The sequence below is a fragment of the Streptomyces sp. NPDC043746 genome, assembly GCF_056436485.1.
The window spans coordinates 15,499-72,224 of the sequence record NZ_JBWKCM010000008.1; the positions used below are offsets into that span (position 1 = coordinate 15,499).

Annotated in this window: 47 protein-coding genes and 1 pseudogene; 19 read left to right on the forward strand and 29 right to left on the reverse strand. The window is 72.7% G+C overall.

Annotated elements, in window-relative coordinates; translation table 11 throughout:
• Window positions 1-121: 121 nt before the first annotated feature.
• Window positions 122-1,741, reverse strand: a complete 1,620-nt coding sequence (locus AC0682_RS11205; protein WP_478532349.1) for an AfsR/SARP family transcriptional regulator — start codon at window positions 1,739-1,741, stop codon at window positions 122-124.
• Between the two features lie 821 nt (window positions 1,742-2,562).
• Between AC0682_RS11205 and AC0682_RS11210 the strand changes: the two genes are divergently transcribed.
• A complete protein-coding gene (locus AC0682_RS11210; protein ID WP_478532351.1) occupies window positions 2,563-3,303 on the forward strand; it encodes a TetR/AcrR family transcriptional regulator in 741 nt (246 codons plus the stop codon).
• A gap of 33 nt (window positions 3,304-3,336) precedes the next feature.
• Here the strand turns inward: AC0682_RS11210 and AC0682_RS11215 are convergent, their stop codons facing one another.
• Window positions 3,337-4,254 carry a pyridoxamine 5'-phosphate oxidase family protein gene (locus AC0682_RS11215; protein ID WP_478532352.1) on the reverse strand — a complete coding sequence of 306 codons (918 nt, stop codon included), beginning with the start codon at window positions 4,252-4,254 and terminating at the stop codon, window positions 3,337-3,339.
• Window positions 4,255-4,383: 129 nt separating this feature from the next.
• On the reverse strand, window positions 4,384-6,168 hold the full coding sequence (gene gcl / locus AC0682_RS11220; protein WP_478532353.1) for a glyoxylate carboligase: 1,785 nt from the start codon (window positions 6,166-6,168) through the stop codon (window positions 4,384-4,386).
• Window positions 6,169-6,460: 292 nt separating this feature from the next.
• On the opposite strand from gcl, the gene AC0682_RS11225 reads away from it, so the two are divergent.
• The 3 genes from AC0682_RS11225 (at window position 6,461) to AC0682_RS11235 (ending at window position 8,093) form a co-directional block, all read left to right on the forward strand.
• Window positions 6,461-7,171, forward strand: coding sequence for a hypothetical protein (locus AC0682_RS11225; protein WP_478532354.1), 711 nt, complete (start codon window positions 6,461-6,463; stop codon window positions 7,169-7,171).
• A 76-nt stretch (window positions 7,172-7,247) separates the two neighbouring features.
• A complete protein-coding gene (locus AC0682_RS11230) occupies window positions 7,248-7,886 on the forward strand; it encodes a GNAT family N-acetyltransferase (protein WP_478532355.1) in 639 nt (212 codons plus the stop codon).
• Between the two features lie 9 nt (window positions 7,887-7,895).
• A complete protein-coding gene (locus AC0682_RS11235) occupies window positions 7,896-8,093 on the forward strand; it encodes a hypothetical protein (RefSeq protein ID WP_478532356.1) in 198 nt (65 codons plus the stop codon).
• A gap of 104 nt (window positions 8,094-8,197) precedes the next feature.
• Here the strand turns inward: AC0682_RS11235 and AC0682_RS11240 are convergent, their stop codons facing one another.
• Window positions 8,198-9,823 (reverse strand): AMP-binding protein, encoded by a 1,626-nt coding sequence (locus tag AC0682_RS11240; RefSeq protein ID WP_478532357.1) that lies wholly within the window; start codon window positions 9,821-9,823, stop codon window positions 8,198-8,200.
• Window positions 9,820-11,502: an AMP-binding protein gene (locus AC0682_RS11245; protein WP_478532358.1), complete on the reverse strand. Its 1,683-nt coding sequence runs from the start codon at window positions 11,500-11,502 to the stop codon at window positions 9,820-9,822. The genes AC0682_RS11240 and AC0682_RS11245 overlap by 4 nt, the downstream gene beginning before the upstream one ends.
• A 132-nt stretch (window positions 11,503-11,634) precedes the next feature.
• On the opposite strand from AC0682_RS11245, the gene AC0682_RS11250 reads away from it, so the two are divergent.
• Together AC0682_RS11250 and AC0682_RS11255 are read left to right on the forward strand one after the other, a co-directional pair.
• The gene (locus AC0682_RS11250; RefSeq protein ID WP_478532360.1) at window positions 11,635-12,486 is read left to right on the forward strand and encodes a helix-turn-helix transcriptional regulator; all 852 of its coding nucleotides are present in this window, start codon (window positions 11,635-11,637) and stop codon (window positions 12,484-12,486) included.
• A gap of 100 nt (window positions 12,487-12,586) precedes the next feature.
• Window positions 12,587-13,471 (forward strand): DMT family transporter, encoded by an 885-nt coding sequence (locus AC0682_RS11255; RefSeq protein ID WP_478532362.1) that lies wholly within the window; start codon window positions 12,587-12,589, stop codon window positions 13,469-13,471.
• A gap of 45 nt (window positions 13,472-13,516) precedes the next feature.
• On the opposite strand, the gene AC0682_RS11260 is transcribed toward AC0682_RS11255, so the two are convergent.
• Complete coding sequence (locus AC0682_RS11260; protein ID WP_478532364.1) at window positions 13,517-14,590, reverse strand: glutathione S-transferase family protein; 1,074 nt, start codon at window positions 14,588-14,590, stop codon at window positions 13,517-13,519.
• Window positions 14,587-16,086 carry an MFS transporter gene (locus tag AC0682_RS11265; protein WP_478532366.1) on the reverse strand — a complete coding sequence of 500 codons (1,500 nt, stop codon included), beginning with the start codon at window positions 16,084-16,086 and terminating at the stop codon, window positions 14,587-14,589. Before AC0682_RS11265 ends, AC0682_RS11260 begins: the two co-directional genes overlap by 4 nt.
• A 129-nt stretch (window positions 16,087-16,215) precedes the next feature.
• Here AC0682_RS11265 and AC0682_RS11270 point away from each other — a divergent pair, with 129 nt between their 5' ends.
• From AC0682_RS11270 to AC0682_RS11280, 3 genes are all read left to right on the forward strand, one after another.
• The gene (locus AC0682_RS11270) at window positions 16,216-16,611 is read left to right on the forward strand and encodes a VOC family protein (RefSeq protein ID WP_478532368.1); all 396 of its coding nucleotides are present in this window, start codon (window positions 16,216-16,218) and stop codon (window positions 16,609-16,611) included.
• A 181-nt stretch (window positions 16,612-16,792) separates the two neighbouring features.
• A complete protein-coding gene (locus AC0682_RS11275; protein WP_478532369.1) occupies window positions 16,793-17,887 on the forward strand; it encodes a glycoside hydrolase family 5 protein in 1,095 nt (364 codons plus the stop codon).
• A 692-nt stretch (window positions 17,888-18,579) separates the two neighbouring features.
• On the forward strand, window positions 18,580-20,988 hold the full coding sequence (locus AC0682_RS11280) for an endonuclease/exonuclease/phosphatase family protein (RefSeq protein WP_478532371.1): 2,409 nt from the start codon (window positions 18,580-18,582) through the stop codon (window positions 20,986-20,988).
• Window positions 20,989-21,013: 25 nt separating this feature from the next.
• Here AC0682_RS11280 and AC0682_RS11285 read toward each other — a convergent pair whose 3' ends face one another.
• Genes AC0682_RS11285 through AC0682_RS11295 form a run of 3 tightly spaced genes read right to left on the reverse strand, consistent with a single transcriptional unit; the run spans window position 21,014 to window position 23,469 of the window.
• Window positions 21,014-21,931 carry an alpha/beta fold hydrolase gene (locus AC0682_RS11285; RefSeq protein WP_478532373.1) on the reverse strand — a complete coding sequence of 306 codons (918 nt, stop codon included), beginning with the start codon at window positions 21,929-21,931 and terminating at the stop codon, window positions 21,014-21,016.
• 24 nt (window positions 21,932-21,955) lie between these two features.
• Window positions 21,956-23,239: a beta-ketoacyl-[acyl-carrier-protein] synthase family protein gene (locus tag AC0682_RS11290; RefSeq protein WP_478532374.1), complete on the reverse strand. Its 1,284-nt coding sequence runs from the start codon at window positions 23,237-23,239 to the stop codon at window positions 21,956-21,958.
• On the reverse strand, window positions 23,236-23,469 hold the full coding sequence (locus tag AC0682_RS11295; protein ID WP_478532376.1) for an acyl carrier protein: 234 nt from the start codon (window positions 23,467-23,469) through the stop codon (window positions 23,236-23,238). Before AC0682_RS11295 ends, AC0682_RS11290 begins: the two co-directional genes overlap by 4 nt.
• 461 nt (window positions 23,470-23,930) lie before the next feature.
• Between AC0682_RS11295 and AC0682_RS11300 the strand changes: the two genes are divergently transcribed.
• Both AC0682_RS11300 and AC0682_RS11305 read left to right on the forward strand, forming a co-directional pair.
• Window positions 23,931-24,662, forward strand: a complete 732-nt coding sequence (locus AC0682_RS11300; protein ID WP_478532377.1) for a nitroreductase family protein — start codon at window positions 23,931-23,933, stop codon at window positions 24,660-24,662.
• 249 nt (window positions 24,663-24,911) lie between these two features.
• Window positions 24,912-26,465, forward strand: coding sequence for a peptidoglycan-binding protein (locus tag AC0682_RS11305; RefSeq protein ID WP_478532379.1), 1,554 nt, complete (start codon window positions 24,912-24,914; stop codon window positions 26,463-26,465).
• Between the two features lie 70 nt (window positions 26,466-26,535).
• On the opposite strand, the gene AC0682_RS11310 is transcribed toward AC0682_RS11305, so the two are convergent.
• From AC0682_RS11310 to AC0682_RS11330, 5 genes are all read right to left on the reverse strand, one after another.
• Window positions 26,536-27,678: an XdhC family protein gene (locus AC0682_RS11310; protein ID WP_254811427.1), complete on the reverse strand. Its 1,143-nt coding sequence runs from the start codon at window positions 27,676-27,678 to the stop codon at window positions 26,536-26,538.
• 42 nt (window positions 27,679-27,720) lie between these two features.
• Window positions 27,721-29,178: an NCS2 family permease gene (locus AC0682_RS11315; protein WP_478532380.1), complete on the reverse strand. Its 1,458-nt coding sequence runs from the start codon at window positions 29,176-29,178 to the stop codon at window positions 27,721-27,723.
• A 347-nt stretch (window positions 29,179-29,525) separates the two neighbouring features.
• Window positions 29,526-31,982: a xanthine dehydrogenase subunit D gene (gene pucD / locus AC0682_RS11320; protein WP_478532381.1), complete on the reverse strand. Its 2,457-nt coding sequence runs from the start codon at window positions 31,980-31,982 to the stop codon at window positions 29,526-29,528.
• Complete coding sequence (locus AC0682_RS11325; RefSeq protein WP_254811430.1) at window positions 31,979-32,578, reverse strand: (2Fe-2S)-binding protein; 600 nt, start codon at window positions 32,576-32,578, stop codon at window positions 31,979-31,981. Before AC0682_RS11325 ends, pucD begins: the two co-directional genes overlap by 4 nt.
• 2 nt (window positions 32,579-32,580) lie before the next feature.
• Complete coding sequence (locus AC0682_RS11330; protein WP_478532383.1) at window positions 32,581-33,471, reverse strand: FAD binding domain-containing protein; 891 nt, start codon at window positions 33,469-33,471, stop codon at window positions 32,581-32,583.
• A gap of 321 nt (window positions 33,472-33,792) precedes the next feature.
• Between AC0682_RS11330 and AC0682_RS11335 the strand changes: the two genes are divergently transcribed.
• Window positions 33,793-35,664, forward strand: a complete 1,872-nt coding sequence (locus AC0682_RS11335; protein ID WP_478532580.1) for a PucR family transcriptional regulator — start codon at window positions 33,793-33,795, stop codon at window positions 35,662-35,664.
• A 162-nt stretch (window positions 35,665-35,826) separates the two neighbouring features.
• Window positions 35,827-36,609, forward strand: a complete 783-nt coding sequence (locus AC0682_RS11340; protein ID WP_478532384.1) for a hypothetical protein — start codon at window positions 35,827-35,829, stop codon at window positions 36,607-36,609.
• Between the two features lie 184 nt (window positions 36,610-36,793).
• Here AC0682_RS11340 and AC0682_RS11345 read toward each other — a convergent pair whose 3' ends face one another.
• The gene (locus tag AC0682_RS11345) at window positions 36,794-37,588 is read right to left on the reverse strand and encodes a GntR family transcriptional regulator (protein ID WP_478532385.1); all 795 of its coding nucleotides are present in this window, start codon (window positions 37,586-37,588) and stop codon (window positions 36,794-36,796) included.
• A 147-nt stretch (window positions 37,589-37,735) separates the two neighbouring features.
• Here AC0682_RS11345 and AC0682_RS11350 point away from each other — a divergent pair, with 147 nt between their 5' ends.
• Together AC0682_RS11350 and AC0682_RS11355 are read left to right on the forward strand one after the other, a co-directional pair.
• Window positions 37,736-38,587, forward strand: a complete 852-nt coding sequence (locus tag AC0682_RS11350) for a (2Fe-2S)-binding protein (RefSeq protein WP_478532386.1) — start codon at window positions 37,736-37,738, stop codon at window positions 38,585-38,587.
• A 221-nt stretch (window positions 38,588-38,808) separates the two neighbouring features.
• On the forward strand, window positions 38,809-39,918 hold the full coding sequence (locus AC0682_RS11355; RefSeq protein WP_478532388.1) for a DUF2637 domain-containing protein: 1,110 nt from the start codon (window positions 38,809-38,811) through the stop codon (window positions 39,916-39,918).
• Between the two features lie 57 nt (window positions 39,919-39,975).
• On the opposite strand, the pseudogene AC0682_RS11360 reads toward AC0682_RS11355, so the two are convergent.
• The 3 genes and pseudogenes from AC0682_RS11360 to AC0682_RS11370 all read right to left on the reverse strand — a co-directional run.
• A pseudogene (locus AC0682_RS11360) lies at window positions 39,976-40,329 on the reverse strand (ATP-binding protein); the annotation flags it as partial.
• A 326-nt stretch (window positions 40,330-40,655) separates the two neighbouring features.
• Window positions 40,656-42,398 (reverse strand): pyruvate dehydrogenase, encoded by a 1,743-nt coding sequence (locus AC0682_RS11365; RefSeq protein WP_478532390.1) that lies wholly within the window; start codon window positions 42,396-42,398, stop codon window positions 40,656-40,658.
• 114 nt (window positions 42,399-42,512) lie between these two features.
• Entirely contained in the window at window positions 42,513-44,003 is a 1,491-nt protein-coding gene (locus AC0682_RS11370) for a protein phosphatase 2C domain-containing protein (protein WP_478532391.1), read from the reverse strand.
• A 504-nt stretch (window positions 44,004-44,507) separates the two neighbouring features.
• Between AC0682_RS11370 and AC0682_RS11375 the strand changes: the two genes are divergently transcribed.
• Window positions 44,508-45,587, forward strand: a complete 1,080-nt coding sequence (locus AC0682_RS11375) for a helix-turn-helix domain-containing protein (RefSeq protein ID WP_478532393.1) — start codon at window positions 44,508-44,510, stop codon at window positions 45,585-45,587.
• 36 nt (window positions 45,588-45,623) lie between these two features.
• A complete protein-coding gene (locus tag AC0682_RS11380) occupies window positions 45,624-46,103 on the forward strand; it encodes a DUF456 domain-containing protein (protein WP_478532395.1) in 480 nt (159 codons plus the stop codon).
• Here AC0682_RS11380 and AC0682_RS11385 read toward each other — a convergent pair.
• Both AC0682_RS11385 and rsgA read right to left on the reverse strand, forming a co-directional pair.
• Window positions 46,028-47,485 carry a DNA-3-methyladenine glycosylase 2 family protein gene (locus tag AC0682_RS11385; RefSeq protein WP_478532396.1) on the reverse strand — a complete coding sequence of 486 codons (1,458 nt, stop codon included), beginning with the start codon at window positions 47,483-47,485 and terminating at the stop codon, window positions 46,028-46,030. The two genes, AC0682_RS11380 and AC0682_RS11385, sit on opposite strands and share 76 nt — an antisense overlap.
• A gap of 80 nt (window positions 47,486-47,565) precedes the next feature.
• Window positions 47,566-48,744, reverse strand: coding sequence for a ribosome small subunit-dependent GTPase A (gene rsgA, locus AC0682_RS11390; protein WP_478532397.1), 1,179 nt, complete (start codon window positions 48,742-48,744; stop codon window positions 47,566-47,568).
• Between the two features lie 333 nt (window positions 48,745-49,077).
• Between rsgA and AC0682_RS11395 the strand changes: the two genes are divergently transcribed.
• Entirely contained in the window at window positions 49,078-49,578 is a 501-nt protein-coding gene (locus AC0682_RS11395; RefSeq protein ID WP_478532398.1) for a DUF5949 family protein, read from the forward strand.
• A gap of 165 nt (window positions 49,579-49,743) precedes the next feature.
• On the opposite strand, the gene AC0682_RS11400 is transcribed toward AC0682_RS11395, so the two are convergent.
• From AC0682_RS11400 to AC0682_RS11425, 6 genes are all read right to left on the reverse strand, one after another.
• Window positions 49,744-50,151, reverse strand: coding sequence for a rodlin (locus AC0682_RS11400; protein WP_478532400.1), 408 nt, complete (start codon window positions 50,149-50,151; stop codon window positions 49,744-49,746).
• A 135-nt stretch (window positions 50,152-50,286) separates the two neighbouring features.
• Window positions 50,287-50,529: a hypothetical protein gene (locus tag AC0682_RS11405; protein WP_478532401.1), complete on the reverse strand. Its 243-nt coding sequence runs from the start codon at window positions 50,527-50,529 to the stop codon at window positions 50,287-50,289.
• Between the two features lie 137 nt (window positions 50,530-50,666).
• On the reverse strand, window positions 50,667-51,077 hold the full coding sequence (locus AC0682_RS11410) for a rodlin (RefSeq protein WP_478532403.1): 411 nt from the start codon (window positions 51,075-51,077) through the stop codon (window positions 50,667-50,669).
• A 79-nt stretch (window positions 51,078-51,156) separates the two neighbouring features.
• Entirely contained in the window at window positions 51,157-51,447 is a 291-nt protein-coding gene (locus AC0682_RS11415) for a hypothetical protein (RefSeq protein WP_478532404.1), read from the reverse strand.
• Between the two features lie 243 nt (window positions 51,448-51,690).
• Window positions 51,691-51,924, reverse strand: a complete 234-nt coding sequence (locus tag AC0682_RS11420; protein ID WP_478532405.1) for a chaplin — start codon at window positions 51,922-51,924, stop codon at window positions 51,691-51,693.
• Between the two features lie 295 nt (window positions 51,925-52,219).
• A complete protein-coding gene (locus tag AC0682_RS11425; RefSeq protein WP_254811432.1) occupies window positions 52,220-52,621 on the reverse strand; it encodes a rodlin in 402 nt (133 codons plus the stop codon).
• 614 nt (window positions 52,622-53,235) lie between these two features.
• On the opposite strand from AC0682_RS11425, the gene AC0682_RS11430 reads away from it, so the two are divergent.
• Complete coding sequence (locus tag AC0682_RS11430; protein ID WP_478532407.1) at window positions 53,236-54,165, forward strand: chaplin; 930 nt, start codon at window positions 53,236-53,238, stop codon at window positions 54,163-54,165.
• Window positions 54,166-54,367: 202 nt separating this feature from the next.
• Here the strand turns inward: AC0682_RS11430 and AC0682_RS11435 are convergent, their stop codons facing one another.
• Entirely contained in the window at window positions 54,368-55,588 is a 1,221-nt protein-coding gene (locus AC0682_RS11435; protein ID WP_478532409.1) for an acetyl-CoA C-acetyltransferase, read from the reverse strand.
• 122 nt (window positions 55,589-55,710) lie between these two features.
• Window positions 55,711-56,616 carry a LysR family transcriptional regulator gene (locus AC0682_RS11440; protein ID WP_478532411.1) on the reverse strand — a complete coding sequence of 302 codons (906 nt, stop codon included), beginning with the start codon at window positions 56,614-56,616 and terminating at the stop codon, window positions 55,711-55,713.
• Window positions 56,617-56,726: the final 110 nt, after the last annotated feature.

Consider the following 56,726-nt stretch of genomic DNA (forward strand, 5'->3'; position numbering starts at 1 on the left):
TTCTCGGGAGGTAGAAAGTAGAGAAAGACGAGACGGGGGCCCCGGCGTTCCCCCCCCTGCTGGTGTCTCGTTGGCTGGTTGTGCCCCCCCTCCCCCCCCCCCCCCCCCCACCGGTCCTCGGCTACCTCAGAACCGCCGTACGCAGACCCTTCTGCCCCCGAACCGGCGGCGCCGGGGCCTCCCGCCCGGTTCCGGCCTCCCACTCGACCAGCCGGATCAGGGCCGCCTCGCGGCGTCTGGGCGACTCGCGCTCCGCGCAGGCGGCGGCGAACCCCTCGACGAGGGCGGCGACCGGGACGGCGGGGTGGGCCGCCAGCTCCTCGGCCGCGATCCGCAGCGCCAGCGGCAGTCCGCCGCAGAGCCGCACCAGCCGGATCGCGGCCGTCTCCTGCCCTTGGAGCCTGCCACCGCAGAGGCTGGTGAGCAGGGTCGCCGCGTCATGGTCGGCGAGCGGGCCCATCGTGAGGACATGCGCGCCGTCGCGGGCGGCAAGTCCGCTGAACCGCTGTCTGCTGGTGGCCAGGACACAGGACGAGCCGCGCGGTATGAGCGGCCTCAACTGGTCGGCGCCGAGCGCCTCGTCGAGCACCACGAGCATGCGGCGGCCGTGCAGCAGGCTGCGGTAGAGCGTGGTGCGCCCGGCCACGTCGGCGGGTATCCGGGAGCGCTCGACGCCGAGGCTGGCCAGGAGCTGCTCCAGGGCGTCGGACGCGGTGAGCGGCCTCCCCTGGCGGCCCGTGCCGCACAGGTCCACATAGAGCTGACCGTCCGGGAAGCGGTCCAGCAGCCGGTGGGCCAGCTCCAGGACGAACGCCGTCTTGCCCACGCCCGGCGGTCCGTCGACGACGGCGATGGGGGTGCTGGCGCCGTATCCGCCGCGCTCGTCGTCCAACAACTCTGCCAGCTGGGCGAGTTCCTTCGTCCGCCCGACGAAACCCCTTGCCAGCGGGGGTAGTTGAACGGGTCGGGAGAGGTCGGGGGCGGCGCTCTCGGGACGTGCGGGGCGGGTCGGCACGGCCGGTCCGCCGCCTCTGCCGAGCCTCGGGTGACCGGCCAGGATCTGCTGGTGGAGGCTGCGCAGTTCGGCGCCGGGCTCGATGCCCAGCTCCCGGTTGAGCAGCCGCCGCGTCTCGGTGTAGACGGTCAGTGCGTGTGCCTGGCGGCCGCTGCGATAGAGGGTGAGCATCAGCAGCCAGCGCAGCTTCTCGCGCAGCGGCTCCTCCTCCACGGCGGCGGAGAGTTCGGTGACCGCCTCCGCGTGGCGCCCGGCCTCCAGCATGTCGGCGGCCCACTCCTCGACGGCGGTCAGCCGCAGGTCGCGCAGCCGGGTGCGCTCCACGGCGGCGAACGGGCCCGGCACCCCCGAGTACGCCTCGCCGTGCCAGAGCGCGAGGGCCTCCTCGTACCGCCGCACGGCCTCGTCCGGGCTTCCCCCGGCCCGGGCCCTGCGGGCCCGCGCGTGGCGGCGGGCGAAGAGCGCGGCGTCGACCTGCTCGGGGTCCATCCGCAGGCAGTAGCCGCCGGACACCGAGGTGAGGATCGACCCGGCGGCCCGTCTCCCGCGCCCCGGTTCCAGGGCGCGCCGCAGCCCGGCCACATAGGTGTGGACGCCGTTCGTCGCGGTCTGGGGGATGTCACCGTCCCAGAGCGCGTCGATGATGTTGTCCACACCGACCACCTCGCCCACCCGGCTGGCGAGCAGGGCGAGCACCGCGCGCTGTTTGGGAGGGCCCAGAGGCACCTCCTGGCCGTCCCGCCAGACACGTACCGGCCCCAAGAGCTGTATGCGCAGCGGTTCCCCCGACGTGGCCAACACCCGGTCGCCTCCTGTGATCGTGTTGCGTGCGCACGGCACCGCCTCGGTACGGTGGCCGGCAGTCGGTGCCCGGGGTGCGGCTCGCGCCAGGTCCCGGTGGGGCGCCTCGGGAGGCGCCGCGACGGAGCCCCGGACCCATGGGGCGGATCCGGGTGGTCGCCCCCCGGCATCCGGGCCCGCACGACTCAGGGCCGGCGGGCCGGACGCGTCCGCGAGATCACGGTCCGCATGGGCACCTCCCCGGCGGCCCCCCGACGGGTCGAATGGCATCGGAGGGAATGCAGACACCCGACAGGATTTCGGGCGGCGCCCTTCCTATTCCGATCCGCACCCGCCTTGAAGATCAACACGGCCTCGCCGCCGATGACCACTTCAGGCGCCTCTCTTCCGGCCATTCCTGTATCCCTGAGACGTACGCGTAAGATAACAGTAGCGGGGCGGCAGTGGGTTGTCACTGACGCCTTTTCGGCGCCGCCATAGGGGGTCAACTCGCCCCGAGGGGCGGCTCTGTGGCGGTTCGCGAGGTGATCCCGACGCGTTCGCGCACTTCATCGGCGGTGGCCGCGTATTCGCCGGTCGTCCAGTTTATGTGCAGCACGCTTCTGCCAGGATTTCCCTTCCAGCTATTCGCCCGAACGGCATATGCCCCCGCCTTCCCTGCCCGGGACACGGATTCGCTTCCATGGCCGGAACATTCGGCCCGATCCGGCCGGTTCGCAGGTTGCCTCGCGAAGAAAGATGGATGTATGGAGCCCCGTGGACAACGCTCCGGCCGGATCGGCCGCCCACCCCGCCTCTCCCAGGAGGCGATCCTCGTCGCCGCACAGCGCATTCTGGACACGGAGGGCCCGGAGCGGCTCTCCATGCGTCGGCTGGCTCGGGAGATGTCCAGTACGGCCATGGCCCTCTACCACCATGTGCAGGACAAGGACGAGCTTCTTCTGCTGCTGCTCGACGCGCACGCCCGGCGCTACCCGCGCCCCGCGCTGCCGAACGACCCGCGCACCCGGCTCCTCGCCTCCGCCCAGGTGCTGCACGATCTGCTCGCGGACTGCCCGTGGATCGCGGAGGTGCTCTCCTTCGACGACTTCGTCAGCGAGTCCGCGCTGTGGATCGTGGAGAACATCGTGGATGCGGCGGTCGAGTGCGGGATGACCCTGGAGGACGCCGTGTACGCGTACCGCGTGATCTGGCACTACACCGCCGGTGTCCTCGCCGTCCGGGTCGGCCGGGAGCGCGTCCAGGCACGGTCGGAGCACCCGGAGCACCGTGAACACGCCCTGGAATTCCTGGACTCGGTGGACTTCCCCCGACTGAACGCGGTCGGCAGACGGTGGGCCGGGCTCACCGCCCGGGACGACCACCGCAAGGGCCTGGAGGCGGTGGTGGCCGGGCTGCTGGAGCAGAAGGCGGGGAGCGGGGCCGGGGAGAGGGCAGCGGTGGCGGGGGCCGGGACAAAGGCCGCACAAGGCTGCCCGTGCTGCTGAACTACGCTTGCGGGCCGATGGGCGGCTGCCCGACTACCCCTGATTCACCGGTGGGTTGAAGCGGGAGAAGTCCGGATCGCTCCATCGGAGCCGTACCGCGTCCCGCGTCTCCTGGACGGCCTCGACACGGAACTCCACCAGGCGCTGCGCCCCCGGTACGGCGGCCGCCTCGGCGCCGTCCCAGAGGGTGTGGGCGGTGCCGGAGAGCTGGAGGAGGTCGCCGGTCTCCCAGTCCGGTACCAACAGCCCGGCCCCCGAATGTAGTTCGAGGTTGCCCAGAGTGAGGAACATGGCGTTGCCCGCGTAGTCGGGCCAGCGCAGCAGGGTGGGCGAGAGCACCTGGAGGAAACCGGGGTTGCCGCCCCGGTGCGAGGCGTCCGCGTCACCCTCCGGGGCGGCGGTGGCGATGAAGAAGCTGTCGGCGGTGGTGAGGGTGAGCTGCTGGACGGTGGTGAGCGCCTCACCCCTGCGGACCGCCGTGCGGCGCCCGCCCCGGCCCCTCGGGAGCAGGGCGCACTCCCGCTTCTGGAGGTACTTGGGGCAGTTGCCGATCACCTGGTCCAGCGCGACCCGTACGCCGTCACCCTCGGGGCGCGCGACCCCGTTGAGGCGGATACGGCGGCGGGTCGCCGGTTCGACGGCGATCATGCCGACCCGGGTACCGCCTTCCCGGAGCGCCGCGCCGAGCGGGTCGTCCGTGGCGGGGAGGGCGGCGACGGTCAGGGTGCGGGGGTCCGGAACTGCGAGGAATCCGGGTGCGCCGGTGAGCAGAGTGCACCAGAGCCGCCCGGAGGCGTCGGTGGCGCCGACGACGATCATCGGCTGGCGGGCGAGGAAGAGCGCGGCGGCGTCGGGCACCGCGTCCCGGATGGCCCGGAGCGAACCGGCCGCCGGGTCGCGCAGTCCGGCCCGGTGCTGCACGGCGAGTTCACCGCGGTGGTAGTCGGCCATGGTCGCTCCCGCCCTTCGCCCTGCGGCCCGGTGGGACGACTGTACTCCCGCGACTCCGCTACGGCAGGGGGAAGGCCCCCGCCCCGGAGAGGAATCCGGTGCGAGGGCCTGCGCCAGGGTGACAGTCCGTCAGGAGACCGTCAGCGGGCGGATCGCGGTGGGGGCGTGGGACGGGTCGGTGGCGATGTCCTCGAACTCGTTGACCGAGGCGATGTCGGTGCCGCTCATCGCGATGTTGGTGACCCGCTCCAGGATCGCCTCGACGACGACCGGGACCCGGAACTCGGCGGCCAGCTTCTTGGCCTCCTCGAAGGCGGGCAGCAGCTGGTCCGGCTCGGTGACCCGGATGGCCTTGCAGCCCAGGCCCTCGACGACCTTGACGTGGTCGACGCCGTAGGCGCCCAGCTCGGGGGAGTTGAGGTTCTCGAACTCCAGGTTGACCTGGAAGTCGATGTCGAAGTTGCGCTGCGCCTGGCGGATGAGGCCCAGGTAGGAGTTGTTCACCAGGACGTGGACGTAGGGGATGCGGTGCTGGGCGCCGACGGCCAGTTCCTCCAGCATGAACTGGAAGTCGTAGTCGCCGGAGAGGGCCACGACCGTGCCCTCCGGGTCGGCGGTGGCGACGCCGAGCGCGGCCGGGATGGTCCAGCCGAGGGGGCCCGCCTGGCCGCAGTTGATCCAGTGGCGCGGCTTGTAGACATGCAGCATCTGGGCGCCGGCGATCTGGGAGAGCCCGATGGTGGTGACGTAACGGGTCTCGGGGCCGAACGCCCGGTTCATCTCCTCGTAGACGCGCTGCGGCTTGAGCGGCACGTTGTCGAAGTGGGTGCGGCGCTGGAGGGTCGCCTTGCGCTCCTGGGTGGAGGCGGCCCAGGCCGAGCGGTCCTTGAGCCTGCCCGCCGCCTTCAGCTCGCGCGCCACCTCGACGAAGAGCTCCAGCGCGGCCTTGGCGTCGGAGGCGATGCCGAGGTCGGGTGCGAAGATCCTGCCGAGCTGGGTGGGCTCGATGTCGACGTGGACGAAGGTGCGGCCCCGGGTGTAGACGTCCAGCTTGCCCGTGTGGCGGTTGGCCCAGCGGTTGCCGATGCCGAGGACGAAGTCGGACTCCAGGAAGGTGGCGTTGCCGTAGCGGTGGGAGGTCTGGAGACCGACCATGCCGGCGTTCAGCTCGTGGTCGTCGGGGAGGATGCCCCAGCCCATCAGGGTGGGGACGACGGGGACGCCGGTCAGCTCGGCGAACTCCACCAGCAGGTCGGAGGCGTCGGCGTTGATGATGCCGCCGCCCGCGACGAGCAGGGGGCGCTCGGAGGCGTTCAGCAGTTCCACGGCCCGCTCGATCTGCTTGCGGGAGGCGGCGGGCTTCTGCACGGGCAAGGGCTCGTACAGCTCGGGGTCGAACTCGATCTCGGTGAGCTGGACGTCGATCGGCAGGTCGATGAGGACCGGGCCGGGGCGGCCGGTGCGCATCAGATGGAAGGCCTGCTGGAAGACGCCGGGGACCTGGGCCGCCTCCAGGACGGTGGTCGCCGCCTTGGTGACCGGCCCTGCGATAGAGGCGATGTCGACGGCCTGGAAGTCCTCCTTGTGCAGGACGGCCGTGGGGGCCTGGCCGGTGATGCAGAGGATCGGGATGGAGTCGGCGATGGCGGAGTAGAGACCGGTGATCATGTCGGTGCCCGCCGGTCCCGACGTGCCGATGCAGACGCCGATGTTGCCCGCCTCGGCCCGGGTGTAGCCCTCCGCCATGTGGGAGGCGCCCTCGACATGGCGGGCCAGGGTGTGGTGGACCCCGCCGGCCGCCTTGAGAGCCGCGTAGAAGGGGTTGATCGCCGCTCCCGGCACGCCGAAGGCGTTGCTGACGCCCTCGCGCTTGAGGATCTCAACTGCCGCACGGGCAGCGGTCATACGAGGCATTGAGTGCTCCTGCTCGGGATCGGTGGAGTCGGGCTCTGTCGCGCCACCTGAGAGCACCAATTCCGCATTATGGAACTTCAGTTCTGCTATACGGAAGCAATCTAAAACGCGGGGCGATCGCCGTCAAGTACGCCGATTCCCTCCCCGGAACCTCGCTCCTGGTGGACGATGGGGTCACGAGGGAGGTACGGAGCGCAGCCGTCGCGCGGGGCATGCCGGTGGAGGACGCCGTTGTGCACCCCGCGCCGGACGAGGACACGCCTGCGCGGAGCCGTGCCGGAGGGAGAGAACCGTGACGTCCGTGCCGGTCCGGTGTCCGGTGTGCAGCCGGGACCACTCCTATGCCGCACCGGCCTACCCGTGCCCGTGCGGAGCGCCCACAGCCCCGCCGCTGCTGCCCGGCGCTCCGGCGGTCCAGGTCGTCCGGCGCACCTGGGACGAGGACTGGGTCACCGTCCGCTGCGCCGCCTGCGACCGGCGCGACCAGTGGCCGCAGCCGGAGCTGTGCTGCCCGTGCGGGGCCCTGCTGCGGATACCGGTGCGCCCGGCGGACGAGCCCGCTCCCCCGCCGGGTCCCGTCGCCCCGGAGCACATCCCGCTGCCGCGCACCGCCGCCCGCCCGCGCCCCTCGTTCCGGCCGCGGACGATCCGTACCGGCCATGACGCGGTGAGCGCGGCCGCCCTCTATCTGACCTGGCTCGGCTACCGGGAGGTGGCCCGGCCCCGCACGCGGCCCGCGGGCGGGATCGACCTGCGGGCCACCGGGCTCGTCGCCCAGGTCGACGCGACGACCCGGCCGGTGGAGCTGCGCGCGGTGGAGTGCCTCTGGCTGAACGCCCTGGGCGCGTCGGCGACCGGGGTGTTCTTCTCCCTCGCGGGGTACGTGGCCCAGGCGCGGGCCCGGGCGGACGGTGTCGGCCTCCCGCTCTTCGTCATGGACCTCGACGGGGCTCCCCGGCCGGTGAACAGCCCGGCGGACGAGCTGGTCAGCACGGGGGCGTGAGGGCCGGGCCACCTCCCGGGGGACGTTTTCGGGCCACCCCGTACCGGCGCCCCGCCCGGCGCGGCACACTGAGTACATGCGTATCCGCTCCGCCAGACGCTCCGATCTCCGCCTGCTCCAGGACATCGAGCGCGCCGCAGGGGAACCCTTCCGCACCCTCGGCATGACCTCCGTGGCCGACGACGATCCGCCCCCGCTCGACCTGCTGGAGAACTACCGGCGGGCCGGGCGGTGCTGGGTGGCCACCGATCCCCTCTCCACCACCGGCGACCGGCCGCTCGCCTATGTGATCGCCGACCCCGTCGACGGGGCCCTGCACATCGAGCAGATCTCGGTGGACCCGGCCGCCGCCCGCCGGGGCATCGGCCGCGCGCTCATCGACCACCTCGCCGGGCTCGCCCCCGGGCAGGGCCTCACCGCCCTGACCCTGACCACCTTCAGCGACGTCCCGTGGAACGCCCCGTACTACGCGCGCATCGGATTCCGTGTGCTGGCCGAGGCCGAACTCACGGACGGACTGCGCGCGATCCGGGGCGAGGAGGCCCAGCACGGTCTGGACCGCTGGCCACGGGTCTGCATGCGGCGCGACCTGCTGCCCACCGGCCCGCCGGTGTCGCCTTCGGTGCCGTCCGCGGCCTCCTCGTCCCCCTCTCCGTCGACGCGTCCGTCCGCCTCGACGGAAGCAGCGACGGTCGCTGTCAGTGGCGCCCCGTAAACTCAGGGCATGGACTTAACTCCCCGTCATGCCCTGGAGCCCGCCGTCGTCTCCGCCGCCCGGGCGAACGAGGCCATCCGTGCGCTCGTCGACTCGCGTGCGGGCCAGGACTGGTCCGCCGTGGAGTCCGCGACGTACGAGGTGCTGCTCGTCGAGTGGGCCGCGGCGACCCGGCCGGCCGGGGCCGACATCATCGAAGCCGCCTGACCGGCTGCCGGGACCGTGCTCGGTCCCGGCAGCCGGTATACAGCGGCCCGGGTCCCGGCGACCCGCGCACGGCACCGCCCCCGGCAAAGGACGGGCGGCGGCCCTCAGTCGGCGTACGCCTCCCGCAGCTCGACCTTCCGGACCTTCCCGCTGACCGTCATCGGGAAGGAGTCCAGCACCCGCAGCCTGCGCGGGATCTTGTAGTGGGCCAGCCGCTCCCGGCAGTACGCGGTGATCTCCTCCAGCACCGGCGGGTCGGCCGGGTCCCGGGGGATGACGCAGGCCAGGATCTCCTCCCCGTACCGCTCGTCCGGCACCCCGACCACCTGGACGTCCGCGATCTTCGGGTGACCATGCAGGAACTCCTCGATCTCCCTCGGGTACACGTTCTCGCCGCCCCGGATGATCATGTCCTTGATCCGGCCCACGACCTGGACACAGCCGTCCTCGCGCATCACCGCGAGGTCCCCGGTGTGCATCCAGCGACCCGCGTCGATCACCTCGGCGGTGCGGTCGGGCTGGTCCCAGTAACCGAGCATCACGCTGTAGCCCCGGGTGCAGAGTTCGCCCGGTGTGCCGCGCTCCACGGTGGTGCCGGTCGCCGGGTCGACGATCTTGACCTCGATGTGCGGCAGCACCCGGCCCACCGTGCCGGTGCGGCGCTCCAGGTCGTCGTCTCGACGGGTCTGGGTGGAGACGGGCGAGGTCTCCGTCATGCCGTAGCAGATGGACACCTCCTCCATGTGCATCTCTGCGACCACCCGCTTCATCACCTCGACCGGACAGGGGGATCCGGCCATGATCCCGGTCCGGAGCGAGGAGAGGTCGTAACGCGCGAAGTCGGGCAGGTCCAGCTCCGCGATGAACATCGTGGGAACGCCGTAGAGCGAGGTGCACCGCTCCTCCTGGACGGCGGCGAGCACGGCGGCGGGCTCGAAGGAGGGGCCCGGGATCACCATGCAGGCGCCGTGCGAGGTGGCGGCGAGATTGCCCATCACCATGCCGAAGCAGTGGTAGAAGGGGACCGGCAGACAGATCCGGTCCGCCTCCGTGTAGGCGATCGTCTCCCCGACGTAATAGCCGTTGTTGAGGATGTTGTGGTGGGAGAGGGTGGCCCCCTTGGGGAAGCCGGTGGTGCCCGAGGTGTACTGGATGTTGATGGGGTCGTCACAGGACAACGTGGCCTCGCGCGCCGCCAGTTCGGACGGGGTCACGGCCGATGCGGCGGCCGTCAGCTCGGACCAGGACGGGTCACCGATGTAGTGCACGGCCCGCAGGGCGGGACAGTTGGCGCGCACCTCCCCGACGAGGGCCCGGTAGTCGCTGGTGCGGTGGGCGAGGGAGGCGACCAGTAGGGAGATGCCGGCCTGCTTGAGGACGAACTCCAACTCGTGTGCCCGGTAGGCCGGGTTGATGGTCACCATGACGGCACCGATGCGGGCGGTGGCGTACTGGAGGAACACCCACTCGGGACAGTTGACGGCCCAGATGCCGACCCGGTCGCCCTTCGCCACCCCCGATGCCATCAGCGCGCGGGCCAGCTCGTCGACGTCGGCGCCGAACTCCGTGTACGTCCAGCGGCGCCCGGAGACCACGTCGACCAGGGCATCGCGCTCGCCGTGGGCGGCGATCGTCCGGTCCAGGTTGCGGCCGATGGTGTCACCGAGCAGGGCGGTGGTGCCGGTGCCGTGCGCGTACGACAGGCTGCTCTCGTGGGCCGACTCGCTCACTTCAGGTCCCCCTCGTCGAACTCGCTTCCCGATCCCGCGCCTCGGGCGGTGCGTTCGCGCAACTCGATGCGCCGGATCTTGCCGGAGACGGTCTTGGGCAGCTCCGCGAACTCCAGCTTGCGGAGGCGTTTGTACGGCGCGAGGACCGCCCGGGAGTGGGCGAAGAGGACCCTGGCGGTCTCCGGCCCCGGCTCCCACCCCGCCGCCAGCACGACGTACGCCTTCGGGACGGAGAGCCGCAGCGGGTCGGGGGCGGGCACGACGGCGGCCTCGGCCACCGCCTCGTGCTCCAGGAGGGCGCTCTCCAGCTCGAAGGGCGAGATCTTGTAGTCCGAGGACTTGAAGACGTCGTCGCTGCGGCCCACGTAGGTGATGTAGCCGTCCTCGTCGCGCGCCCCGATGTCGCCCGTACGGTAGTAGCCGCCCGCCATCGCCTCGGCCGTACGCTCCGGGGCGCCGTGGTAGCCGGCCATCAGGCCCACCGGGCGGTCGGAGAGGTCGAGTGCGATCTCGCCCTCGGCCACGCCCGGCCGACCGGTGACCGGGTCGAGCAGCTCCACGGTGAATCCCGGGCTCGGGCGGCCCATCGAGCCGGTCTTCAGCGGCTGACCGGGGCTGTTGGCGACCTGGACGGCCGTCTCCGTCTGGCCGAAGCCGTCCCGGATGGTGACGCCCCACTCCCGCCGGACCGTCTCGATGACCTCCGGGTTCAGCGGCTCCCCCGCCGCCACGACCTCGCGCGGCGGGACCGTCAGCCGCGACAGGTCGGCCTGGATGAGCATCCGCCAGACGGTGGGCGGGGCGCAGAAGCTGGTGACGCCCGAGCGGTCCATCTCGGCCATCAGCCGGGAGGCGTCGAAGCGGGTGTAGTTGACGATGAAGACGGTGGCCTCGGCGGTCCACGGGGCGAAGAGGTTGGACCAGGCGTGCTTGGCCCAGCCGGGCGAGGAGATGTTGAGGTGGACGTCGCCGGGGCGGAGCCCGATCCAGTACATCGTCGCCAAGTGGCCGACGGGGTAGGAGACATGGGTGTGCTCGACCAGTTTGGGGCGGGCCGTGGTACCGGAGGTGAAGTAGAGCATCAGCGGCTCGTCGGCCTCCGTCTGCCGGTCCGGCGTGAAGTCGGCCGGCGCGTCGGCCGCTTCGGCGTACGGCCGCCACCCCGCCACCTCCTCGCCCACCGCGATCCGGGTGTACGCCCCCGGCACGTCGTCGAACTTCCCGGTGTCGGCGTCCCGGACCAGCACATGGCTCACCCGCCCCCGCTCCACCCGGTCGCGCAGATCGGCGGGGCCGAGCAGCGGGGTGGCGGGGATGACGACGGCGCGCAGCTTCATCGCGGCGAGGGCGGTCTCCCACAGCTCGACCTGGTTGCCGAGCATCACGAGGATGCGGTCGCCCTCCCGTACGCCCTGTTTCCGCAGCCAGTTGGCGGCCCGGCTGGAGCGTTCGGACATGGCGGCGAAGGAGACCTCGGTGCGTCGGCCGTCCTCCTCCACGATGTGCAGGGCGGTGCGGTCGTTGCCTTCGGCGATGACGTCGAACCAGTCCAGCGCCCAGTTGAAGTGGGCGGGCCGGGGCCAGCGAAAGCCCGCGTAGGCCCGTTCGTAATCCTCGCGGTGGTCCAGCAGGAAGTCCCGGGCGGCCCGGAACGTCTCCGTCGCGCTCGTTGCCGGCATGTGCACTCCTTGTTACGGACCGGACCGGTCGCCTGACATCATGCAAACAGTGACCCAGGTCTCACCACCCCCGGACGGGGGTGGTGCCGCCCTCCGCCAGGGGGTCGGTTGGCACAGGTGGGAGGCGTCGGAGTGCCGGAACCGGTCGATGCGCTCGAGATGCGTACGGCGCTGGCGGGGCTGCGCCGCACCAGCGGGCTGCCGGTGGTCTTCGGCGGGCTGCTCGCGGACGCCCGTCACGCGCGGATCGGGGAGCTGAACGGGGCGCAGACCAGCGCGTTGCGGGGGCTGGTCGTCTCGGCCGGGAGCGGCCTGGGCGGCAAGGCCATCGCCCTCGCCCGGCCCTGCGCGGTGACGGACTACCCCCTCTCGCGCCACATCAGCCACGAGTACGACACCGCGGTCGCGGCGGAGGGGCTGCGCTCGGTGGTCGCGGTGCCCGTCGTCGTACGCCGGTCGGTGCGGGGCGTGCTGTACGGGGCGCTGCGTACGCCGGTGACCCTCGGGGACCGGACCTTCGACGCGGCGGTGGCGGCGGCCCGTGACGTGGAGCAGGCGCTCGCGGTCCACGACGAGGTGCGGGAGCTGCTGGCCATGGCCCGGGACCAGGTGGCGGCGCCCGGTCCCGGCGGGGCTCCGGGCGCCTGGGAGGACGTACGCGAGGCCCATCGGGAACTGCGCGCGCTGGCCCCGCGCGTGGCCGACCCGGCGCTCCGCGACGAACTGCTGGCCGTCTGCGGGCGCCTCGCCTCGGCCGCCGGGGCGAGGGCCCCGGCAGCGGCCCCCCAGGTGCGGCTCGCCCCGCGCGAGGTGGACGTGGTGGCGTGTGTGGCGGCGGGCTCGACGAACGCGGCGGCCGCCCGCCAACTGGGGCTGCGCCCCGAAACGGTGAAGGGCTACCTGCGCTCGGCGATGCGCAAGCTGGGGGCGCATACCCGGCTGGAGGCGGTGGTGGCGGCGCGACGGACGGGACTGCTGCCCTGACCAGCGCCGCACCCTCTCGGGGCGGCCGGTTCATGCGGGGGTTACGCCCTCCGGCCCACGCCCCGCGCGCCCCCTCCCCCGCCCGCTCCATGATGAACCGGTGATCAGTGTCCTCTTCGCCGTCCTGACCGCCCTGTGCAACGGATCCGGCACGGTGCTCCAGCGCCGGGCGGCGATGAAGGTGCCGCAGAGCGAGGCGATGCGCATCTCCCTCATCGGCCGTCTGCTGCGCCAGCGGGTGTGGCTGGCCGGGATCGGGCTGGTGATCGTGGCGGCCGTCTGCCAGGCGGTGGCGCTGGCGACCGGGCCCATCTCGGTGGTGCAGCCGATCTTCGTCATCGAGCTGCCGGCGACCCTGCTGGTGGCCGGCTGGGCGATGGGGGCCCGGGCTCCGCGGACGGTCTGGTACGGCGTCGCCGCGGTGACCGGCGGGCTGGCGATCGGACTCGCGGCGGCCGCGCCGGTCGACGGCACCGACTCCGTGCGGGGCGCGGACTGGATCGGGACGCTGCTGCTGACCGGCGCGTTCGAGGCGGCGGTGGTCGTCGCCGCGCTGCGGGCTCGCGGCGACACCCGGGCGGCCCTGCTGGGGCTCGCCTCCGCCTGCGGTTACTCGCTGACGGCCGCGCTGATGAAGGACGCGATGGCGCGCCTCGGCCCGGACGGCGGGGCGCTCGCGCTGCTGTCCTCCTGGCAGCTGTACGCCTCGGCGGTGGCCGGGGTGGGCGCGCTGTATCTGCTCCAGAACGCCCTGCACGCGGGGAGGCTGGTGGCGGTGCAGCCGGTGCTGACGCTCGGGGACGCGCTGATCAGCATCCTGTACGGGGTGACGCTCTTCGCGGAGGAGCTGCGCACCGGCTGGTGGCTGCTGCCCGAGCTGGCCGGGGTGGGGCTGGTCGCGGTGGGGTGCGTGGTGCTGGCCCGCTCCTCGCTCGCCACCGACACGCTCGGGCCGCAGCCGCCGCCTCCGTCCCGGGCGAGCTGAACCCCCGGACCGGCCGAGCGCGGATCGGGTCCGCTCGACCGGGGTTCAGACCCGGTCGACCGGGGTGACCCGCTCGTCCTCCCGTACGGGCCCCGGCGGGGTGCCGTCGCCGAAGGGGCGGCCGCCCAGCTGTTCGCGGTGGTGCGGGGTGGTCCAGCCGGAGAGGTCGGGGCCGAGGGGGACGATGCCGGTCGGGTTGATGCCCGTATGCACCTGGTAGTAGTGGCGCTTGATGTGGTCGAAGTCGACCGTGTCCCCGAACCCGGGGGTCTGGTAGAGGTCGCGGATGTACGCCCACAGGACGGGGTCCTCGGCCAGCTTCGTACGGTTGCACTTGAAGTGGCCGTGGTAGACCGCGTCGAAGCGGACCAGGGTGGTGAAGAGGCGGATGTCGGCCTCGGTGATGGTGTCCCCGACCAGGTAGCGGCGGTCCGCGAGGCGGGCGGAGACCCGGTCCAGACGGGCGAAGAGTGCCGCGTAGGCGTCCGCGTAGTCCTGCTGGGTGCTGGCGAAACCGGCTTGGTAGACACCGTTGTTGATGTCCCGGTAGATGCCTTCCATGACCGCGTCGATCTCCGCGCGCAGCGGCTCGGGGTAGAGGTCGGGGGCGCCGGGGCGGTGCAGGGCGGTCCACTCGGTGGCGAGGTCGAGGGTGATCTGCTGGTAGTCGTTGGTGACGAGTTTCCCGCTCGGTACGTCGACGATCGCCGGCACGCTGACCCCGCCGGGGTAGTCGCGCTCCCGGGCGTCGTACGCCTCGCTGAGGTGGCGGATGCCGAGCACCGGGTCCCTGCCGTCCGGGTCCAGGGTGAAGCGCCAGCTCCGGTCGTCCTGGACGGGGTCGGTCACGGCGAGGGAGAGCGCGCCCTCCAGGCCGAGGAGGCGGCGGGAGACCAGGGCGCGGCCGGCCCAGGGGCAGGCGCGGCTGACGACGAGCCGGTAGCGGCCCGCCTCGACCGGCCAGCCGTCGCGGCCGTCGGCGGTGATGCGGTCGGCGAAGTGGCTGCGGGACCTCTTGAAGGGCTTGTGGCCGTAGGAGGTGTTGCCGTCGCTCCCGGCGCTCTCCGCCGTGGTCCCCGTGCCGGTGCCGGTTTCGCTGTCGGTGCCGGTGTCGCTCATGCCGTGCTCCTCGATGGGTCGGTGGATTCCCTGCGTTCACGTCGTCTGCCCCGTCGGTCTGCTCCGACATCGGCCAGCGCCACGATCAGTGCGGCCAGCACGAAGGCCACGGAGACCATCAGCCCGTGGTCGTACGCGTCCGCCCAGCCCTCCGGGCCTACCTGGGAGAAGAACACCGCTCCCACGGCCGCGATCCCGACCGCCGAGCCGACCCGCTGGCCGGTCTGGAGGGTGCCGCCTGCACTCCCGGCCCGGTGTACGGGGACCTCGGCGAGGGTCAGCGTCTGGTTCGGGGCGATCACCAGACCGCTGCCGAGCCCGGCGAGGAGCAGGGGAGCGGCCATCGCCCAGCCCACGCCGCGGCCCGGCACCCAGTGGACGGCGAGGGCGGTGCCCGCGAGGCCGAGGGCGACCATCAGGAGTCCGGCCACCACCAGGGGGCGGCCGAACCGTCCGACGAGTCGGCCGCCGACGGACGCGGCGGCCCCGGAGCCCAGGGCGAAGGGGGTGATGGCCAGTCCGGCCTGGAGGGCGGAGTAGTCCAGGCCGGACTGGAGGTAGAGGGTGGTGACGAAGAAGATCGAGGTGAATCCGGCGAAGTAGAGCAGGATCAGCAGGCACCCCAGCCAGTAGGAGCGCAGCCGGAAGAGGGAGAGGTCCAGGACCGGCTGTGTTCGGCCGCCCGCGCAGCGGGCCTCCCAGGCGACGAAGGCGGTGAGCAGGGCGGCGGCGAGCAGGACCAGGAGCCACTTGCCGTTGCCGGGCCACTGCTGGGCCTGGACGAAGGGGAGCAGCAGGGCCAGTACCCCGGCGCCCAGGAGCAGCACGCCGAACGGGTCAAGGTCACGCGGCCGGACCCGGCCGGCGGAGGGGGTGTCGGGGAGGAGGCGGTGGGCGAGCAGGAGGCAGAGGGCACCGAGGGGGAGGTTGACGTAGAAGACCCAGCGCCAGCCGTGGTCGGGGCCCGCCGCCTGGATGAGCAGCCCGCCCAGCAGCGGGCCGACGGCGGTGGAGATGCCCACGACCGTGCCGAACATCCCGAAGGCCCGGCCGCGCTCGCGTCCGGAGAACAGCTGCTGGATGAGGGCGGAGATCTGCGGGGAGATCAGTCCGCCCGCGATGCCCTGGACCAGTCGGGCGATCACCAGCCACGTGCTGGACTGGGCGGCTCCGCAGGCGGCGGAGGCCAGGGTGAAGAGGGCGAGCCCGGCCATGAAGACGGCCCGGCGTCCGCGCGCGTCGCCGAGGCGGCCCGCGGGGATCAGGAAGAGGCCGAAGGCGAGGGCGTAGCCGGAGACCACCCATTGGAGGTCGGACTCGGGGGTGTTCAGGCCCTCGCGGATGGAGGGGAGGGCCACATTGACGATGGAGACGTCGAGCAGGGTCATGAAGCCCGCCACCAGGCAGACCGCCAGCGCCTTCCAGCGCCGGGGGTCGGGGCCGTCGGTGGGGGCGTCGCGTCCGGCCGGGCCGGGTCGCGCCGCGCTCTGTGCCATGGTTCGCACCTTAGGTCGGGCCGGGGGGTTCCTCATCCTGGACGTCCGGGGCGGGCTCGTCCGGCACGTGGGCGGTGTGGCTGGGCCCGGCTCGGCGTGTCCGGGGCGGCCGGGGGTACCAGTTCCCGCATGACTGTGGAGAAAACGAGCGTTCTCGTCCTGGACTGTGCCGAACACGTCGAGCTGGCCGAGTTCTACGCCGATCTGCTCGACGCGGAGACCCGGATCGGCTCCGACCCCGACTTCGTGGAGGTCGTCGGCAACGACGGCATCAGGCTGGCGATCCGCCGGGACCACGGCTACGCGCCGCCGAGCTGGCCCCGCCCGGAGGACTCCCAACAGGCCCATCTGCGCATCCTGGTGCGCCGTGAGGACATCGACGAGGCCGAGCGCGAGGCGATATCGCTCGGGGCCACGCCCGTCGACACGGGTGACAGCAACAACGGTCCGCGCGATGTCCGGGTGTACGGGGACCCGGCGGGCCACTCGTTCTCGCTGGCGGTGTATCCGCTGCCGACGGAGTGAACGGCTGAGGCAGCAGGCGGGGAGTCAGGGGCCTTTCGGGGCCCCTCACTTCTGTCCGCACGTTCCCGCGGGCTAATAGACAGGAAACTTTCCCAACACTCTTGACGTCAATTGAAAGGAAGCTTTACTTTCAGTTCTGCCGACATGGCGTCTCCCACCCCCATCCGAAGGGAGCACCACCATGCACCAGCACCCCACGCCACCCACCGAGCCCACGGCCACCCCCACGGTCGGCCGGCGCCGCTTCATCCGCAAGGCCCTGCTCGCCGCGTCCGCGCTCGGCGTGGTCACCGCACTCCTGACCCCCGCCCGGGCCGGAGCCGCCCCCGCCCCCTCCGAGCCCGCCACGGCCAGGGCCGCCACCCCGCTCGCCGCCAACGGCCAGCTCCGCGTCTGCGGTCTCCAGCTCTGCAACGCCTCCGGCCAGGCGATCGCCCTGAACGGCATGAGCACCCACGGCACCCAGTGGTACGCCCAGTGCGTCACCGACGGGTCCCTCAACGCCCTCGCCCACGACTGGCGCGCCGACGTGCTGCGCGTCTCCACCTACGTACAGGAGGGCGGGTACGAGACCGACCCCGCCGGGTTCACCGCGCGGGCGCAGAAGTTCGTCGACCAGGCGCACGCGCGCGGGATGTACGCGGTCATCGACTGGCACATGCTCTCGCCGGGCGACCCGAACGCCAACCTCGACCGGGCCAAGACGTTCTTCACCGCGATGGCCAAGAAGTACAAGGACCACCCGGGCGTGCTCTACGAGATCGCCAACGAGCCCTCGGGGGTGAGCTGGTCGGCCATCAGGTCCTACGCCGAGCAGATCATCCCGGTGATCCGGGCGCAGGACCGGGACGCGGTGGTCCTGGTGGGGACGCGCGCCTGGTCCTCGTTCGGGGTCTCGGAGGGCTCGAACGAGTCCGAGGTGGTCAACAACCCGGTCCGCGCCTCGAACATCATGTACACCTTCCACTTCTACGCGGCCTCGCACCGCGAGGCGTATCTCGCGACTCTGGACCGGGCGTCCGACCGGCTCCCCGTGTTCGTCACCGAGTTCGGGACGCAGAACTACGCGGGCGAGGGCGCCAACGACTTCGCGATGTCGCAGCGCTACCTCGACCTGATGAAGCGCAAGAAGATCTCCTGGACCAACTGGAACTACTCCGACGACCACCGCTCCGGTGCCGTCTTCAAGACCGGCACCTGCAGCGGTACCCAGTGGACCGGGACCGGGGTCCTCAAGGAGGCCGGGGTCTGGATCCGCGAGCGCATCCGCCAGTGACCCGGCCCTCCCCCTTCGTCTCGGCGGCACGGTGGGCCATGGCCCGCTCGGAGACCTCCGACGGGAGCCACCCGGCCCGCTCGCGGGAGCAGGGCTCGGCGCCGGCCGGGCCATCGGCGCCCAGGGGCAGGTGGATCGCACTGCCCGCCGTGTGCGGAGGCCCCGGCACAGGGCCCCTGAGCCGGCCGACGCGGCGTCCACCACCGCCGGGACGAAGAGCAGGGCGGTGCCGGTCCGGGGGGGACGCCTCCCCCGAACAGCCGCTCGGCGCGGGACGTGGGCGGCGGCCGCGGCCGGGGAAGAGCCGGAGGGACTCCGGCCGCGGTCACTCAGGGGCTGGGTGCGCTTGGACGCGGTGACACGCATCGGAGCACCCGCGCTCCTGTTCGCCATGGCCTCGCGCCGTCCGGTGTGCGGATCGCCGCACGGCGCGCGCGTAGCCACAACGGCGTAACCCGGTCGATCCGTTGGCCGGATGACGGACGCTCGTCTCCCGGGGCGCATGAACTGGATATTTCCGCATGTGGGCGGGCGTATGGCGGGGGCGCGAAGGGCCCGGGCGCAAGCGCGCGTCGGCACAGCAGCCTGTTCTCCATGCGGATGATGCCGGGAATTAACCGATGATGCCTTGTCACGCCCCGTTCTACGCGCATAGTTTTTGGCTCTTACCACCAAGCTGAGGGGCACCTCCCGTGCAGATATCCAGATCCGGTTCCGTCCTGCTGACCGGCGCCGTCGCCGTCGCGCTCGCGGTCACCGCCCTGCCCGCCGCCCAGGCGGCCCCGTCCGCCACCGCGGTGATCTCCGAGGTGTACGGCGGCGGGGGCAACTCCGGCGCGACGCTGACCCGGGACTTCGTGGAGCTGGCCAACGCCGGCTCCGCCCCGTTCGAGGTCGGCGGCTTCAGCGTCCAGTACCTCCCGGGTGCCCCGTCGGCCGGTTCCTCGTGGCAGGTCTCCGCCCTCACGGGGTCGATCGCCCCCGGCGGCCGCTACCTCGTCGCCCAGGCGGCGGGCACCGGCGGCACCGTCGCCCTGCCCACGCCGGACGCCACCGGCACCATCGCGATGGCGGCCGGGAGCGGCACGGTGGCGCTGGTCTCCGGCACCACGCCGCTCACCTGCAAGACGGCGGCGGACTGTGCGGCCGAGCCCCGGATCGTGGACCTGGTCGGTTACGGTTCCGCGGTCGTCCGGGAGGGCAGCGGCCCGGCCCCCACCCCCTCGGCCACCGCTTCCGTCCACCGGGCCGCCTCACTGGCGGACACCGACGACAACGCCGCCGACTTCTCCACCGGTGCGCCGACTCCCGTCAACACGGCGGGAGAGACGTCCGGCGGCGGCCAGGGGCCCGAGGAGCCCGGCCCGACCGAGCCCGGCCCGGTGCGCATCCACGACATCCAGGGCACCACCCGCGTCTCCCCGCTCAACGGCACGGCGGTCACCGGCGTGCCGGGCGTCGTCACCGGCGTCCGGGCCACGGGTTCGCGCGGCTTCTGGATCCAGGAGACCGCGCCCGACGACGACCCGCGCACCAGCGAGGGCCTGTTCGTCTACACCGGCTCCGCCGCGCCCACCGTGAAGATCGGGGACTCGGTCCTGGTGAGCGGGAAGGTGGCCGAGTACTACGCGGGCGCCGCCACCCAGTCGATCACCCAGATCGCCTCGCCCCGCGTGACGGTCCTCTCCTCCGGCAACGCGCTGCCCGCCCCGGTCGTCCTCGACGCCCGCTCGGTGCCCGGCCGTTACGTACCCTCGGCGGGCGGCGGATCCGTCGACCCGCTGCCGCTGGAGCCGGACCGGTACGCCCTGGACCTGTACGAGTCGCTGGAGGGCGTCCGGGTCCAGATCGCCGACACCCGGGTGACCGGGGCGACGACGGCGTACGACGAGATCTGGGTGACGGTCAAGCCGAAGGAGAACCCGACCCGGCGCGGCGGCACACTCTACGCCTCGTACGAGGACCAGAACACCGGCCGCCTCAAGGTGATGTCGCTGGACCCGGCGCGGCCGATCCCCACGGCGAACGTGGGCGACGTGCTGAAGGGCCGCACCACCGGCGTCCTCGACTACGCCTCCTACGGCGGCTACAACCTCCAGGCCACCGAGCTGGGCACGCACGTCGACAAGAAGCTGCAGCGCGAGGTGACGCGCAAGCAGAAGAAGGACGAGCTGGCCATCGCCACGTACAACGTGGAGAACCTGGACGCGCTGGACGGGCAGGCCAAGTTCGACACGCTGGCGGAGGGCGTCGCGAAGAACCTCGCCTCCCCCGACATCGTCTCGCTGGAAGAGATCCAGGACGACAACGGGCCGGTCAACGACGGCACGGTCGGCTCCGAGGCGACGCTGAAGCGGTTCACGGACGCGATCGCCGCCCAGGGCGGCCCGCGCTACGCCTGGCGCTACATCGCCCCGGAGAACAACAAGGACGGCGGCGAGCCCGGCGGCAACATCCGCAACGTCTTCCTCTTCAACCCCCAGCGGGTCTCCTTCGTCGACCGGCCGGGCGGCGACGCCACCACCCCGGTGGAGGCGGTGAAGACCTGGAAGGGCGTGAAGCTCTCCGCGTCGCCCGGCCGGATCAACCCGGCGAGCCCGGCGTGGCAGGCCAGCCGCAAGCCGCTGGTGGGTGAGTTCACCTTCCGTGGCAAGCCGGTCTTCGTCATCGGCAACCACTTCGGCTCCAAGGGCGGTGACCAGCCGCTCCACGGCCGCTTCCAGGAGCCGAACCGCTCCTCGGAGGCCAAGCGGATCCAGCAGGCCACCGAGGTGAACGCCTTCGTCACCTCGCTGCTGAAGGCGGACAAGTCCGCGCGGGTGGTGGCGCTCGGGGACTTCAACGACTTCGAGTTCTCCCCGACGTTCACGGCCCTGACCAAGGGCAAGGTGCTCACGCCGCTGATCACGACGCTGCCCGCCGCGGAACGCTACAGCTATGTCTACGACGGCAACTCGCAGACCCTGGACCACATTCTGACGAGCCCGTCGATCCGGCGCTTCGACTACGACGTGGTGCACATCAACGCGGAGTTCGCCGACCAGGCGAGCGACCACGACCCGCAGGTGGTGCGGGTGAAGACCGGCGGCTTCTGGTTCTGAGGCCGATGCCCGGTGGGCCGGATGCTCAGCTCCGGCCCACCGGGGCACCCGCCTGGCGGGGCAGGGTGACGGGGGCGTCCAGGGGCGCCCCTTCCGCCTCCGGCGCCCGAGTGAAGAACCGGGTCACCAACTCCGCTACCTCGACGGCCCGTTCGAGCACCACCCAGTGGTCGGACTCCGGGAGCGTCAGGAACCGGCTGCCCTCGATCGTCGCCGCGAACTCCCGCTGCCGCGCGGGCGAGGTCACCGTGTCGTGCTCCCCCGCGAAGACCAGCGCCGGCACCCCGCTCAGCCCGCCGGAGTAGTCCGGCCGGTCGGCCAGCGCACGGTGGAGCGAGTCCGCCGCGTGCGGCGAACGGGTGAGCGCGTGCAGGAACGAGCGGCGCACATAGCGTCGGGCCAACTCCCTCCGATAGACCGGGCGTTCTGGATCCAGACACATCAGCGCGTCGGCGGCCAGGGCGGCGAACCCGTCGTGGTCCCCGCCCGCCAGCAGCTCCCGCGCCCGCACCCAGCGGTCGACCTGGGCACCGTCGATATGGACCGGTACGCCGCCGAGGGCGAGCCGGGCCACCCGTTCGGGGTGGTGCTGGGCGAAACCGAAGGCGATGGCGGTGCCGTAGGAGAAGCCGAAGAGGTTCAGCCGCGGGGCGCCCAGGTCGTCCGCGATCGCGAGGACCGCCCGGCGCAGGATGTCGGCGCTGGGGCCGGGCGGCAGGGGGTCGGCGGAGCCCATCCCGGGCAGGTCGGCGGTGACCACGTCGGTGGCCGGGCCCAGGTGGTCGTCCATCTGCGGCCAGCCGTACATGCCCTGGAGCGCGCCGCCGATGACGAGCGCCGGTTCGGTGACGGGTCCGGCCCCCGCGCCGCGGTCGTGGCGCAGGACGCGATAGCCGTAGCGCACTCCGTCCACCGAGAGCGTCCGGATGATCTCCTGGGGCATGGCTGCTTCCCCACTCCCTTTCGGTCAGGCCCTGGTGAGGACGAGCGCCGCGTTGTGGCCGCCGAAGCCGAGCGAGGTCTTGACCGCGCAGTCGAAGGAGGCGGCCCGGGCCTCCTTGGCGACGACCTCCAGCGCGATCTCCGGGTCGGGCGCGTCCAGATTGACCGTGGGCGGCACCAGTTGGTGCTGGAGGGCGAGGACGGTGAGCGCGGTCTCGATGCCGCCCGCCGCGCCGAGGGTGTGACCGGTCATCGCCTTGGTGGAGGTGACCAGGGGGTTCTCGCCGAGGACGCGGCGGAGCATGGTCGCCTCGATGAGGTCGTTGGAGAGCGTGGAGGTGCCGTGCGCGTTGACGTGTCCGACATCAGCCGGGGAGAGCCCGGCGTCCGCGAGGGCGGTGCGCAGGGCGTGTTCGATGCCGAGCCCCCCGGGGTCGGGGGCGACGGCGGAGTGGGCGTCGCTGGAGGCCCCGTACCCGTTCACCTTGGCGCGGACCGTGGCGCCCCGGGCGCGGGCGTGGTCCGGGTGCTCCAGGACGAGGAGGCCCGCGCCCTCACCGACGACGAAGCCGTCGCGGTGGGTGTCGAAGGGGCGGCAGGCGGCGGTGGGGTCCTCGCGGCGGGTGGAGACGGCCTTGAGGCTGCAGGCACTCGCGATCAGGAGCCGGGTGCAGGTGGATTCGGCGCCGCCCGCGATGACGATGTCGCAGGCCCCGGAGCGGAGCATCTGGTGGGCGGTGCCGATGGCGACGGTCCCGGACGAGCAGGCCGTGGAGACGGCGAGACTGGGGCCCTGGATGCCGAGGTCCAGGCTGACACTGCTGGCCGCGCCGTTGACGACACTGAGGGGGGCGAGCTTCGGCGACACACGGCGGGCCCCGCGCCCGGTGAGGACGGCGTGCTGCTCGTCGTAGAAGGGCAGCCCGCCGTGGGCCGAGCCGATGACGATCCCGACCCGGCCGCTCTCCCAGAGGGCCGGGTCGAGCCCGGCGTCCACGACGGCCTCGCGGGCGGCGATGACGGCGAGCTGGGCGACACGGTCCATCAGCCGCTGGGCGGCCACCCCGAGCAGCTCGCGCGGGTCGCAGTCGGTGACGGAGTAAAAGAAGTCGCAGGGCAGGCCGTCGAGTTCGGGCCGGGTGCCGACGTTGGGGGCGAGCCGCTCGGTGACGCCGTGCCAGGCGGCCCGGGTGCCGGTACCGGCCGCGGTGACCAGGCCGACCCCGGTGACGGAGGCCTCGAAGGGGGCGAGCGGCGCACGGCGGTAGGGCCCGGCGGCGCGGGGTGCGGGGGCCTCCGGGGCGCTCATGCGGTGGCCTTGGCGTGGACGGCCTCGACCAGCCGCCCGAGGGTGTCGCGCGAGGTGAGCACGACGTCCTCCAGGTCCACGTCGAGCCGGTCCTCGATGAGGAGCCGCAGCTCCTCCAGGGCGAGGGAGTCCAGCCGCAGCCGGTGCAGCGGAACATCGGGGCGAAGGGCCTCGGGGTCGGTTCCGAACTTCGCTACCAGCAGGGCGCTGATCTCTTCCGAGGTGGTCATTGGCGCTCCTGGGCTCAGTGACGCGGTGACGCCGGCCGCGCGTTGGGGGTCAGGGTGGGCATGGGCCATCGGGGGACGCCGGCTGCTCCGGAAGGACCCTTTATACGCCTTCGGCGAGAGGTTCCCAGCCTCCGTTCCCCCGTGCGGTGGGAGCTCTGTCCAGGTGTACGAATCCCTGGTGCGGCCGGGCGGGGCGGGGGCCGCGGAGGGCCGCCCGGGCGGGCCGCAGGACGCCGCGCGCCCTCCCGTCCGAAGGGAGTCGGTCAGACGCGCCGCCACCTCTTCGAGTCGATCAGCCTGCCGGGCTCCGGACCGCGCGGCCCCACGGGGTACGGCACGCAGTCCGCACACCCTTGGACCGATCCCGTACCTCGTCGGGATCGCGGCGGGCCGGCGGCCGGGGAAGCTACCTGAAAGCTGTCCCGCAATCCCTGGCGGGAGAGCCCTTAGAATCCGCGATCATGACCACTGAAACGGTTCAGCACGAGCCCTCCGCCCCCGGCGGCCCCGCGCTCTTCGACACCATGTCCACCATGCGCGCCATGCGCCGCCTCAAGCCGGACGCCATCCCGGACGAGACGATCGACCAGCTCATACAGGCCGCCGTCTGGGGTCCCAGCGGTGGCAACATGCAGTGCTACGAGTACGTCGTGGTCACCGACCGCGACGTGATGGCCCGTCTGGCGCCGCTGTGGAAGCGGTGCGTGGACTCGTATCTGGCGACGACCGGGAAGTACGCGCCGAAGGGCATGGACGAGGCGGCCTACGGCCGGATGGTCGCCGCGATCGAGTACCAGCGCGACCACTTCGCGGACACTCCGGTCCTGATCATCCCCTGCTACCGCTTCCCCGAGCCCCGGCTCGACGAGGAGGGGCTGATCGCCTCCGCGCAGGCGCTCGGACCGGAGGCGACCGAGCGGATGATGTCCTCTCAGGCGCGTTTCCAGGCACTGGCGGAGGGGTCCTGCGTCTACCCGGGCGTCCAGAACCTGCTGCTCGCGGCACGGGGCCTGGGGCTCGCGGCGAACATCACCATCTGGCACCTGTTCCTGGAGCAGGAGTGGAAGCGGGAGCTGGGCATCCCCGAGGACATGGCGACGTTCGCCGCCGTTCCGGTGGGCCGGCCCCTGGGCAACTTCGGGCCGGTGCGGCGGCGCCCCGTCGCGGAGGTCGTCCACCGCGACCGCTGGTAGCGAAGACGGGGCCGATCGGCCCATGACACCCCCTGTCGGGTGATACACCCCGTCACCCGACAGGCCCTAATTGCCCGTCAACTGTCCTTCCTGTCAGGAGAGTTGTCTGACACGCCGCGATCCCGACGTCATTGTCATGCCCTTCTCAGCTGGTTAGCCTGGGGGGCGCTCGCAGCCCCTCGGCCCCGCACACCGGACCCGAGGGCTTCTCTCTTCCCGCCCCGGATGTCCCACAGAGCAGGAGCACCCATGCCCAGAAGCCCCCTCGCCCGCACCCGGGTCCGCGCGTCCGTCCTGGCGGCCCTCACGGTCTGCGCCCTGGTGGCCACCGGCCAGCCCGCGACCGCCGCTCCGGCCCCGGACGCCACCGACCCGCTGAACCGCGCCTTCGACCGCGCGGCGCGGGAGTACGGCGTACCGCGCGACCTGCTGGCGGCCGTCGGCTACGGCGAGAGCCGGCTGGACGGCCACTCCGGGCTGCCCAGCCAGGCGAACGGCTACGGCGTGATGCACCTGGCCAGCAACCCGGTGAACCGCTCGCTGGAGAAGGCCGCCGCGCTGACCGGGGAGTCGGCCGACCGGCTGCGCCGGGACACCGCGACGAACATCCTCGGCGGCGCCGCCGTCCTGCGCGACCACGCCGACCGCCTCGGCCTGGACCGTGCGGAGCGGAGCGACGTGAACGCCTGGTATCCGGCGGTCGCCCGGTACAGCGAGGCGGAGGGCCCGGCGGCGGCGCTCTACGCGGACACGGTGTTCACGTTCCTCGCGGAGGGCCTGGACGCCACCGCGCCCGGCGGCGAGAGGGTGCGGGTCCCCTCCCGCCCGGTCGCCCCGGAGAAGGACGAGGTGCCGTCCGCCGGAATCTACGCGCAGAGCCCCGACTACCCCACGGCCCGCTGGGTCGCCGCCTACTCGGGCAACTACGTCGTCGGCCGCAAGGCCGCCATCGACAAGGTGGTCATCCACACCACGCAGGGTTCGTACGCCGGTTCCATCAGCTGGTACCAGAACCCGGCGTCGAAGGTCAGCGCGCACTACACGATCCGCTCGTCGGACGGCGAGGTCACGCAGTCGGTCCTGGAGAAGGACACCGCCTGGCACGCCGGCAGCGTCAACTCCTCGTCCGTGGGGATCGAGCACGAGGGCTACGTCGACAACCCGGCCTGGTACACGGAGGCGATGTACCGCTCCTCCGCCGCCCTCACCAAGCACCTGGCCGCGCGGTACAACATCCCGAAGACCCGGTCGCACATCATCGGCCACAGCGAGGCCCCCGGCGCCACACACACCGACCCCGGCCCCCACTGGAACTGGAACTACTACATGCAGCTGATCGGGGGGAGCCCCGGCACCCCCGGTGACGGCCTGACCTTCCCCTCGTACACCCTCCAGCAGTCCGGCTCCACCGGCCCGCAGGTGAAGGCGATCCAGCAGCTGCTCAACGCCCAGGGGTACGCGGCCGGAACCGCCGACGGCGTCTTCGGCCCGACCACCAAGAGCGCCACCCAGGCGTTCCAGCGCGCCCGTTCGCTGACCGCCGACGGCGCGGTCGGCCCGAAGACCTGGACGGCCCTCCTCTCGGCCGGTACCACCCCCGCCCTCTCCCGGGGCAGCTCCGGCGACGCGGTCAAGCGCCTCCAGCGCGCCCTGACGGCCGCGCTCGGCACCACGGTCGATGCCGACGGCAGCTTCGGCCCGGCCACGGAGACCGCCGTGCGCAACTACCAGAGCAGCCGCGGCCTGGGCGTCGACGGCAAGGTCGGCCCGGCGACGTGGGGAGCGCTGCAGGCGGGGCGCTGACCGACGCTCGGCAAAGCAGTGACCCCCGGGGCCTCCACCGCCCCGGGGGTCAGCCGGTTCCGCCGTGTGGTCAGGCCACCGAAGCCAGCGGCTGCCCGCTGTCGTCGTGGTGGATGGGGGTGTGGGCGCCGGTGAGCGGGGCGCCGCTGCCGCCGCGGCGGGCCGCGACGATCTCGGCGGCGATGGACAGGGCGGTCTCCTCCGGCGTACGGGCTCCGAGGTCGAGGCCGATCGGGGAGTGCAGGCGGGCCAGTTCGCGGTCGGTGAGGCCGACCTCGCGCAGGCGGTCGTTGCGCTGGAGGTGGGTGCGGCGGGAGCCCATCGCGCCGACGTAGGCGACCGGGAGGCGGAGGGCGGCCTCCAGCAGGGGGACGTCGAACTTGGCGTCGTGGGTGAGGACGCAGAGCACCGTACGGGCGTCGGTGACGGTCCCCGCGAGGTAGCGGTGGGGCCACTCGACGACGACCTCGTCAGCCTCGGGGAAGCGCGCGGCGGTGGCGAAGACCGGGCGGGCGTCGCAGACGGTGACCCGGTAGCCCAGGAACTTCCCGGCCCGCACCAGGGCGGCGGCGAAGTCGATGGCGCCGAAGACGATCATGCGGGGCGGGGGCACGCTGGACTCGACCAGGAGCTGGATCGGGCGGCCGCAGCGGGAGCCCTGCTCGCCGATGGTGAGCGGTCCGGTGCGGCCCGCGTCCAGGAGTGCGCGGGTCTCGGCGGCGGCGGTCCGGTCCAGGGCCGGGTGGCCGCCGAGCCCGCCCTCGTGACTCCCGTCGGGGCGGACGAGGAGCGGGCGGCCGAGCAGTTCGTCAGGGCCGTCCGTGACCCGGGCCAGGGCCGTCGCCGTCCCCTCGGCGGCGGCCGCGAGGGCCGCGGCGAACACCGGGCGGGCGGGATCGTCCGCCCGCACCGGTGTGACCAGGATGTCGATGACGCCGCCGCAGGTCAGGCCGACCGCGAAGGCGTCCTCGTCGCTGTAGCCGAAGCGCTCGCGGACGGATCGGCCGTCCTCCAGGACCTGTCGGCACAGCTCGTAGACCGCGCCCTCCACACAGCCGCCGGAGACCGAGCCGATGGCCGTGCCGTCACGGTCGACGGCGAGGGCGGCTCCCGGCTGCCGGGGCGCGCTGCCGCCGACCGCCACCACGGTGGCGACGGCGAACTCGCGTCCCTGCGAGACCCACCGGTTCAGCTCTTCGGCGATGTCCAGCATGGCGTCTCTCCTTTGGATGAGGGAGGGGATGGTCGGCCGGCGTCAGTGGACGCCGAGCCAGCTCTCGATCGGGTTGAGGGCGAAGAAGACGAGGAAGACCACCGTCAGCCCCCACATGAAGGCCCCGACCTCGCGGGCCCGGCCCTGGGCGAGCTTGATGGCGGAGTAGGCGATGACACCCGCGGCGACACCGGTGGTGATGGTGTACGTGAAGGGCATCAGGACCACGGTGAGGAAGACCGGGATGGCGACGGAGCGGTCGCCCCAGTCCACGTGCCGGGCGTTCTGCATCATCATCGCGCCGATGACGACGAGGGCGGCGGAGGCCACCTCGGTCGGCACGATCGCGGTGAGCGGGGTGAAGAAGAGGCAGGCGGCGAAGAAGAGGCCGGTGACGACGGAGGCGAACCCGGTCCGGGCCCCCTCACCGACCCCGGTGGCCGACTCGACGAAGACCGTCTGGCCGGAGCCCGAGGCGACACCGCCGATGACACCGCCGGCGCCGTCGACGAACAGCGCCTTCGACAGGCCCGGCATCCGGCCCTTGTCGTCGGCGAGCTTGGCCTCGGTGCCGACGCCGATGATGGTGGCCATCGCGTCGAAGAAGCCGGCCAGCACCAGGGTGAAGACGATCATGCCGACGGTCATCACCCCGACGTCGCCCCAGCCGCCGAACTCCACGTTCCCGAAGAGCGAGAAGTCGGGCATGGCGACCGCACTGCCGTCCAGGGCGGGCGGGCCGCTGCTCCAGTCCTTGGAGTCGATGTCGACGACCGCGTTGATGACGATGGCCACCAGGGTGCCGACGATGATGCCGATCAGGATCGCGCCGGGGATGTCGCGCGCCTGGAGCATGAAGATGAGGAGCAGGGTCACGCAGAAGATCAGGACGGGCCAGCCGGCGAGTTCACCGGCCGGGCCGAGGGAGACCGGGGTGGCCGTGCCCTGGTGGACGAAGCCCGCCTTGTAGAGGCCGATCAGGGCGATGAAGAGCCCGATACCCATGGTGATGCCGTGCTTGAGCGCGAGCGGTATCGCGTTCATGATCATCTCGCGGAGGCCGGTGACCACCAGGAGACAGATCACCACACCGTAGATCACACACATGCCCATGGCCTGCGGCCAGGTCATGTTGGGCGCCACCTGCGAGGCGAGCACACCGGAGACGCTGAGTCCGGCGGCCAGCGCGAGGGGCACCTTGCCGACGAAGCCCATGAGCAGGGTGGTCGCGGCCGCGGCGAAGGCGGTCGCGGTGATCAGGCCGCTCTGTCCGAGGAGGTTGCCGTCGACGTCCTCCCCGCCGAGGATGAGCGGGTTGAGCAGGAGGATGTACGCCATGGCCATGAAGGTCGTGACGCCGCCGCGCGTTTCGCGCGCGAGCGTGGAGCCTCGTTCGGATATGTGGAAGTACCGGTCGAGCCATGATCTTCCGGCGGGGACGCGCGAACCGGGGCCCGCGGGCTCCACGCTGGTCTCCGGTTCCACTGACTGCTGGGTCATGATGCCTGACTCCCAAGGTTCACAGGGGCACCCGCTTGGAGATTCCTGAATGCGGGATTTGGGATGACTGCGACGGCCGCACGACCCGGGGACGGCCGGGACGGACTGTTGAGGCAGATACGGGGGTGCCGGTGGCACGTGTCGATCCGTGAGGCGAGGCCGGGCGCCGGGGTGGGGCGCCGGTGCTCGGCCAAGAACCGTGAGCGGTGCGGTGCTTGGTGTCTCCGGGCGGTGCGGGGTGCGGAAAAGTGTGACGTTCTCGGCTCAGCACACCGCCCGGAGAGTCGGGGGGGGGACCGCTCAGGGGCTGCCGGGTGACGACCGGTGGGAGATCACCCGGCGGCCCGTCAGGAACTGGTGCCGGTGAGGTGCTCGGGGCGTACCGGTGTCCTGTTCAGCTCCAGCCCGGTCGCGTTCCGGATCGCCGCGAGGACGGCCGGGGTCGACGACAGGGTGGGGGCCTCGCCGATGCCGCGCAGCCCGTACGGGGCGTGCTCGTCGGCGAGTTCGAGCACGTCGACCGGGATCGTCGGCGTGTCGAGGATGGTGGGGAGGAGGTAGTCCGTGAAGGAGGGGTTGCGCACCTTCGCGGTCTTCGGGTCGACGATGATCTCCTCCATCACGGCGACGCCCATGCCCTGGAGGGTGCCGCCCTGGATCTGGCCGAGGACGGAGAGCGGGTTGAGCGCCTTGCCGACGTCCTGGGCGCAGGCCAGTTCGATGACCTTGACCAGCCCCAGTTCGGTGTCGACCTCGACGACCGCGCGGTGGGCGGCGAAGGAGTACTGGACGTGGCCGTTGCCCTGTCCGGTACGGAGGTCGAACGCCTCGGTGGGCCGGTGGCGCCACTCCAGCTCGATGTCGACGACCTCGTCCTCCAGCACGTCGGCCAGGTCCGCGAGGACCTCGCCGCCGTCGGTGACGACCTTGCCGCCCTCCAGGAGGAGTTCGGCGGTTGCCCAGGCCGGGTGGTAGGTGCCGAACCTGGTGCGGCCCAGCTCCAGGACCTTCTCCCGTACGGCTTCGCAGGAGTTCTTGACCGCGCCGCCGGTGACGTACGTCTGGCGGGAGGCGGAGGTGGAACCGGCGGAGCCGACACGGGTGTCGGCGGGGTGGATGGTGACCTGGTTGACCCCGAGTTCGGTCCGGGCGATCTGGGCGTGGACGGTGACGCCGCCCTGGCCGACTTCGGCCATCGCGGTGTGCACGGTGGCGACCGGCTCGCCGTTGATGACCTCCATCCGGACGCGGGCGGTGGAGTAGTCGTCGAAGCCCTCGGAGAAGCCGACGTTCTTCAGGCCGACCGCGTAGCCGATGCCTCGCACGACGCCTTCGCCGTGGGTGGTGTTGGAGAGTCCGCCGGGCAGCGCCCGGACGTCGACGGAGGTGCCGTCGGCGCCGGCCGTCAGCCACTCCTGCTCGGGCGGCAGCGGACGGGCCTTGACCCGGCGCAGCAGCTCGGCGACCGGCGCCGGCGAGTCGCAGACCTGGCCGGTGGGCAGCAGGGTGCCCTGCTCCATGGCGTTGATCTGCCGGAACTCCACCGGGTCCATGCCGAGCTTCGCGGCCAGTTTGTCCATCTGCGCCTCGTAGGCGAAGCATGCCTGGACCGCGCCGAAGCCGCGCATCGCCCCGCAGGGCGGGTTGTTGGTGTAGAGGGCGATCGCCTCGATGTCGACGTCCTCGATCTTGTACGGGCCGACCGAGAGCGAGGAGGCGTTGCCGACGACCGCCGGGGAGGCGGAGGCGTAGGCCCCGCCGTCCAGGACGATCCGGCACTTCATGTGGGTGAGCTTGCCGTCCTTGGTGGCGCCGTGCTCGTAGGTGAGCTTCGCCGGGTGCCGGTGGACATGGCCGAAGAAGGACTCGAACCGGTTGTAGACGATCTTGACCGGCTTGCCGGTGCGGAGCGCCAGCAGACAGGCGTGGATCTGCATCGAGATGTCCTCGCGACCGCCGAAGGCCCCGCCGACGCCGGAGAGCGTCATGCGGACCTTGTCCTCGGGGAGGCCGAGGACGGGGGCGATCTGCTTGAGGTCGGAGTGCAGCCACTGGGTGGCGACGTACAGCTCGACCCCGCCGTCCTCGGAGGGCACGGCGAGACCGGACTCGGGGCCGAGGAAGGCCTGGTCCTGCATCCCGAAGACGTACTCGCCCTTGACGATCACGTCGGCGCGCTTGGCGGCCTCGTCGGCGTCGCCCCGGAGGATCGGCTGGCGGTGGACGATGTTGGGATGCGGGACGTGGCCGATGTGGTGGTCGTCGCGGCCCTCGTGGACGAGCGGGGCGTCGGGCGCGGTGGCCGAGGCCTCGTCGGTGACGAGCGGCAGCTCCCGGTACTCGATCCTGATCTTGGCGGCGGCGCGGCGGGCCGTCTCCGGGTGGTCGGCGGCCACGAGGGCGACCGGCTCGCCGTGGTGGCGGACCCTGCCGTCGGCGAGGACGGGGGTGTCCTGGATCTCCAGGCCGTAGTTCTTCATCTCGGCCGGGAGGTCGTCGTAGGTCAGCACCGCGTAGACACCGGAGGTGGCGAGCGCCTCGGAGGTGTCGATGGAGACGATCTCGGCGTGGGCGACGGTGGAGCGCAGTGTCTGGCCCCAGAGCATGTCCTCGTGCCACATGTCGGAGGAGTACGCGAACTCGCCGGTGACCTTGAGGGTGCCGTCGGGGCGGAGCGTGGACTCACCGATGCCGCCCTTGGTGGGCGAACCCTGGGTGATCTTGGTGGGCGTTCCGGCCGGTACGGTCTGGGCCCTGGGTGCCGTGGCTCCGGGGCGTGCCGTGGCTTCGGGGTGCGTCGTCATGACTGGACCGCCTCTCCCTGGCGGGCCGCCGCGAGGCGGACCGCGTCGAGGATCTTCTCGTACCCCGTGCAGCGGCACAGGTTGCCGGAGAGCGCCTCACGGATGTCCTGGTCGGACGGGGAGGGGGTGTTCTCCAGCAGTTCGTCGGCGGCGACCAGCAGGCCGGGGGTGCAGAAGCCGCACTGGACGGCCCCGGCGTCGATGAACGCCTGCTGGATCGGGGACAGCTCGACGGCCTCGCCGGTCTGGCCGTCGGTGGGCCGGGCCTGCCAGCGCTTGGCCGCGTCCAGGGTGGTGCCGCAGGCGCGGGTGGCGCAGCCGCCGCCGGGGTGGGCGTCCTCGCGGTGCTTGGCGTAGTCGGCCAGGCCCTCGACGGTGACGACCTCGCGGCCCTCCACCTGGCCGGCGGCGACCAGACAGGCGCAGACGGGCACGCCGTCCAGCCGGACCGTGCAGGACCCGCACTCGCCCTGCTCGCAGGCGTTCTTGGAACCGGGCAGCCCCATACGCTCACGCAGCACGTAGAGAAGGGACTCGCCCTCCCACACGTCGTCGGCTTCCTGCTGACGGCCGTTGACCGTGAAATTGACTCGCATGGTTACGCAGCTCCTTCCAGCGTGCGGCCGGCGCCGCGGTACTGCTCCCAGGTCCAGCCGAGCGTGCGACGGGCCATGATGCCGACCGCGTGCCTGCGGTACTTCGCCGTGCCCCGGACGTCGTCGATCGGATTGCAGGCGCCGGAGGCGAGGGCGGCGAACTGCTGGGCGATGGCGGGGGTGATGATCTTGCCACTCTCCCAGAACCCGCCCTCCTCCAGCGCGGCGTTCAGGAACGTCTCGGCCTCCTGGGCCCGGATGGGCGTGGGGGCGGCCGAGCCGATGCCGGTGCGCACGGTGCGGGTCTCGGGGTGCAGGGCGAGGCCGAAGGCGCAGACGGCGATGACCATCGCGTTGCGCGTACCCACCTTGGAGTACTGCTGGGGCCCGTCGGCCTTCCTGATGTGCACGGCGCGGATCAGCTCGTCCGGCGCCAGGGCGTTGCGCTTGACGCCCGTGTAGAAAGCGTCGATAGGAATCAGCCGCGTCCCGCGTACGGATTCGGCCTCCACCTCGGCCCCCGCGGCGAGCAGCGCCGGGTGGGCGTCACCGGCGGGCGAGGCGGTGCCCAGGTTGCCCCCGACCCCGCCGCGGTTGCGGATCTGCGGCGATGCGACGGTGTGCGAGGCGAGCGCCAGACCCGGCAGCTCGGTGCGCAGGTGCTCCATGATGGAGCTGTACGGCACGGAGGCGCCGAGCCGTACGCTCTCCTGGCCCACCTCCCACTCCGACAGCTCACCGATGCGGTTCAGGTCAAGGAGGTGTTCGGGCCGCCGGTGGTCGAAGTTGATCTCGACCATCACATCCGTACCGCCCGCGATGGGCACAGCCGTGGGGTGCTCGGCCTTGGCGGCGAGCGCCTCCTCCCAGCTGGCGGGGCGAAGGAAGTCCATGAGTGGCTCTCTTCTTCTCAATCGGGTCGTTCACCGGGGCTGGGGACGGCCGGCCCGCGACTGGCTCGTATGGCTCGTTCATGTGGTGTTCACGTGGTGTGTGACCCAGTACACAAGCCAGGACCCGGCGGGTGCAGTCACCGAAACACTGAAGCAGTTGGCTGGTCTCCGTCCTCGTCTTGTAGATTCGAACGAATGGCGGGGAACAGTAACCTCGCCGTAATTCACAGGTACCCGTCCACCCCTGTGGTCCCCCACCCCCACCCCTTCCCGGCTTCCCCCACCTGCTCCCACCCCTACGGAAAGATCGGCGGCGACGAGATGCGGCTGCGCGCCCTGCTGGAGACCGATGCGCTGGGCCTGCGGCTGCTCGGCGGCCAGGACGAGCTGGACCGCACGGTCCGGGGCGTCATGACGACCGACCTGCGCGACCCCAGCCGCTACCTCTCCGGCGGCGAGCTGGTGCTCACCGGTCTGGCCTGGCACCGGGACGCGAGCGACTCCGAGCCGTTCGTCCGGATCCTTGCGGGGGCGGGGGTGGCCGGTCTCGCGGCGGGCGAGGCGGAGCTGGGCGACATCCCGGCCGACCTGGTCGAGGCGTGCGACCGGCACCGGCTGCCGCTCTTCGCGGTGCACGAGACGGTGGCGTTCGCGACGATCACCGAGCATGTCGTACGCCAGGTCTCCGGCGAGCGGGCGGGCGACCTGGCGGCCGTGGTGGACCGCCACCGGCGGCTGATGACCTCGGGCCCGGCGGGCGGCGGCCCGGAAGTGGTCCTGGACCTGCTCACCTCGGACCTGGACCTGCGGGCCTGGGTCCTCTCCCCCACCGGCCGCCAGATCGCCGGGGCGGGCACCCCGCTGCCCGGCCCCCTGGGCGCGACACTGGCCGGCCACCATCTGGCCGCGACCCGCACCGGACGCCGGGCCCCGCACCGGGCGGCCGTGGCAGGGACGACGTATTCGCTCTTCCCGATCCGGAACACCGGCCGGGGCGCGGTCCCGGCCGCCCGGGACGTCCGGGAGTCGGTCCTCTCGGACTGGCTGCTCGCCGTGGAGGCGGACGCCTCGGACTGGCCCGCCGCCCGGCTGGACCTGCTCCAGGGCGTCACCCAGCTGATCGCGGTGGAGCGGGACCGCCGCGAGGCGGCCCGTACGGTACGCCGACGGCTCGCCCAGGAGGTCCTGGAGCTGGTCCAGGCGGGCGCCGCCCCGGCCGAGATCGCCGCCCGGCTCCGGGTCGCCGCCCCGGTCCTGCTGCCCGGCCTCGGCGTGGCCCCGCAGTGGCAGGTCGTGGTGGCCCGGGTCGACTGGACCGCCGCCGACGCGACCGCGCCGGGCGGGGTCCCGGGCGACATCGCGGGCGGGCCGGTCGCCCAGGCGCTGCTGGAGGAGATCCTCGTCGACCCGGCGGTCAGCGGCCCCGACTCGGCCGACCGGATCGCCGTCGCGCACACGGGCGAGGAGGCCATCGCGCTCGTACCGCTGCCTGCCGGGCCCTCCCCCCTCCCGGACACGGTAGGTGACGCCACCGACACCGCCACCGGCCCGTCGGCGGGTGCCGACGCGGCCGTACGGGAGACCAGGGACACGGCCGGAACGGGGACGGGGGCCGCGGCGGCGGCCGGGGCGGGGGCGAAACCCGGGACCGGCGCGGCCCCCACGACCGCCGCGACCCCGGCCGCCCCTCAGGACCCCGCACTGCACGCGGACGCGCTGCTCGCCGCCGTACGCGAACCGCTCTCGGCGGGGCTCGCCGACGACGGGCGGCTGACCCTGGGGGTGAGCGCGGCCGTGCACTCGGCCGAGGGGCTGCGCGGGGCGCTGGAGGAGGCCCGGCACGCCCGCCGGGTGGCGGCGGCCCGGCCGGGCCGGGTCTGCGCGGCGGGCCACCACGAGCTGGCCTCGCACGTGCTGCTGCTGCCGTTCGTCCCCGACGACGTCCGCCGCGCCTTCACCGCCCGGCTGCTGGACCCGCTGCGCGACTACGACCGGCGCCACCGCGCGGAGCTGATCGAGACGCTGGAGGCCTTCCTGGACTGCGACGGCTCCTGGACCCGCTGCGCGGCCCGGCTGCACCTCCACGTCAACACACTGCGCTACCGTGTCGGCCGCATCGAGCAGTTGACGGGCCGTGACCTCTCGCGGCTGGAGGACAAGCTCGACTTCTTCCTCGCCCTGCGTATGAGCTGACCCGTGCGCCCCGCCGTGCGCGGGCCCGCTCCCCCCGTTTGTGAATTCCTTCACCTGACATCGGTCGGACCTCTTGGCCCGGCGTGCCGATCCGTGCTGAGATGCGGCGGTACTCAACAGCACAATGGCGCGCTCGGGGAGGGCAATGTGGCGGATACCGCCATGTCTGGTTCCGGAACGACAGCAGATGACGATCCGCCGCTCCAGACAGCGGTATGGCGGCTGCGGTCCCGCGCCTGCTGGACGGATGCGGCCGCCCTGCTGGAGCCGCACGCGGCGAGCGACCCGGCGGCGGCGCTCCAGCGCACCGCCCTGCTGACGGAGCGGTGTCTCTACACCGGCGAGGGGTGGACCGACGCCGAGGACGCGCTGCGGAGCGCCGAGGCGCTGGCCCGCACCGACGAGGAGCGCGGCCAGGCCGCCTGCGAGCGGGGCCATCTCGCCTACGCCTCCACTCTGTTGGGCGTACGGGACCGGGCCGACGAGGCGAGCGTCGCACTCAGCCGGGCGGCGGCGCTGCTGGCCCCGACCGCGCCCGGGCGGCCGTTGCTGGACTTCCGGCGCGGGCTGATCGCGCAGAACATCGCCGACGCCCCGCAGTCCGCCCGCGCCGCCTACCGCCGGGCGCACGCCGGGGCGGCCGCGCGCGGCGACGAACTGCTGCTCTCCTCCACCTGGCGCCACCTCGCCGCCCTCGCACTCCAGGAGGGCGAGCTGGCCGAGGCCCGGCACGGGTTCGCGGAATCGCTGCGGATCCGGGAGGAACTGGGCTATCTGGTCGGTACGGCCCCTGCGCTCATCTCGCTGGCGGAGGCGGAGCCCGAACCGGAGGCGGCCCGGCTGCGTGCGGAGGCGGGGCGGCTCTTCCGGCTGCTGGGCGGGGTGCCGACCTGGCTGGCCCCGCACCTCGGGGTCCCGGGCCCGCGACCGGCGGAGGCGAGCTGAGGGGCGTACCGCCTGGGGCGGGCGCGTCCCCGCCGTCGGCGTGCGCGCCGTTCCCCGCCGGGGAGGGGCGCGCACGCCCGCGCGATCCGGACGGCCGCGCCGTGCGTACGGAGCAGCCCGCACACGCCGTGCGGACGTCGACGCCCCTTCAGAGGTCAGCGCCCCCTCGGACGTTCGCTCCCGCTCAGACGTCCGCGCCCGTGAAGTGCTCCCGCACGAGGGCCTGCACGACCGCCAGGTCCTGGGTGATCAGGGCGTCGAGCAGCGCGGTGTGCTCGGCGGCGTCGGCCAGCAGGTCGGCCCGGCGGGTGGCGGGGCCTGCTGTCAGAGGCCACTGCGAGCGCCGGTGCAGCTCTTCGGCGATGGCCACCAGCTGCTCGTTGCCCGCCAGGGTGAGGACCGCCCGGTGGAAGGCCCGGTCGCTCTCGGCGTAGCTCGCCCGGTCGCCCACCGCCGCCGCCGCGACCGTGGCGTCGGCCAGCGGCCGCAGCGCCGCCCACCGCTTCGCCGGGACGGTGCGGGCGAGCCGGAGCATCACCGGCACCTCGATCAGGGCCCGTACCTCGGCCAGCTCCGCCAGCTCCCGCGGCCCGCGCTCGCTGACCCGGAAGCCCCGGTTCGGCACCACCTCGACGGCACCCTCGGTGGCCAGCTGCTGCATCGCCTCGCGAACCGGGGTGGCCGAGACCCCGAAGCGGGCGCCGAGTGCGGGGGCGGAGTAGACCTGGCCGGGGATCAGCTCGCCGTCGACGAGCGCGGCACGCAGGGCCTCCAGGATCTGGCCCCGGACGGAGTGACGGACGACACGGGGGGCGGGCGGCTCGCCGTGCGTGTGCTCGCCCCGGGCCAGGGCGCTCCCCGGGTCCCGCGGACGGCCGACGCGCAACTGTTCGGGCACCCGGCCGGTCGGCGGGGTGCCCGGGGACGCGCCGGGCGCGTACGGCCGCCGTACGCCCTCTCGCGCGCTGTCCTGCTCCACCCGGACCTCCTCGGCCTGCCGCGCGGGCCGGGTCGCGTGCGCCCGGCCCCCCGTGCACGATAGAGGGAGGAGGCCGCAGTTCAAACATCGACGGCGTCGGGTAAGGTAAGGCTTACCTGCACACGATCCCGATTCGGTGGTCCCTGCATGACCCTCACCCCGCTGCTCGCCGGCGCCGCGACGACGTCCCCCGTGACCGCCGCGTACACCCGCCTGACCGAGGTCTTCCCCGGTCTGCGCGCCGAGGTGCTCGACGAGGACGCGAGCGCCCCGACAGGCGCCGGCTGGGTCGGCGCGGCCGAGCTGGCCGCCGGCGGGGCCGCCGTGGACTCCTTCCTGGCCTGGGACGACGCCCAGGTGCTCCGGGACTACGGACAGCAGGCCCGCCCCGACGTGGTGGCCAGCTTCGGCCTCCACCGGTACGCCTGGCCCGCCTGCCTGCTGGTGACCGTGCCCTGGTTCCTGCACCGCCGGGTGCCGCGCGTCCCGGTCGAGGACGTGGCCTTCCAGCGGGCGCTGGGGCACCTGACCGTGCGGGTGAGGGAGTTCTCCTGCCTGCCGGACGACCCGGCGGCCGACCTGCCCGGCGCCCGGGTGGTTCCGGACGAGGCGGCACTGCGGGCCGAGGTGCTGGCCGCGCTCACCGAGCACCTGGCCCCGGTGCTGGAAGGTTTCGGTCCGCGCATGCGGCGGGGGAAGCGGGCGCTGTGGGGGATGGCGACCGACGAGATCGTCGAGGGCCTCTGGTACATCGCGCACCTGCTCGGCGAGGAGCGCCGCGCGATGGCCGAGCTGGAGCTGCTGCTCCCCGGCACCACGAAGCCGTACGTCGGCACCGCGGGCTTCCGCGAACTGACCGGCCCCGATGGGCAGTCGCTGCCGACCCGGGACCGGGCGAGCTGCTGCCTCTTCTACACCCTGCGCCCCGAGGACACGTGCGTGACCTGCCCGCGCACCTGTGACGCGGACCGGGTCCGCAAGCTCGCCACCGCTTCCTGATCCGGCCCGACCGAAACGGAAGGCCCTGACCCACACCGCCCTTCCGGATGACGTGGAATCGAACACAACTCGGCCCGACCGGGCGAAAGTTCGAGAAGATTCCACCCATCGATAGCCTCTCCCACCCCCATGGCGTGCTCTTGTCCCGAAACCCGCAGAGCGGGACGGGAATTCCGTCACGATGGCGCACGAAACGCCCTACGTGACGCAAGGGACCGCGCATGAGACTGACCGACATATCGCTTGACTGGCTGCTTCCGGGCGCCGTGCTGCTCGTGGGAGTCATGGCGGCGGTGACGGTGGTCGCACGCGGCAGGCGTGCCGCCGGCAAGGCCGCGGCCGACGACTCCTGGGAACGCAGCGAGGAGCGCCGGCGACGCAAGGAAGCGCTGTACGCCACCGCCAGTTACGTCCTGCTGTTCTGCTGTGCGGCCGTCGCCGCCGCGCTCTCCTTCCACGGGCTCGTCGGCTTCGGCCGGCAGAACCTGAACCTGAGCGGGGGCTGGGAGTACCTGGTCCCGTTCGGACTGGACGGGGCCGCGATGTTCTGTTCCGTGCTGGCCGTGCGGGAGGCGAGCCACGGAGACGCGGCGCTCGGCTCCCGGCTGCTGGTGTGGACGTTCGCCGGGGCCGCCGCCTGGTTCAACTGGGTGCACGCCCCCCGGGGCATGGACCACGCGGGCGCCCCGCACTTCTTCGCGGGGATGTCCCTCTCGGCCGCGGTGCTCTTCGACCGGGCGCTGAAGCAGACCCGGCGGGCCGCGCTGCGCGAACAGGGCCTGGTGCCGCGCCCGTTGCCGCAGATCCGGATCGTCCGCTGGCTGCGGGCCCCCCGGGAGACCTTCGGCGCCTGGTCGCTGATGCTCCTGGAGGGTGTGCGCACCCTGGACGAGGCGGTGGACGAGGTACGGGAGGACCGCAAGGAGCGGGAACAGGACCGGCTGCGCCGCCGCGACCAGGCCAAGCTGGAGCGGGCACACATCAAGGCCCTCAACCGGCAGAACCGGGCCTGGGGGCGCGGCCGCATCGGCCACCGGGTGGACGTCCAGGCCCTCGCCCCGGCGGCCTCGGGCCCGGGCGGCGCGGCGCCGCCCGTCGCGGAGCCCGCCATAGCAGAGCCGGGTCAGCTGCCTCTGCGACCCCGGCCATCCCTGCAAGCCGTCGGCCCGACCCAGCCGTCGGACGGTTCGGGTTCGAAGAGCCTCGGCCCTTCGAACCCGGCAAGTGACGCGCGGACCGTCGACCTCACCGCCGAGGACGACACCCAGACACTCCCCCGGCTCGACTCGTTGGAGCAGAAACTGAAGGATCTGGAGCAGCAGTTCGGCTGAGCGTGCGGGCCGCCGGCCCCCCCCCCCGGGGGGGGGGGGGGGGGCCTCCCCCCCCCCCCCCCCCCGCAACTCGAACCAGACCACCTTCCCCAGGGCTCCCACCTCGACCCCCCAGGCGTCGGCCAGGCTCCGTACGAGGTTCAGCCCCCGGCCGTGCGTGCCGTCGTCGGCGTTCGGTACGTACGGTGCGGGCAGATCGGCCTCGAAGTCCTGGACCTCCACCCGGAGCGCCGTGGCCGTCGCCGTCGCGGTGACCACCGCCCCGTGCCGGGTGTGGATCAGCGCGTTGGTCACCAGCTCGCTCAGCAGCAGCTCCGCCTCATCGATCCGTTCGGCGCCGGAGCGGTGCCGGAGGAACTCCCGCAGCTCGCGCCGGACCTCCCCCACCGCCGACCGTTCCGTATGGCCCACCCTGCGGCGCATCCGGGCCGGCTGCTGAGCCTCGCCCGGTCTCCGCCCGCGAGGGCCCCGCCCCTCGACGGCCCGATCCCTCTTCTGACGCTTCACCGATTCCCCCGCCCGCACAGCGATCCGACCTCCTCTGTCCCGGCCGCCCGTCGAACAGCCTCACGGGATGCATGCCCCTGTACGCACACGGTCACGCTTGCCGATCGGGCACGGAGAGCGCGGGCCGAGGCAGCGGGGGGCGCATGGGGAATACCGTCCCGCGGATGCGCTCAGGGGCGCTCCGGGCGGCGCAGGGAGCGCATCAGGGACGAGGGGAGTCGCTCACGGTCTCAAGGGCGGGGCACGTTGCGGAGGTTGGAGCGGGCCATCTGGAGCATGCGCCCCACGCCGCCGTCCAGGACGACCTTGCTCGCCGAGAGGGCGAAGCCGGTGACCATGTCGGCCTTGATCTTCGGGGGGATGGAGAGCGCGTTGGGGTCGGTCACCACGTCGACGAGCGCCGGGCCCTTGTGCTTGAAGGCGTCCTTCAGCGCGGCCTGTAGGTGCTTGGGCTTCTCGACCCGCACCCCGAACGCCCCGCAGGCGCGGGCCACGGCGGCGAAGTCGGGGTTCTTGTTGGTGGTGCCGTAGGCGGGCAGCCCGCCGACCATCATCTCCAACTCCACCATGCCCAGGGAGGAGTTGTTGAAGAGGACCACCTTCACCGGCAGGTCGTACTGGACGAGGGTGAGGAAGTCACCCATCAGCATGGAGAATCCGCCGTCACCGGCCATCGCCACGACCTGCCGTTCGCGGTCCACGAACTGGGCACCGATCGCCTGCGGCAGCGCGTTGGCCATCGAGCCGTGGCTGAACGAACCGATCACCCGCCGCCTGCCGTTGGGCGTCAGATAGCGGGCGGCCCAGACGTTGTTCATGCCGGTGTCGACGGTGAACACCGCGTCCTCGTCGGCCATGTCGTCCAGGACGGAGGCGACGTACTCGGGGTGGATCGGGGTGTGCTTCTCGACCTTGCGGGTGTAGGCCTTGACGACCCCCTCCAGCGCGTCAGCGTGCTTCTTCAGCATCCGGTCGAGGAACTTGCGGTCGCCCTTGGGCTTCACGCGGGGCGTCAGACAGCGCAGCGTCTCGCGGACGTCACCCCACACCGCCAGATCCAACTGCGAGCGTCGACCGAGGTGTTCGGGCCGCACATCGACCTGCACGATCTTCACGTCGTCCGGCAGGAACGCGTTGTACGGGAAATCCGTGCCGAGCAGGACCAGCAGGTCGCACTCGTGGGTGGCCTCGTAGGCGGCACCGTAACCGAGGAGCCCGCTCATGCCGACGTCGTACGGGTTGTCGTACTGGATCCACTCCTTGCCGCGCAGCGCGTGCCCGACCGGGGCCTTCACCTTCTCGGCGAACTCCATCACCTCGGCGTGCGCGCCCGCCGTCCCGCTGCCGCAGAACAGCGTGACCCGTTTGGCCCGGTCCACCATCCGGCAGAGCTTGTCGATCTCGTCGTCGCCGGGGCGTACGGTCGGCCGCGAGGTGACGAGCGCGTGCTCGACCGCCTTGTCCGGAGCGGTCTTGGAGGCGACATCGCCCGGCATCGTCACGACGCTCACACCGCCGCGCCCGATGGCGTGCTGGATGGCGCTCTGGAGGAGGCGCGGCATCTGCTCCGGGTGGGAGATCATCTCGTTGTAGTGGCTGCACTCCTGGAAGAGCAGCTCGGGATGCGTCTCCTGGAAGTAGCCGAGCCCGATCTCGCTGGAGGGGATGTGCGAGGCGAGGGCGAGGACCGGGGCCATCGAGCGGTGCGCGTCGTACAGCCCGTTGATCAGGTGCAGGTTGCCCGGGCCGCACGACCCGGCGCAGGCCGCCAGCGACCCGGTGACCTGGGCCTCGGCCCCGGCGGCGAAGGCGGCGGTCTCCTCGTGCCGGACATGGATCCAGTCGATGGCCGAGTTACGCCGAATGGCGTCCACGACGGGGTTCAGGCTGTCGCCGACGACGCCGTACAGGCGCTTGACGCCCGCCCTGGCGAGGATGTCGACGAACTGCTCCGCCACGTTCTGCTTGGCCATGGGTGCGCGCCCTTCTCCTCTGCTCCGTGCCCTGTCGGCTGTCCGGACTCCGGAGACCGAAACATCGGCCGGACCGTGCGGCCTTTGGAGTCCATCAACCCACGGCGGGCGCGGTTACGCCTCCCAGACGGCCGCGCAGGTGCGGTCGTCGGCGTACCCCTTGATCCGGAGCTGGGTGTCGGCGAGGAAGGCGGGCAGCCCGGGCGGCCCCGGCGGGCCCCAGCGCTCGGCCAGCTCGGCGGGCAGCTCCGGTTCGCCGCGCATCGGCTCGGCCAGCCCGTTGCTGCACAGCAGCAGCGTGTCGCCCGGCCGGGCGACGGAGGCCCGGAAGCGGAACAGCTCGGCGGAGGGCGGGGCGGGCCCGTCGCCGTCCGGGGACGGGGGCGTGGTGATCCCAAGGTCCATGGTCAGCCGGTCGCCGTCGGCCCCCTCCTCGCGCGCGCCACCGCCGCCGCCTCCGGATGAGGACTGCCGCTCCACCATCACCGGCTCCAGGTCCTGCCACCGCCCGTCCCGGAGCCGGAACAGGCCACCGCCGCCGACGCCGAAGAAGACCCGGGTGCGGCAGCCGGGGTCGGCCGGGAGCAGCAGACACCGCAGGCTGGTGGTGTACTCCTGCGGTTCCAGGCCGAGTTCGGCGGCGCGGGCCCGGAGCTTTCCGTACGTACGGTCGGTGAGCCGGTGCAGCCCCGACTTCAGGTCGGCCCGGCGGCCCGCCCTTATGTCCTCGGAGAGCCGGGCGTGGCTGCGGGCCACGGCCCCGCCGATCCAGCGGCAGGCGTCGGCCGCCGCGAGGTGCGCCCCCTCACCGGCCCGTACACCCCCGGCCACGGCGATGAGCACGAGGGCGCTCTCGGCGGTCCCGAACCGGGCGGTGAGCAGCGCGTCCCGCCGGGGCTCGCCCCGGAACCGGGCGGAGTCCCCCCGCACGGAGGCTGCGCGCAGCGTGTACGTCCCGTACCGGGCGCCGTCCAGCACGGTGTCGGGGACCAGGGTGTCCAGGTTCTCCGAGGTGGCGGCGGGCAGCGCGGCGGGGTCGGCGTCGTAGGTGGGCGGCCGGTCCCCCAGATGGTCGACGAGGGGCCGGGCCCCGCCCCCACCGTCGGCCGGCGCGTCACTCGCGGCCCAGTCCGGGGGGAGCCGGTGCGGGGCGCCGGGGCCGGTGGCGGTCTTGTCGGCCACCGCCTCGGGCTCCGGCGCGGCGGGCTTCGGCGCCGCGAAGGTACGGGGCCCGGGCGGGCCCGCGGGCGCCTCCCAGGGAGCGGGGAGGGCGGTGCTGCGGGGCCCGGGGACGGCGGGCGCAGGTGCGGCCGCGGGCGGGGGCCCGGGCGGGCCCTGCCTCTCCGGTCGCCGCTCCGCCGACGGCTCCGCCAGGCTTCGGGGCCCCGGCTCGGGCGGCCGTCCGGCCCCCGTCTCGGGTGTGGATCCGGGCGCCGGTCTCCGCTCCGGGGCCGCCGGCCCGCTCACCGTGTCCGACACGGAGTCGAAGCGGTCGTCGAGGCTGTCGGGCGCGCTGCTCGGACCCGTGTCCGGCGCGGTCTCGTCGTACAGCTTCCGCCACCAGTCGTCCTCGTGGGCGGCGGGCTTCTCCCCCTGCTGACTCATGCCCCTATTGTCCACCGCGGAGCCCGCCCGAAAACGGAGCATCGGGAAAATGCCCGCGTGCGAACTCCCCCTCGAACAGGGTCTGTGTGATCAGCGGATCACTGTTCCAACGGCTGACCGGCGTACCGGACCACCGGTTCACCGCAGGGCTCACGGGCCGTTCACCGTCCGCACCACGAAGTCGCCGTCGGCGTCCGTGAGCTCGGCCCGCAGGGTGGCCGTCCGTGGGGCGGAGCCGGTACGGCTGTCGCCGTGTCGCCGCCCCCACCGCCGTAGGCGATATCGGGCGTACCGCTCTCACCAGGCTGTTCCGAAACGAAGTGGCTCAAGAGACCGTATTGGGGAGGTTGTCGGTACTGCGGTGGCGCGACAGTGGCGGAGGGGCCAGGGGTACGGGGGATGATGTGCTCGGCGGGTCTGCGCCGTGGCCTTTTCCCGCCACTGCGCCGACCGGCCGGAACGGGCGCTGCGACGCGCGATCACCACACCGGGGAGGTCGGGGGAATGCTGGGGGCCATAGGTCTCGACGAGCGGCAGGAGGCCGCGTACCGCGTACTGGTGGCGGCCGGGGCGGCGGAACTCTCCGACCTCGCCCACCGGCTCTCCCTCGCCGAGGTGGAGGCCGAGCGGGTGCTGCGCCGACTGGGACAGCAGGGGCTGGCCGCCCAGTCCTCGGCCCGCCCGGGCCGCTGGGTGGCGGCGCCGCCGGGCGCGGCGCTGGGCGCTCTGCTCACCCGGCAGCGCCGCGAGCTGGAGCAGGCGGAGCTGGCGTCGGCGCTGCTGGCGGAGGAGTACCGGGCGGAGGCGAGCGAGCCCGAGGTGCACGACCTGGTGGAGGTGGTGACGGGGGCGGCGGCGGTCGCCCAGCGCTTCCACCAGGTGCGGCTGGGGGCCTCGTCCGAGGTGTGCGCCCTGGTCACCGGGGTGCCGACCGCGGTGACCGGCACGGAGGACGAGTCCGGGGAGCAGGCGGCCTTGCCCGGGGTCGCCTCCCGGGTGGTCGTCGAGCGGGAGGTGCTGTCGCTGCCGTCGGGGACCCTGGAGCTGTCGGCGGCGCTGGGCCGGAACGAGCAGTGCCGGGTGGTGGACCGGGTGCCGACGAAGCTCGTGATCGCGGACGGCACCACGGCGATGGTGCCGCTGACCGGGCGAGGTGCCGAGCCCGCCGCCCTCGTCGTGCACGCCAGCGGGCTGCTGGAGTCGCTGACGGGCCTCTTCGAGGCGGTGTGGCGGGAGGCCCTGCCGCTCCGGCTCGGGGAGGGCGGGTGCGGGGTGCGCGAGGAGGGCGTCGGCCCGGACGCGACGGACCTGGAGATCCTTTCGCTGCTGCTGGCCGGACTGACCGACGCCAGTGTGGCCAAGCAGCTGGAGCTGGGGCTGCGGACCGTGCAGCGCCGGGTCAAGGGGCTGATGGAGCTGACGGGGGTCTCCACCCGGCTCCAGCTGGGCTGGCACGCGTACGAACGCGGCTGGGTGGCCCGCTCGGGACCGCAGGGGGCGGGCGGGACCGGCGGTGCCGGTGCGGCCGTGGCCCCAGGGGTGCCCTCCGCGCCCCCGTCGGCGCAGGTCGCCCAGGTGCGCTGACGGGCGGAGCGGTGCGCTCTCCGGCACGCTGGTCCGATGAGTGTGTGGCAGCTCGTCGCCGTGGGCCTGGTCATGCTGCTGGGGCTGGTGGGGGTCCTGCTGCCGGGCGTGCCGGGCCAGGCGATCGTCTGGGCCGCGGTGCTGTGGTGGGCGCTCACGGACATGACCCCGACGGCCTGGGGTGTCCTGATCGGCTCAACGGCCCTGATGCTGTTGAACCAGGCCCTCAAGCCGCTGCTGCCGCGCCGCCCCGGTGAGTCGGGCGCACCCCGCCGGACGGTGATGATCGGCGGGGTCGCGGGGATCGTGGGGTTCTTCGTGCTGCCCGTGGTGGGCGGGATCGCCGGGTTCGTGGGGGCGATCTACGGGGTGGAGCGGCTGCGGCTGGGCGGGCGCGGGGCGGGGTGGACGTCCGTGCGCTCGGTGATGCGGGCGACGGGCTACGCGACACTGGTGGAGCTGTTCGCCTGCCTGCTGGTGGCGGGGGCCTGGCTGGGCTCGCTGCTCTGGTGGTGACCGTGCCCGGCGCGCGGACCCGCCTCCCGTACGGCGGTCTCCCGATGACGTACGGCGTACGAGCGCCACGGCCGCCACCGCTCGGCCCCCGGCGTCCCGTACGGATCCACGTCCGGGTCCCCGAGCGCCCGCATCCGGATCAGCGCGGCGGTCTGCCGGTCCACCCCGGGCAGGGTGGCCAGCACCCGTTCCGCCTCCGCCCGGTCGGCCCCGGCGTCCAGCCGCAGCTGCCCGTCGGCGAGGGCGGCGGCCAGGGGCTCCAGGGCGGGGTCGGGGACGGCACCGGCCAGCACGCCCGGCTCGGGGAACACATGCGTGAGTTCGCCGCACGGCACGTCGAGCACCTTCCCGTACCGCTCGACCAGCGCCTCGGCCCGCTCCCGCCCCACCAGCGCCCGTACGGCCTCCTCCTCCGGGTCCGCCGCCCCCGGCGAGCGCACCCCGGGGCGGGCGGCGACCAGCGGGGCGAGCCGGGGGTCGGCGGCCAGGGCCTCGTCGACGGCGTACGGATCGGCGTCGAGGTCGAAGAGGCGCCGCAGCCGCTGTACGGCGGTGGTCAGGTCGCGCAGATCGGTGAGGTGGATGCGGGCGTCCAGCCACGGTCCGGGGGACGCCTCGTCGACGGCGACGATCCCGGTGCCGTAGGGCAGCCGCAGCGTACGCCGGTAGGTGCGGCGCCCCGGCGGGCCGGTCAGCTCCTCGACCCGGGCCACGGCCCCCTCCCCCAACAGGTCGAAGACGGCACCGGCGGCGTACGGGCCCCGATGGGCGAGCCGCAGCGGGACCCCGGCGCGCAGCCCCGTGGCCCGGCCGCCGCCGAGACCCGTCCCGGCCTCCGCGCGCAGGGCGCTGGGGGTGCGGGCGTAGATGCGGCGGATGGTGTCGTTGAACTGCCGCACACTGGCGAACCCGGCCGCGAAGGCGATCTGGGTGACCGGCAGGTCGGTGGTCTGGAGGAGCACCCGGGCGGTGTGGGCGCGCTGGGCGCGGGCGAGCGCGACGGGTCCGGCGCCCAGCTCGGCGTTGAGCTGGCGCTGGACCTGCCGGGCGCTGTAGCCGAGCCGTCCGGCCAGCCCGGGGACGCCTTCCCGGTCGACCACGCCGTCACCGATGAGCCGCATGGCCCGGCCGACGACGTCGGCGCGGACGTTCCACTCGGCCGAGCCGGGCACGGCGTCGGGGCGGCACCGGCGGCAGGCCCGGAAGCCGCCCGCCTGAGCGGCCGCCGCCGTCGGGTAGAAGCGCACGTTGGCGCGTCGGGGGGTGACGGCGGGGCAGCTCGGCCGGCAGTAGATGCCCGTGGTCACGACGGCGAAGAAGAAGGCCCCGTCGAACCGTGCGTCGCGGCTGCTCACCGCCTCGTACCTGCTTTGATCGTCCATCACACCCTCCAGTGTGCGGCAGCCGCCGCTGCCGCACTCGCGGTTTTCGGACGTGGAGCAGGACGGCCCCCGGGGCCCCGCTACCGCATGCGCCCGCCGCGTTTCGCCTGCCCGGCCGCACGTCCCGCGGCACCCTTGCGCTTCCAGTCCTTGAGGAGCTCCGAGCGCACCCGGGCGTCCGTCTTCGCGACGATCCGCTGGTTCTCGCGCAGCAGTTTGCGGTAGCTCTCCAGCCGCCGGTCGGGCAGCGAACCGTCCTCCAGCGCGCCGAGCACGGCGCACCCGGGCTCGCTGCGGTGGGCGCAGTCGTGGAACCGGCAGCGGGCCGCCAGCTCCTCGATCTCCGAGAACAGCTCGCCGACCCCGGTACCGGCGTCGTAGAGGCCGACCCCGCGCAGCCCGGGGGTGTCGATGAGGACGCCCCCCTGCGGCATGACGAGCAGGTTGCGGGTCGTGGTGGTGTGCCGGCCCTTGCCGTCGACCTCCCGGGCGGCCCGCACCTCCATCACGTCCCGGCCGAGCAGGGTGTTGGCGAGGGTGGACTTGCCCGCCCCGGAGATGCCGAGCAGCACGCTCGTACCGCCGGAGACGAGCTCGCCGAACACATCGAGCCCTTCCCCGGTGGTGGAGCTGACGGGCAGCACCTGGACACCGGGCGCGACGGCCTCGACGTCCTGGACGAGGTGGGACAGGGTGACCGCGTCGGGCACCAGGTCGGCCTTGGTGAGCAGCACGACCGGCTCCGGCCGGTGGGCCCCGGCGCCGTGGCCGTCGGCCAGCAGGGCGGCCCCGTCGGAGCTGGACAGGGCCAGGGCGAGGAAGCGCTCGATCCGCCCGAGGTCCAGCTCGACGGCGAGCGAGACGCAGATGGCGATGTGGTCGATGTTGGTGGCGAGCACCTGCCCCTCGGACCGCTCGGACGAGGTCGAGCGGACGAAGGCGGTACGGCGCGGCAGCAGCGTACGGACGAACCGCGGGTCGCCGTCCGCGTCGATCGCCGCCCAGTCGCCGGTGCAGACGATCCGCATCGGGTCGCGCGGCACCACGAACGCGGTGTCGGCCCGGACCGGGCCGTCGGGGGTGATCACATCGCAGCGGCCGCGGTCGACGCGCAGCACCCGCCCCGGGACGAGGCCCTGGTCGGCGTAGGGGGAGAAGGCGGCCGCCCAGCCGTCGTCCCAGCCGTACGGAGACAGCGGGTGCGAAGAGGACGGAACCGGCAGAGAGGAGGACGGAGCCGGAAGGAACGAGAAAGACAAGGGAAACCCTTCACAGGGTGGCCCCGGCACCGCGCTCTCGGCGCGGAAGGGAAGTGACGTACGTGGCGTACGTGAAGAGGGTCAGCCGGTGGCCACAGGGGTGGGGACGATGCTCTCCTGGTTGTGGGCAGTGCCCATCGCAACGACAGTCATCAATGTCCTCACCTCCTGGTCCCTCGAACGGTTCGCCGAATGTCGACGCGGCTCACCTTAGCCCCGCCCCTCCCGGCGGCGTCAACGGGATTTCCGGCTCCCGTCCCGATCCCCCTCATCTCCCTCGTTCGGGTGATACGCGTGCATAACGACCGGTCCGGGGCCATTAGGGTGCCGGTCATGACGACACCTCAGACCTCCACCGGCACCTTCTCCCCTGCCCAGTTGGGCACCCAGATCCTGATCGGCTGGAGCAGTCGGCAGCCCGACGCCGACCAGGACACCGCCTATCTGCTCTCCTACTCCCTGGGGGACGGGCAGGACGGCCCGGAGGCCGGCCGCGAGGCGCTGAGGATCGCGCTGGAGCGGGCGGGCCTCCAGGTCGGCGGCCCGATCCAGGACGCGGCCGAGGCCCCCGGCATCCAGGCGAAACTCCTCGTCCAGGCGGGCCAGGCGGTGCTGACGATGCCCCACCTCAAGGCGCAGTACCCCGCCCCCCAGGAGTGGCTGGCGGCCGCTCTGGGACAGGGTCAGGTGTACGGGATGTTCGCCACCGCCCCGTGGCCGGAGGCCGTTCCGGGGCAGCCGGTCAGCGAGGACCAGTTGCGGGCGTTCGCGGCGAACGAGGAGGTCGTCCGTACCGCCGCCCACTGCCTGCTTCCGGTCCGCTCCCTCGGCTGACCAGCCCACTTCCCTCCCCCGGTCACCGGGGCATGGCGATGCCCACCACCCCCGTGGAGTGGTGGGCATCGCCATGTGCCGCACACCGGCGCCACAACGCGGGCGGGCGGCCCGGGGAGAGGACCCCGGGCCGCCCGCGCTCGATGCGTGTCAAGCCGTGACGCGTCAGTTGTTGCCGACGCCGTTGCCCGAGAGGACCGGGATGTCGTCCAGGATGTGCGACAGCGGCTCGTCGCCCTTGGCCTGGGTCGAGTTGTCGGTGCACTGCTGGTTCTGCGGGTTGGACAGGACGTTGATGTCCTGGACCGTGATCGGCACCAGGCCGACGAGCGAGCCGACGTTGACCTTGGCGGGCAGGCCGACGCAGAGCTTGTTCAGGGTGCCCTGGACGAGCTGGTTCTGCGGGCTCCAGTCACCCTTGGTGGTGGCGTTGCCGATCTCCGACTCGGCACCGTTGCCGTTGACGGTGGTGGTGCCACCGTCGTTGCCGATCGCCATGGCCGTGGGAGCCGCGACCGCGGACAGGCCGAGCAGGGACACGGCCACTGCGGCGCCGGCCATCATCTTCTTCATCAACTTCACCTTTCGGAGCGTCCCGTTGTGGAACGTACTGATCAACTGCCCTCGGGCCCGATCGGTTGCGCAGCACCACTCAAATGGGTTCGTTCCGGCGCAAGGTCGACGCCACTGCCCAGTTCCCCCACGGGTTCAGCCCCCGAGGGGCTCCTCCGGCGCGCGTGCCGCCGGTACGAAGGTGCCGGGGCCGCGGGGGCCGGGTTCCTGGTGCGGGCGTTCGGGCTGGGAGGGTTCGGACGGCGACGGTTCGGGCAGCGGGTGTTCGCGCCCGGCCGCCCGCCACTCGGCGACGAGCCGGTCGTAGATCGGGGTGCCGCCGCCGGGTGCGGGCCGCGGCTCTCTGTTCTGCGAGGTCTGACTGTCGTACGGATCCATGCCGAGGCCCTACCCGGCCGGGCGCCGCCCGTCAGCCGGGGCTACGGCATCCGGCCCAACCGGATACCCCGGCGGAAGGCACCGGGACACGGCGAAGGGCCGGCCCGCACGGACCGGCCCCCACGTACTGCCGGAACTCAGTTGTTGCCGACGCCGTTGCCCGAGAGGATCGGGATGTCGCTCAGGAGGTGCGACAGCGCCTCGTCGCCCTTCGTCTGGGTCGAGTTCTCGGTGCACTGCTGGTTCTGCGGCGACGACAGGACGTTGATGTCCTGGACCGAGATCGGCACGACGCCGACGAGGGAGCCGAGGTTCCCCTTGAGCGGCAGCGCGATGCAGGGCTTGTTGAGCGAGCCCTGGATCAGCGCGAACTGCGGGGACCAGTCGCCGTAGGTGGCGGAGTTGCCGTACGACTGCGAGGCGCCGTTGCCGTTGACGGTCGTGGTGCCGCCGTCGTTGGCGATCGCCATGGCGGCGGGGGCGGTGGCGGCGGAGACGCCGACGACCGAGGCGGCGACGGCCGCGGAGGCCATGATCTTCTTCAGCATGGGAGACCCTTCCGGGGAGTGGTGCGGATACGGATGCGGAGCGGTGAAGGGACCGGCGGAACGGCTCGTGCCGCGGCGGTCAGCGCCCGAGGGGAATGCCGCCGAGCAGCGGGGCGGCGCCCTCGGCCGCACCGGTCGCCTGACCCGCCAGCTTGCCCACCGTGCCGTCCTTGGAGACCGTCTCGGCGGTCTCGGCCACCGTGTCCACCAGGGGGTCGACGACCTGCGGGGCGCTGGCCATCACCTGGTTGAGGCCACTGTCGAGGCTGAAGTTGGGGGCCGTGGGGGTCGTGGCCGCGAAGGCGGGAGCGGCCGTTCCGAGGGCGGCCACGGAACCGACGACAAAGGCGGCGGTCTTCGCGTACTTCACTTTCTGGTTCCCTTCTACGCGGCGTCGGCCTCGGTCACGTTTCCGTGCCGCACACAAGCCTTCTTTGCCTGTGACTTCTGCCGCTTTCCTCTGGGTTAACGATCAGGCCGCGGACGGGAAACTGCGCCCGCGGGAATTTCTCGGCCATCGACGAAACGGCCCGGCGGACAAAGCGGAGGCCCCGGACGGGCGTCGCCGTCCGGGGCCGACCGATTCCGGGCGCGAGCCCGGCCGGCCACCTGCCTACTGGTTGATGCAGGTGTTGCCGAAGGCCGGGTTCAGCAGGCCGATCACGTTGACGGTGTTGCCGCAGAGGTTGATCGGGATGTGCACCGGGACCTGCACGATGTTGCCGGACAGCACGCCCGGGGAGCCCGCGGCGATGGCCTCGGCGCCCGAGTCGGCCATGGCCGGCGCGGCGACGCCCATCGCCATGAGCGTTCCGGCGGCGACGGCGGCAACCTTGGTGTACTTCACTTTTCTTGTCCCTTTCCTCGGCGGAGTCCGGTGCGGTCACGACGGTCGTGTCCGCCCGAGCCAGGTCCTGATCGCTCGGGACTCCGGCGCTGTCCTACGTAACGATGAACGTCCGGGATCGAAACTGTCGGACGAGCGGATTCCCGGATATCCGCCCGAATGCCGCAACGCGCGGCGGTTTTCACAGCGGTGGACGCGGGCGGCGGACCGGTGACCGCGTCCACGGGCAGACGAGGGCCCGGGCCGTTCGGTGGAGGAACGCCGACGGCCCGGGCCCGAGCAGGGCGGCCGCCGATCAGCCGTTGCCGGTGCCGTTACCGGAGAGGATCGGGATGTCGTTGAGGATGTGCGACAGCGCCTCGTCGCCCTTGGCCTGGGTGGAGTTCTCGGTGCACTGCTGGTTCTGCGGCGAGGACAGGACGTTGATGTCCTGGACCGTGATCGGCACCAGGCCGACCAGCGAACCGAGGTTGGCCTTGGCGGGCAGCGCGATGCAGGGCTTGTTGAGCGAGCCCTGGATCAGCGCGAACTGCGGGCTCCAGTCGCCGTGGGTCTCGGAGTTCCCGTACGACTGCGAAGCGCCGTTGCCGTTGACCGTCGTGGTGCCGCCGTCGTTGGCGATCGCCATGGCCTGCGTCGAGCCGAGCCCGAGGATGGAGGCGGCGACGGCGCCCGTAGCCAGAACCTTCTTGATCACGATTAACCCTTCTCGTACCGGTCGCCCCGTGGCGGGGCCTCCTGATCAACTCGGCGTCGGGCGCTTGGTTCCGTGCATTCACCCGAATGCCGGGCACGGAGGGCGCGGAGCGCCGGAGCGCGGGCCGGTCCGCGCCCGCGCCCGCGCCCGCGCCCGCCCGCACCCATAACGCCCCCTAGCCGCCCCTCTGTTCGGACGACCATCTGTTCGTGAAGGAATTGCGGACACGTCGTCGAGGGTGCTCGCCCGAACGGGTTGAAGGGGTCCGGAGCGGCTCCCTCCGCGCAGCCTTCGCGGCGGCGTTCCGGAAGAGGTCAACACCTCGCGTGCAAAGGAAAGTTGGAGATGAATCGTTTTCCTCCAGCAGCGGGGAGGCACAGGCGGTGCGCACCCAATCCACCCGTTCGGGTGATGACACAATTTGCACGCCCCTCCGAGTTTCCCGCACGTCCTTCGATCGTTAGGGCAATCGTCCAGCGCGCATGTGTAACGGCTTTCACCATGGCTTCCCGCGGTGATCCGGGCGTCGGCCACAGCAGCGGCACCGCCCGACGGCTCCGCGCGCGAAGCACCCACGCGAATGTCCTCGCGAATGTCCTAAGGAAGGGCAAGTAATGCGACAGGCCTTGAACAAGAGCATGATCGTCATGGCGGCCGCGTCGGGCCTCCTGGCCGCGACCGGCGGCGCCGCCCACGCCGACGCGTCGGCCGAGGGCGCTGCCGTCGGCTCGCCGGGGGTCGGTTCGGGCAATGCCGTACAGGTTCCGGTGCACGTCCCGGTCAACGCGTGCGGCAACACCGTCAATGTGATCGCCCTGTTGAACCCCGCGTTCGGCAACTCCTGCGCGAACGTGAGTTCCAGCGGCCAGGACGACGACTACGGACACGGCGGCGGCCAGAACCGCACGGGCGGTTCCAGCGCCGAGGGTGCGGCGGTCGGCTCCCCCGGAGTGCTCTCCGGCAACCTGGTGCAGGCCCCGGTCCACGTCCCGGTGAACGTGTGCGGCAACACCGTGAATGTCGTCGGTGCACTCAACCCGGTCTTCGGCAACAAGTGCGAGAACGTCAGCGGCCCGAAGGACGAGCACCCGCCGACCGAGCCTCCGGTCGAAGAGCCTCCGGTCGAGGAGCCGCCCACCGAGGAACCCCCGACCGAGGAGCCCCCCACCGAGGAGCCGCCCACCGAGGAGCCGCCCACCGAGGAACCCCCGACCGAGGAGCCCCCGACCGAGGAGCCGCCCACCGAGGAGCCCCCGAACGAGGAGCCCCCGACCGAGCAGCCGCCCACCGAGCAGCCCCCGACCGAGCAGCCGCCCACCGAGCAGCCCCCGGTGGACGAGCCGCCGGCCGAGCAGCCGCCGACCGACACCCCCGGGTCGGAGACCCCTGGGCCCAACACCCCGGGTACGCACACCCCCGGCTCCGAGACCCCGGGTCTGGCCGACACCGGTGCGGCCGGTCTCGGCCTGGCAGCAGGCGCCAGCGCCGCACTGCTGCTCGGCGGGACGGTGCTGATGCGCCGCACCCGTGACGCGCGGGACTGATACCCGACCGCCGCAGAAACGAGGTCCGGCCGGACAGCGGGGACTGTCCGGCCGGACCTTTCGCACGCCCGGGAGCGTCCAGGACCGCCCGGGACCTCAGGGAACTCCGGGCGGGGGGTGGGGACAGGGCACGCGGGCCGGGGGCGATCGGCGGGACGCCGCCCCCTAAGGGCTGTACGGCGAAGGAAGTTCGACGAAGAGCCTAGGACCTGATCCGCTCGAAGACCGCGGCGAGGGCCTGGCCGCCGCCGATGCACATCGTCTCCAGACCGTAGCGGCCCTCGCGGCGTTGGAGTTCGCGGGTGAGCGTGGCGAGGATGCGGGCTCCGGTGGCGCCGACCGGGTGGCCGAGCGAGATGCCCGATCCGTTGACGTTGATCCGCTGCTCGTGGTCCTTCTCCCCGAGGCCCAACTCCCGCGTGCAGGCGAGGACCTGGGCGGCGAACGCCTCGTTCAGCTCGATCAGGTCCAGGTCGGTGAGGGCGAGGCCGGCCCGGTCGAGCGCCGTGCGGGTGGCGGCGACGGGGGCGATGCCCATGGTGGCGGCGGGGACCCCGGCACGGGCGCAGGAGACGAGGCGGACGAGCGGAGTGAGGCCGAGGCGTTCGGCCGTCCCGGCGCTGGTGACCAGGCAGGCGGCGGCCGCGTCGTTCTGGCCGCTGGCGTTGCCGGCCGTGACGGTGGCCTCCGGGTCGGTCTTCGCCATCACCGGGCGGAGGGCGGCGAGTTGCTCGGCGGTGGTGTCGGGGCGGGGGTGTTCGTCGGCGGTGACGGTGGTCTCGCCCTTGCGGGTGCGTACGGTGACGGGGACGGTCTCCGCCGCGTACCGGCCCTCGGCGGTGGCGGTGGCCGCCCGCCGCTGCGAGCGCAGGGCCAGGGCGTCCTGGTCGGCGCGGCTGATCCCGTACTCCCGGCGCAGGTTCTCCGCCGTCTCGATCATGCCGCCGGGGACGGGGTGGTGGCGGCCGCCCGCCGTGACCCGGGCGCGGGCGAGCGAGTCGTGGAGCTGGAGGCCCGGGCCCTTGATGCCCCAGCGCCCGTCGTGGGTGTAGTAGGGCGCGGCGCTCATGACGTCGACGCCGCCGGCGATCACGACCTCGCTGAACCCGGCCCGGATCTGCATGGCCGCGTCCAGGACCGCCTGGAGCCCGGAGCCGCAGCGACGGTCGATCTGGGTGCCGGTGACCGTGGTGGGGAGTCCCGCGTCCAGCGCTGCGACCCGGCCGATGGCGGGGGCCTCGCCGGAGGGGTAGGCGTGGCCGAGGATGACCTCGTCGACCCGGTCGGGGTCGATGCCCGTACGCGCGACGACCTGGGCGATGACGTGTGCGGCGAGCGAGGCGGGGGCCTGCTGCGCGAACACTCCGCCGAAGCGGCCGATGGGGGTGCGCAGCGGTTCGCAGATGACGACTTCGAGCGGCACGGCGGGGCCTTCCTCGGGGCGGCGGGCGGGTGGCATGGGCGCATTGCGGCGGAATGACCTTCGCACTACGTCACTGAGTCGGTCCAATATCGAATGCGTACGGTATTGAGATGCCGCCCGTCTCAATCGCGGGGACGCGCGGGGGTCGGCAGGGCTTCCCCGGCCACGGCGAGGACCGCGCGCAGGGCTGCGGAGGGGTTGTCGGGGCGCCAGGCGAGGGCGGCGCTCAGGCGGATGGGCGGACCGGCGACCGGGCGGTAGACCAGGCCGTTCTGCTGAATGTGCTGGACGGAGGTGACCGTGAGGGTGACACCGACCCCGGCGGCGACGAGGGCGAGGATCGTGTACGAGTCGGGGGCCTCCTGGACCACGCGCGGAGTGAACCCGGCGCTCTCGCAGGCCTCGGTCATGGCGTCGCGGACGGTGGAGCCGGAGTTGGCGGGGAAGGAGACGAACGGCTCCCCCGCGAGGACGTCCAGCGGTACGGAGACGCGGCGGGCGAGCGGGTGGTCGGAGGGCAGGGCACAGATCAGCTCCTCCTGGTCGATCACCCGGTGGGCGACGCCGGGCCGGGTCACCGGCAGCCGGACGAAGCCGAGGTCGAGGGAGCCGTCCGCGACCCGGGAGAGCGCGGTGTTGGCGTACGTCTGGCCGGTCATGACGAGTTCGAGTCCGGGGTGGGCGGCGCGCACGGCCCGGGTGAGCCGGGGCAGCGTCTCGTGGCTGGAGGCCCCGGCGAAGCCGATGGTGACCCGGCCGTACTCCCCCTTCCCCGCCGATCTGGCCGCTCGTACGGCGGTGTCGAGGTCGTCCAGGACGGCCCGTACGGGGTCGAGGAAGGACTCCCCCGCGCTGGTGAGCCGGACCGAGCGGGTGTTGCGGTGGAAGAGCTGGACGCCGAGTTCCCGTTCCAGCTGGCGGATCTGCTGGCTCAGGGGCGGCTGGGCCATCTGGAGCCGTTTGGCGGCCCGGCCGAAGTGCAGTTCCTCGGCCACGGCGAGGAAGGCGTTCAGGTGGCGCAGTTCCATGAGGACCCCCTCGCGTCATTGATATGCCCTGCGTCTTGATCCGACCTTAATTCGGTATTGGACACCCATCAATGGGGCTGAGACCGTGGGGTCGGCGTATGCCGACGATG

What these genes read in the sequence shown, in the direction of transcription:
- AC0682_RS11410 (WP_478532403.1), bottom strand. Translation starts at nt 51,077, where the DNA reads ATGCTGAAGAAGATCATGGCCTCCGCGGCCGTCGCCGCCTCGGTCGTC.
- AC0682_RS11275 (WP_478532369.1), top strand. Translation starts at nt 16,793, where the DNA reads ATGCACCAGCACCCCACGCCACCCACCGAGCCCACGGCCACCCCCACG.
- AC0682_RS11305 (WP_478532379.1), top strand. Translation starts at nt 24,912, where the DNA reads ATGCCCAGAAGCCCCCTCGCCCGCACCCGGGTCCGCGCGTCCGTCCTG.
- AC0682_RS11400 (WP_478532400.1), bottom strand. Translation starts at nt 50,151, where the DNA reads ATGAAGAAGATGATGGCCGGCGCCGCAGTGGCCGTGTCCCTGCTCGGC.
- AC0682_RS11405 (WP_478532401.1), bottom strand. Translation starts at nt 50,529, where the DNA reads ATGGATCCGTACGACAGTCAGACCTCGCAGAACAGAGAGCCGCGGCCC.
- AC0682_RS11260 (WP_478532364.1), bottom strand. Translation starts at nt 14,590, where the DNA reads ATGAGCGACACCGGCACCGACAGCGAAACCGGCACCGGCACGGGGACC.
- AC0682_RS11370 (WP_478532391.1), bottom strand. Translation starts at nt 44,003, where the DNA reads ATGAGTCAGCAGGGGGAGAAGCCCGCCGCCCACGAGGACGACTGGTGG.
- pucD (WP_478532381.1), bottom strand. Translation starts at nt 31,982, where the DNA reads ATGACGACGCACCCCGAAGCCACGGCACGCCCCGGAGCCACGGCACCC.
- AC0682_RS11380 (WP_478532395.1), top strand. Translation starts at nt 45,624, where the DNA reads ATGAGTGTGTGGCAGCTCGTCGCCGTGGGCCTGGTCATGCTGCTGGGG.
- AC0682_RS11365 (WP_478532390.1), bottom strand. Translation starts at nt 42,398, where the DNA reads ATGGCCAAGCAGAACGTGGCGGAGCAGTTCGTCGACATCCTCGCCAGG.
- AC0682_RS11340 (WP_478532384.1), top strand. Translation starts at nt 35,827, where the DNA reads ATGTCTGGTTCCGGAACGACAGCAGATGACGATCCGCCGCTCCAGACA.
- AC0682_RS11235 (WP_478532356.1), top strand. Translation starts at nt 7,896, where the DNA reads ATGGACTTAACTCCCCGTCATGCCCTGGAGCCCGCCGTCGTCTCCGCC.
- AC0682_RS11375 (WP_478532393.1), top strand. Translation starts at nt 44,508, where the DNA reads ATGCTGGGGGCCATAGGTCTCGACGAGCGGCAGGAGGCCGCGTACCGC.
- AC0682_RS11430 (WP_478532407.1), top strand. Translation starts at nt 53,236, where the DNA reads ATGCGACAGGCCTTGAACAAGAGCATGATCGTCATGGCGGCCGCGTCG.
- AC0682_RS11350 (WP_478532386.1), top strand. Translation starts at nt 37,736, where the DNA reads ATGACCCTCACCCCGCTGCTCGCCGGCGCCGCGACGACGTCCCCCGTG.
- AC0682_RS11270 (WP_478532368.1), top strand. Translation starts at nt 16,216, where the DNA reads ATGACTGTGGAGAAAACGAGCGTTCTCGTCCTGGACTGTGCCGAACAC.
- AC0682_RS11230 (WP_478532355.1), top strand. Translation starts at nt 7,248, where the DNA reads ATGCGTATCCGCTCCGCCAGACGCTCCGATCTCCGCCTGCTCCAGGAC.
- AC0682_RS11290 (WP_478532374.1), bottom strand. Translation starts at nt 23,239, where the DNA reads ATGAGCGCCCCGGAGGCCCCCGCACCCCGCGCCGCCGGGCCCTACCGC.
- AC0682_RS11355 (WP_478532388.1), top strand. Translation starts at nt 38,809, where the DNA reads ATGAGACTGACCGACATATCGCTTGACTGGCTGCTTCCGGGCGCCGTG.
- AC0682_RS11315 (WP_478532380.1), bottom strand. Translation starts at nt 29,178, where the DNA reads ATGACCCAGCAGTCAGTGGAACCGGAGACCAGCGTGGAGCCCGCGGGC.
- AC0682_RS11335 (WP_478532580.1), top strand. Translation starts at nt 33,793, where the DNA reads ATGCGGCTGCGCGCCCTGCTGGAGACCGATGCGCTGGGCCTGCGGCTG.
- gcl (WP_478532353.1), bottom strand. Translation starts at nt 6,168, where the DNA reads ATGCCTCGTATGACCGCTGCCCGTGCGGCAGTTGAGATCCTCAAGCGC.
- AC0682_RS11210 (WP_478532351.1), top strand. Translation starts at nt 2,563, where the DNA reads ATGGAGCCCCGTGGACAACGCTCCGGCCGGATCGGCCGCCCACCCCGC.
- AC0682_RS11295 (WP_478532376.1), bottom strand. Translation starts at nt 23,469, where the DNA reads ATGACCACCTCGGAAGAGATCAGCGCCCTGCTGGTAGCGAAGTTCGGA.
- AC0682_RS11325 (WP_254811430.1), bottom strand. Translation starts at nt 32,578, where the DNA reads ATGCGAGTCAATTTCACGGTCAACGGCCGTCAGCAGGAAGCCGACGAC.
- AC0682_RS11245 (WP_478532358.1), bottom strand. Translation starts at nt 11,502, where the DNA reads ATGCCGGCAACGAGCGCGACGGAGACGTTCCGGGCCGCCCGGGACTTC.
- AC0682_RS11285 (WP_478532373.1), bottom strand. Translation starts at nt 21,931, where the DNA reads ATGCCCCAGGAGATCATCCGGACGCTCTCGGTGGACGGAGTGCGCTAC.
- AC0682_RS11385 (WP_478532396.1), bottom strand. Translation starts at nt 47,485, where the DNA reads ATGGACGATCAAAGCAGGTACGAGGCGGTGAGCAGCCGCGACGCACGG.
- AC0682_RS11330 (WP_478532383.1), bottom strand. Translation starts at nt 33,471, where the DNA reads ATGGACTTCCTTCGCCCCGCCAGCTGGGAGGAGGCGCTCGCCGCCAAG.
- AC0682_RS11215 (WP_478532352.1), bottom strand. Translation starts at nt 4,254, where the DNA reads ATGGCCGACTACCACCGCGGTGAACTCGCCGTGCAGCACCGGGCCGGA.
- AC0682_RS11265 (WP_478532366.1), bottom strand. Translation starts at nt 16,086, where the DNA reads ATGGCACAGAGCGCGGCGCGACCCGGCCCGGCCGGACGCGACGCCCCC.
- AC0682_RS11395 (WP_478532398.1), top strand. Translation starts at nt 49,078, where the DNA reads ATGACGACACCTCAGACCTCCACCGGCACCTTCTCCCCTGCCCAGTTG.
- AC0682_RS11300 (WP_478532377.1), top strand. Translation starts at nt 23,931, where the DNA reads ATGACCACTGAAACGGTTCAGCACGAGCCCTCCGCCCCCGGCGGCCCC.
- AC0682_RS11440 (WP_478532411.1), bottom strand. Translation starts at nt 56,616, where the DNA reads ATGGAACTGCGCCACCTGAACGCCTTCCTCGCCGTGGCCGAGGAACTG.
- AC0682_RS11310 (WP_254811427.1), bottom strand. Translation starts at nt 27,678, where the DNA reads ATGCTGGACATCGCCGAAGAGCTGAACCGGTGGGTCTCGCAGGGACGC.